The sequence below is a fragment of the Marinomonas rhodophyticola genome, assembly GCF_026113935.1.
Classification (GTDB): domain Bacteria; phylum Pseudomonadota; class Gammaproteobacteria; order Pseudomonadales; family Marinomonadaceae; genus Marinomonas; species Marinomonas rhodophyticola.
In genome coordinates this window covers 230,437-288,107 of sequence record NZ_JAPEUL010000011.1, presented here as the reverse complement: position 1 = coordinate 288,107, position 57,671 = coordinate 230,437, and the positions used below count along the sequence as shown (strand labels likewise).

The 57,671-nt window shown below is 43.8% G+C and carries 55 protein-coding genes, 1 other RNA gene and 4 pseudogenes (2 of these 60 only partly in view); 20 read left to right on the top strand and 40 right to left on the bottom strand.

Going from position 1 to position 57,671, the window contains the following annotated elements:
• From ONZ52_RS21005 to prfB, 8 genes are all read right to left on the bottom strand, one after another.
• On the bottom strand, positions 1-148 hold the 5' portion of the coding sequence (locus ONZ52_RS21005) for a DUF7282 domain-containing protein (protein ID WP_265220597.1). It extends 278 nt beyond the left edge of the window; 148 of the gene's 426 nt are visible here — the first part of the coding sequence; the start codon lies at positions 146-148; the stop codon falls past the left edge of the window.
• A gap of 186 nt (positions 149-334) precedes the next feature.
• Entirely contained in the window at positions 335-1,099 is a 765-nt protein-coding gene (locus ONZ52_RS21000; RefSeq protein ID WP_265220596.1) for an anti-sigma factor, read from the bottom strand.
• The gene (locus ONZ52_RS20995; protein WP_265220595.1) at positions 1,096-1,665 is read right to left on the bottom strand and encodes a sigma-70 family RNA polymerase sigma factor; all 570 of its coding nucleotides are present in this window, start codon (positions 1,663-1,665) and stop codon (positions 1,096-1,098) included. Before ONZ52_RS20995 ends, ONZ52_RS21000 begins: the two co-directional genes overlap by 4 nt.
• A gap of 106 nt (positions 1,666-1,771) precedes the next feature.
• Entirely contained in the window at positions 1,772-2,851 is a 1,080-nt protein-coding gene (locus ONZ52_RS20990; protein ID WP_265220594.1) for a DKNYY domain-containing protein, read from the bottom strand.
• A 111-nt stretch (positions 2,852-2,962) separates the two neighbouring features.
• Positions 2,963-4,744 (bottom strand): SLC13 family permease, encoded by a 1,782-nt coding sequence (locus ONZ52_RS20985; RefSeq protein ID WP_265220593.1) that lies wholly within the window; start codon positions 4,742-4,744, stop codon positions 2,963-2,965.
• Positions 4,745-4,949: 205 nt separating this feature from the next.
• Positions 4,950-6,008 carry a histidinol-phosphate transaminase gene (gene hisC, locus ONZ52_RS20980; protein WP_265220592.1) on the bottom strand — a complete coding sequence of 353 codons (1,059 nt, stop codon included), beginning with the start codon at positions 6,006-6,008 and terminating at the stop codon, positions 4,950-4,952.
• Between the two features lie 110 nt (positions 6,009-6,118).
• The gene (gene lysS / locus ONZ52_RS20975) at positions 6,119-7,621 is read right to left on the bottom strand and encodes a lysine--tRNA ligase (RefSeq protein ID WP_265220591.1); all 1,503 of its coding nucleotides are present in this window, start codon (positions 7,619-7,621) and stop codon (positions 6,119-6,121) included.
• Positions 7,622-7,676: 55 nt separating this feature from the next.
• A protein-coding gene (gene prfB, locus ONZ52_RS20970) for a peptide chain release factor 2 (protein WP_265220590.1) occupies positions 7,677-8,772 on the bottom strand; the annotation gives its coding sequence in 2 pieces (ribosomal slippage) (positions 7,677-8,699 and positions 8,701-8,772; 1,095 coding nt in all).
• Positions 8,773-8,916: 144 nt separating this feature from the next.
• On the opposite strand from prfB, the gene ONZ52_RS20965 reads away from it, so the two are divergent.
• From ONZ52_RS20965 to ONZ52_RS20955, 3 genes are all read left to right on the top strand, one after another.
• Positions 8,917-9,216: a cell division protein ZapA gene (locus ONZ52_RS20965; protein WP_111607919.1), complete on the top strand. Its 300-nt coding sequence runs from the start codon at positions 8,917-8,919 to the stop codon at positions 9,214-9,216.
• A 129-nt stretch (positions 9,217-9,345) separates the two neighbouring features.
• Positions 9,346-9,522: non-coding RNA, 6S RNA (gene ssrS, locus ONZ52_RS20960), on the top strand.
• A gap of 4 nt (positions 9,523-9,526) precedes the next feature.
• Positions 9,527-10,111 carry a 5-formyltetrahydrofolate cyclo-ligase gene (locus tag ONZ52_RS20955; RefSeq protein ID WP_265220589.1) on the top strand — a complete coding sequence of 195 codons (585 nt, stop codon included), beginning with the start codon at positions 9,527-9,529 and terminating at the stop codon, positions 10,109-10,111.
• Between the two features lie 84 nt (positions 10,112-10,195).
• Here ONZ52_RS20955 and traF (ONZ52_RS20950) read toward each other — a convergent pair whose 3' ends face one another.
• The 11 genes from traF (ONZ52_RS20950) to ONZ52_RS20900 form a co-directional block, all read right to left on the bottom strand.
• Entirely contained in the window at positions 10,196-11,608 is a 1,413-nt protein-coding gene (gene traF, locus ONZ52_RS20950; protein WP_265220588.1) for a conjugal transfer protein TraF, read from the bottom strand.
• Between the two features lie 116 nt (positions 11,609-11,724).
• Positions 11,725-12,756, bottom strand: coding sequence for a conjugal transfer protein TraF (gene traF, locus ONZ52_RS20945; RefSeq protein ID WP_265220587.1), 1,032 nt, complete (start codon positions 12,754-12,756; stop codon positions 11,725-11,727).
• Positions 12,722-13,006, bottom strand: coding sequence for a conjugal transfer protein TraF (gene traF / locus ONZ52_RS20940; RefSeq protein WP_265220586.1), 285 nt, complete (start codon positions 13,004-13,006; stop codon positions 12,722-12,724). The genes traF (ONZ52_RS20945) and traF (ONZ52_RS20940) overlap by 35 nt, the downstream gene beginning before the upstream one ends.
• 305 nt (positions 13,007-13,311) lie before the next feature.
• Complete coding sequence (gene kdsB / locus ONZ52_RS20935) at positions 13,312-14,106, bottom strand: 3-deoxy-manno-octulosonate cytidylyltransferase (protein WP_265220585.1); 795 nt, start codon at positions 14,104-14,106, stop codon at positions 13,312-13,314.
• Entirely contained in the window at positions 14,106-14,354 is a 249-nt protein-coding gene (locus ONZ52_RS20930) for a hypothetical protein (RefSeq protein WP_265220584.1), read from the bottom strand. Before ONZ52_RS20930 ends, kdsB begins: the two co-directional genes overlap by 1 nt.
• 31 nt (positions 14,355-14,385) lie before the next feature.
• Positions 14,386-14,688: a hypothetical protein gene (locus ONZ52_RS20925; protein WP_265220583.1), complete on the bottom strand. Its 303-nt coding sequence runs from the start codon at positions 14,686-14,688 to the stop codon at positions 14,386-14,388.
• A 3-nt stretch (positions 14,689-14,691) separates the two neighbouring features.
• On the bottom strand, positions 14,692-15,558 hold the full coding sequence (kdsA, locus tag ONZ52_RS20920; RefSeq protein ID WP_265220582.1) for a 3-deoxy-8-phosphooctulonate synthase: 867 nt from the start codon (positions 15,556-15,558) through the stop codon (positions 14,692-14,694).
• A gap of 118 nt (positions 15,559-15,676) precedes the next feature.
• Positions 15,677-16,651 carry a KpsF/GutQ family sugar-phosphate isomerase gene (locus ONZ52_RS20915; RefSeq protein ID WP_265220581.1) on the bottom strand — a complete coding sequence of 325 codons (975 nt, stop codon included), beginning with the start codon at positions 16,649-16,651 and terminating at the stop codon, positions 15,677-15,679.
• Positions 16,652-16,769: 118 nt separating this feature from the next.
• On the bottom strand, positions 16,770-17,747 hold the full coding sequence (gene znuA / locus ONZ52_RS20910) for a zinc ABC transporter substrate-binding protein ZnuA (RefSeq protein ID WP_265220580.1): 978 nt from the start codon (positions 17,745-17,747) through the stop codon (positions 16,770-16,772).
• Positions 17,748-17,851: 104 nt separating this feature from the next.
• Entirely contained in the window at positions 17,852-18,676 is an 825-nt protein-coding gene (locus tag ONZ52_RS20905; protein WP_265220579.1) for a succinylglutamate desuccinylase, read from the bottom strand.
• Positions 18,663-18,869 carry a hypothetical protein gene (locus tag ONZ52_RS20900; RefSeq protein WP_265220578.1) on the bottom strand — a complete coding sequence of 69 codons (207 nt, stop codon included), beginning with the start codon at positions 18,867-18,869 and terminating at the stop codon, positions 18,663-18,665. Before ONZ52_RS20900 ends, ONZ52_RS20905 begins: the two co-directional genes overlap by 14 nt.
• Before the next feature lie 243 nt (positions 18,870-19,112).
• On the opposite strand from ONZ52_RS20900, the gene ONZ52_RS20895 reads away from it, so the two are divergent.
• The 3 genes from ONZ52_RS20895 (at position 19,113) to hemE (ending at position 21,671) form a co-directional block, all read left to right on the top strand.
• The gene (locus ONZ52_RS20895) at positions 19,113-19,649 is read left to right on the top strand and encodes an NUDIX hydrolase (protein WP_265220577.1); all 537 of its coding nucleotides are present in this window, start codon (positions 19,113-19,115) and stop codon (positions 19,647-19,649) included.
• Positions 19,606-20,415: a DUF2927 domain-containing protein gene (locus ONZ52_RS20890; protein ID WP_265220576.1), complete on the top strand. Its 810-nt coding sequence runs from the start codon at positions 19,606-19,608 to the stop codon at positions 20,413-20,415. The genes ONZ52_RS20895 and ONZ52_RS20890 overlap by 44 nt, the downstream gene beginning before the upstream one ends.
• Before the next feature lie 161 nt (positions 20,416-20,576).
• Entirely contained in the window at positions 20,577-21,671 is a 1,095-nt protein-coding gene (hemE, locus tag ONZ52_RS20885) for a uroporphyrinogen decarboxylase (protein WP_265220745.1), read from the top strand.
• A gap of 56 nt (positions 21,672-21,727) precedes the next feature.
• Here hemE and ONZ52_RS20880 read toward each other — a convergent pair whose 3' ends face one another.
• Positions 21,728-22,096 (bottom strand): hypothetical protein, encoded by a 369-nt coding sequence (locus tag ONZ52_RS20880; protein WP_265220575.1) that lies wholly within the window; start codon positions 22,094-22,096, stop codon positions 21,728-21,730.
• Between the two features lie 137 nt (positions 22,097-22,233).
• On the opposite strand from ONZ52_RS20880, the gene ONZ52_RS20875 reads away from it, so the two are divergent.
• The gene (locus ONZ52_RS20875; protein ID WP_111607907.1) at positions 22,234-22,572 is read left to right on the top strand and encodes a P-II family nitrogen regulator; all 339 of its coding nucleotides are present in this window, start codon (positions 22,234-22,236) and stop codon (positions 22,570-22,572) included.
• 91 nt (positions 22,573-22,663) lie between these two features.
• Here the strand turns inward: ONZ52_RS20875 and ONZ52_RS20870 are convergent, their stop codons facing one another.
• The 6 genes from ONZ52_RS20870 to ONZ52_RS20845 all read right to left on the bottom strand — a co-directional run bounded on the left by ONZ52_RS20870 (position 22,664) and on the right by ONZ52_RS20845 (position 26,992).
• A complete protein-coding gene (locus ONZ52_RS20870) occupies positions 22,664-23,374 on the bottom strand; it encodes an ABC transporter permease (RefSeq protein WP_265220574.1) in 711 nt (236 codons plus the stop codon).
• 3 nt (positions 23,375-23,377) lie between these two features.
• Positions 23,378-24,067 carry an ABC transporter permease gene (locus ONZ52_RS20865; RefSeq protein ID WP_265220573.1) on the bottom strand — a complete coding sequence of 230 codons (690 nt, stop codon included), beginning with the start codon at positions 24,065-24,067 and terminating at the stop codon, positions 23,378-23,380.
• Positions 24,068-24,216: 149 nt separating this feature from the next.
• Positions 24,217-24,873, bottom strand: a complete 657-nt coding sequence (locus tag ONZ52_RS20860) for a transporter substrate-binding domain-containing protein (protein ID WP_265220572.1) — start codon at positions 24,871-24,873, stop codon at positions 24,217-24,219.
• The gene (locus ONZ52_RS20855; protein ID WP_265220571.1) at positions 24,854-24,976 is read right to left on the bottom strand and encodes a hypothetical protein; all 123 of its coding nucleotides are present in this window, start codon (positions 24,974-24,976) and stop codon (positions 24,854-24,856) included. The genes ONZ52_RS20860 and ONZ52_RS20855 overlap by 20 nt, the downstream gene beginning before the upstream one ends.
• A gap of 77 nt (positions 24,977-25,053) precedes the next feature.
• Complete coding sequence (locus tag ONZ52_RS20850) at positions 25,054-25,821, bottom strand: ABC transporter ATP-binding protein (protein WP_265220569.1); 768 nt, start codon at positions 25,819-25,821, stop codon at positions 25,054-25,056.
• A gap of 139 nt (positions 25,822-25,960) precedes the next feature.
• The gene (locus tag ONZ52_RS20845; protein ID WP_265220744.1) at positions 25,961-26,992 is read right to left on the bottom strand and encodes a GlxA family transcriptional regulator; all 1,032 of its coding nucleotides are present in this window, start codon (positions 26,990-26,992) and stop codon (positions 25,961-25,963) included.
• Between the two features lie 294 nt (positions 26,993-27,286).
• Between ONZ52_RS20845 and ONZ52_RS20840 the strand changes: the two genes are divergently transcribed.
• Together ONZ52_RS20840 and ONZ52_RS20835 are read left to right on the top strand one after the other, a co-directional pair.
• Positions 27,287-32,104, top strand: a complete 4,818-nt coding sequence (locus ONZ52_RS20840; RefSeq protein ID WP_265220568.1) for an NAD-glutamate dehydrogenase — start codon at positions 27,287-27,289, stop codon at positions 32,102-32,104.
• A 55-nt stretch (positions 32,105-32,159) separates the two neighbouring features.
• Positions 32,160-33,395, top strand: coding sequence for an aspartate aminotransferase family protein (locus ONZ52_RS20835; RefSeq protein ID WP_265220567.1), 1,236 nt, complete (start codon positions 32,160-32,162; stop codon positions 33,393-33,395).
• A gap of 55 nt (positions 33,396-33,450) precedes the next feature.
• On the opposite strand, the gene ONZ52_RS20830 is transcribed toward ONZ52_RS20835, so the two are convergent.
• Entirely contained in the window at positions 33,451-34,245 is a 795-nt protein-coding gene (locus ONZ52_RS20830) for a PhzF family phenazine biosynthesis protein (protein WP_418138627.1), read from the bottom strand.
• Between the two features lie 283 nt (positions 34,246-34,528).
• On the opposite strand from ONZ52_RS20830, the gene sbmA reads away from it, so the two are divergent.
• Positions 34,529-35,809 carry a peptide antibiotic transporter SbmA gene (gene sbmA, locus ONZ52_RS20825; protein WP_265220565.1) on the top strand — a complete coding sequence of 427 codons (1,281 nt, stop codon included), beginning with the start codon at positions 34,529-34,531 and terminating at the stop codon, positions 35,807-35,809.
• Between the two features lie 103 nt (positions 35,810-35,912).
• On the opposite strand, the gene ONZ52_RS20820 is transcribed toward sbmA, so the two are convergent.
• The 4 genes from ONZ52_RS20820 to ONZ52_RS20805 all read right to left on the bottom strand — a co-directional run bounded on the left by ONZ52_RS20820 (position 35,913) and on the right by ONZ52_RS20805 (position 40,148).
• Positions 35,913-36,122, bottom strand: a complete 210-nt coding sequence (locus ONZ52_RS20820; RefSeq protein ID WP_265220564.1) for a hypothetical protein — start codon at positions 36,120-36,122, stop codon at positions 35,913-35,915.
• Between the two features lie 95 nt (positions 36,123-36,217).
• Positions 36,218-36,616, bottom strand: coding sequence for a [protein-PII] uridylyltransferase family protein (locus ONZ52_RS20815; protein WP_265220563.1), 399 nt, complete (start codon positions 36,614-36,616; stop codon positions 36,218-36,220).
• Positions 36,617-36,657: 41 nt separating this feature from the next.
• Positions 36,658-39,150 carry a bifunctional [glutamate--ammonia ligase]-adenylyl-L-tyrosine phosphorylase/[glutamate--ammonia-ligase] adenylyltransferase gene (gene glnE / locus ONZ52_RS20810; protein ID WP_265220562.1) on the bottom strand — a complete coding sequence of 831 codons (2,493 nt, stop codon included), beginning with the start codon at positions 39,148-39,150 and terminating at the stop codon, positions 36,658-36,660.
• Positions 39,151-39,200: 50 nt separating this feature from the next.
• On the bottom strand, positions 39,201-40,148 hold the full coding sequence (locus ONZ52_RS20805; protein WP_265220561.1) for a CYTH domain-containing protein: 948 nt from the start codon (positions 40,146-40,148) through the stop codon (positions 39,201-39,203).
• Positions 40,149-40,278: 130 nt separating this feature from the next.
• Here ONZ52_RS20805 and argE point away from each other — a divergent pair, with 130 nt between their 5' ends.
• Together argE and argA are read left to right on the top strand one after the other, a co-directional pair.
• Positions 40,279-41,463: an acetylornithine deacetylase gene (argE, locus tag ONZ52_RS20800; protein ID WP_265220560.1), complete on the top strand. Its 1,185-nt coding sequence runs from the start codon at positions 40,279-40,281 to the stop codon at positions 41,461-41,463.
• Positions 41,444-42,767: pseudogene (gene argA, locus ONZ52_RS20795) on the top strand (amino-acid N-acetyltransferase). Before argE ends, argA begins: the two are co-directional and overlap by 20 nt.
• A gap of 60 nt (positions 42,768-42,827) precedes the next feature.
• On the opposite strand, the gene ONZ52_RS20790 reads toward argA, so the two are convergent.
• The 6 genes from ONZ52_RS20790 to rpoE all read right to left on the bottom strand — a co-directional run bounded on the left by ONZ52_RS20790 (position 42,828) and on the right by rpoE (position 47,551).
• Positions 42,828-43,253 carry a chemotaxis protein CheW gene (locus ONZ52_RS20790; protein WP_265220559.1) on the bottom strand — a complete coding sequence of 142 codons (426 nt, stop codon included), beginning with the start codon at positions 43,251-43,253 and terminating at the stop codon, positions 42,828-42,830.
• 153 nt (positions 43,254-43,406) lie between these two features.
• Positions 43,407-44,816: a DegQ family serine endoprotease gene (locus ONZ52_RS20785; protein ID WP_265220558.1), complete on the bottom strand. Its 1,410-nt coding sequence runs from the start codon at positions 44,814-44,816 to the stop codon at positions 43,407-43,409.
• 61 nt (positions 44,817-44,877) lie between these two features.
• Positions 44,878-45,345, bottom strand: a complete 468-nt coding sequence (locus ONZ52_RS20780) for a SoxR reducing system RseC family protein (protein WP_265220557.1) — start codon at positions 45,343-45,345, stop codon at positions 44,878-44,880.
• Complete coding sequence (locus ONZ52_RS20775; protein ID WP_265220556.1) at positions 45,342-46,310, bottom strand: MucB/RseB C-terminal domain-containing protein; 969 nt, start codon at positions 46,308-46,310, stop codon at positions 45,342-45,344. The genes ONZ52_RS20780 and ONZ52_RS20775 overlap by 4 nt, the downstream gene beginning before the upstream one ends.
• 3 nt (positions 46,311-46,313) lie before the next feature.
• Positions 46,314-46,934: a sigma-E factor negative regulatory protein gene (locus ONZ52_RS20770; protein ID WP_265220555.1), complete on the bottom strand. Its 621-nt coding sequence runs from the start codon at positions 46,932-46,934 to the stop codon at positions 46,314-46,316.
• A 2-nt stretch (positions 46,935-46,936) separates the two neighbouring features.
• Complete coding sequence (rpoE, locus tag ONZ52_RS20765) at positions 46,937-47,551, bottom strand: RNA polymerase sigma factor RpoE (RefSeq protein WP_428981194.1); 615 nt, start codon at positions 47,549-47,551, stop codon at positions 46,937-46,939.
• Positions 47,552-47,756: 205 nt separating this feature from the next.
• Here rpoE and nadB point away from each other — a divergent pair.
• Positions 47,757-49,350: pseudogene (nadB, locus tag ONZ52_RS20760) on the top strand (L-aspartate oxidase).
• On the opposite strand, the gene ONZ52_RS20755 reads toward nadB, so the two are convergent.
• Together ONZ52_RS20755 and ONZ52_RS20750 are read right to left on the bottom strand one after the other, a co-directional pair.
• Positions 49,347-49,754: a hypothetical protein gene (locus ONZ52_RS20755; RefSeq protein WP_265220553.1), complete on the bottom strand. Its 408-nt coding sequence runs from the start codon at positions 49,752-49,754 to the stop codon at positions 49,347-49,349. The pseudogene nadB and the gene ONZ52_RS20755 overlap by 4 nt on opposite strands.
• Positions 49,755-49,776: 22 nt before the next feature.
• Positions 49,777-50,052, bottom strand: a complete 276-nt coding sequence (locus tag ONZ52_RS20750; RefSeq protein ID WP_265220552.1) for an FAD assembly factor SdhE — start codon at positions 50,050-50,052, stop codon at positions 49,777-49,779.
• Between the two features lie 323 nt (positions 50,053-50,375).
• On the opposite strand from ONZ52_RS20750, the gene ONZ52_RS20745 reads away from it, so the two are divergent.
• The 7 genes and pseudogenes from ONZ52_RS20745 to ONZ52_RS20720 all read left to right on the top strand — a co-directional run bounded on the left by ONZ52_RS20745 (position 50,376) and on the right by ONZ52_RS20720 (position 57,098).
• A complete protein-coding gene (locus tag ONZ52_RS20745) occupies positions 50,376-51,695 on the top strand; it encodes an ABC transporter substrate-binding protein (RefSeq protein WP_265220551.1) in 1,320 nt (439 codons plus the stop codon).
• A 103-nt stretch (positions 51,696-51,798) separates the two neighbouring features.
• A pseudogene (locus ONZ52_RS20740) lies at positions 51,799-52,658 on the top strand (carbohydrate ABC transporter permease).
• Between the two features lie 10 nt (positions 52,659-52,668).
• Positions 52,669-53,498 (top strand): annotated as a pseudogene (locus ONZ52_RS20735) (carbohydrate ABC transporter permease).
• Between the two features lie 19 nt (positions 53,499-53,517).
• Complete coding sequence (locus tag ONZ52_RS20730; protein ID WP_428981193.1) at positions 53,518-54,378, top strand: ABC transporter ATP-binding protein; 861 nt, start codon at positions 53,518-53,520, stop codon at positions 54,376-54,378.
• A complete protein-coding gene (locus tag ONZ52_RS25500; protein ID WP_428981192.1) occupies positions 54,375-54,611 on the top strand; it encodes a TOBE domain-containing protein in 237 nt (78 codons plus the stop codon). Before ONZ52_RS20730 ends, ONZ52_RS25500 begins: the two co-directional genes overlap by 4 nt.
• Position 54,612: 1 nt before the next feature.
• Positions 54,613-56,043: a mannitol dehydrogenase family protein gene (locus ONZ52_RS20725; protein WP_265220549.1), complete on the top strand. Its 1,431-nt coding sequence runs from the start codon at positions 54,613-54,615 to the stop codon at positions 56,041-56,043.
• A gap of 158 nt (positions 56,044-56,201) precedes the next feature.
• Positions 56,202-57,098, top strand: coding sequence for a helix-turn-helix domain-containing protein (locus tag ONZ52_RS20720; protein ID WP_265220548.1), 897 nt, complete (start codon positions 56,202-56,204; stop codon positions 57,096-57,098).
• A gap of 59 nt (positions 57,099-57,157) precedes the next feature.
• Here the strand turns inward: ONZ52_RS20720 and ONZ52_RS20715 are convergent, their stop codons facing one another.
• Positions 57,158-57,671, bottom strand: partial view of an FGGY-family carbohydrate kinase gene (locus tag ONZ52_RS20715; RefSeq protein WP_265220547.1) — the final stretch only. Its footprint extends 533 nt past the window's final position; only the last 514 of its 1,047 coding nucleotides appear in the window; its start codon lies off the right edge, out of view; the stop codon is at positions 57,158-57,160.

The following is a 57,671-nucleotide window of genomic DNA, read 5'->3' as shown; positions in this document are numbered from 1 at the left end:
TAACCATATCAGCACTGACGGTTCCACCCGAAACATCTTGATCACTGCCTTTAACAGCAAGTTTACCGCTCATTCCACCCGCTAACGCAGCACCAGTCATTGTCAAAATACCTAAACCAAGTGCAATACGTGAAAATGTATTTTTCATAATAAACCTCTAAATTGTGTATTATTGAGTAGTATTTTCCTTTTACACTCATAGCTACGAGCACAATTAAAAAGGTTTCAGCAAATACATGTTTTTTTTAATTATTTTTCTAAAACCTCAAAATGAGGGTAAAAACATAAAAAAGCCAACCTGTTTAGATTGGCTTTGACGATCATGATGTCTAAATTATAAAGACGTAGGGTAGAGTCGACCATGAATAGCAGGACCAGTTGGCACACCGGTTGGAGAACCACCAGCGGGTTCCACACTGATACCAAACGTCGCATGACGAATCACCGCAGGGTCATAATTAATTTGCTTTTGAATTGGCGCAGAAACATCGGCTAATAAACCTAAAGATCGTGGCGCAGGGCCAATTTCATCCGCTTTAATCCACAACTGATACGTTTTGCCTGCTGCCTGCCCTTGCGCAGTAACGGGACGAACCGTCAGCTGACGAGTTTCAATATCTAAAGACATGATAAAAGCTGGCTGCTTATCATCGGCTTGAAATACGGCTACAAAAGGCGTATTGGTCTGAACATTTGTCGCTACTGGCGCTTTAACAACCATAAAGATCGCAAGGCAAGCGGCAATGGCGGACGCTCCCAGCGCCGTAAATTTCCAGCGTTTTAGTTTGGCACGCATCGCGTCCATTTCGACGACGATATTCGATGCCATAGAGCCAATAACGTTGTTGTCCTCTACCTTCTGATCAATCTTTCGATCAAGCTTGTGCAAAATGTCATCCAAGAGATCTTTTCTTGGTTCAGCCTCTTGAACGTATTCATTCAACCCTGCGAGACGAGATTGCCACTGTAAAATTGCTTGTTCAAGCATAGGCTCGTTCACACGCCGTGCTTCTACAATATCACGCTCGTCTTTATCCAAGGTGCCGAGTACGTATTCAGCCGCCAATGTGTGAATGGATGTTTCTTCGTGATTATTCATAAATTCATACAACCTTGCAGCTGCTTAATACTGCGATGAAGCCAAGTTTTAATCGTGCCTAGCGGCTGTTCGAAACGTTCTGCAAGCTCTTGGCGCGAAAATCCATCTAGGTAAGCCGCTTTAACCATCTCCGCACGGGGCGATTCAAGCCCATCCAAACACGCTTCTAGCTTTAATAAATCTTGGCTCTTTATAAAAAAGTCATCAGGCGCCATCGAGTCATCTGCAATTAAATCAAAATCCACATCGATCTCACTGTCTGGTAAGGTATTTTTTCGTACTTCATCAATAGTGCGGTTACGCGCAATGGTCACCATCCAAGTAATGGGTGACGCAAGACTCGCATCAAAGCTCGATGCTTTATCCCATATTTTAAGATAGACCTCTTGCAGCACGTCTTCAGATACTGACTGATTTTTCAAGATACGATAAACAACACCAAAAAGTTTCCGATGGGTAGCCTCATATAGCTCAGAGAAGGCAAGACGATCTTCTTGGCTGACTCTCTGCAGCAAATTTGCCAATGATTTTGCTGTGTGCTGTTCCGGTAATAAAGATTGATTCATAAGATTCGTATCAATTAAGCATTCTCTCGGTAATGTGTCCGCAGACACCACTGTTGATTATTCAGACACAGGCTATTGATACTGCGCGTTATTATGTTAACTCGACCTACTGCCCACTCACTTTCTCACCGCGTACATAATAACTATGAGTGTCTTTGGCATCATATTCATGACCTTCAACATAACCTAATATTTGGAAGCTACGCTGATCAGCATTTTCAAGAATCGATGCGCCCTCTTCTTCCTGAACATAGTAAATCGCGTTTTTATCCTTGTAATAATTCCAGCCCAATTCATCAAAAGACTCAGGGTCGGCGCCGCTTACGACAATAGGGCTCTCACCACCAAAATAATAAAGACGATCTTTGTCTCTCGCAAAGCCATAAATGGAAAACGCTTGAAAACTTTCAACATCAGCCTCTATACCAATAGGCTTACCCTCATAAAAAATCCGACTATTATCTTTTGCCAACATGTCGGTGAGTGGCACAAAAGAAGAAAAGTCCGCCAACTTGATTGGAACATTGTCATAATAAAGCGTGTATTTCTCGCCCGATTTTGAGTAAGTCCAATAGGAAAAACCCTCGAAATCACCAAAAGTTTGAGGATCCAAATCTGCCATGACTTCACCATTCTTTATCACTTGCGTGTCGTTTAGCCAATAAAACTCATAAGCAATGACCTTCCCAACTAGATTTTCACGATGGATGTCTGGCAGCGGTTGTCCACGAAAATACAGATACTGATTGTCCGCAGCGTATTGATCCACACTGTAATCGTTCTGATAATCATCACTCTTATACGCTTTAAAACTTTCAGCATCTGCGCCAATAATCGGATCAGCATTGTAATAAACCGTATTCCCAACAATACCATAGCCACTGTTAGGGATACCTTTTATGACGTTTGAAATCATCCCAGTATAACCAAAAAAAGACAGCACAAAAAAAACCACAACCGCACTGACCAGAGCAAGCGCAAAGCTATTAAGACCGAAGTATTTCCCCCCTAAAACCCCCAATAAAAGAAAAATCGTCACCGGATAAGACAAAAAAAAGAACGTAGTAAAAATCGTCCCTTTATCATCATCCGCACCGGGGGCAGCAAACATCATGGGAGACATCATTAGCACAACAGGCCAATATAAAAGTGCTAACGTCACAATGATGTTGATAACAATATTCATAGTATCCTTCCTAAAAATAGACATGCTGTCACTGCATATGAAGAGAGAGTATTTTTATATCAAAATCTACCCAAACAATCGAATAAAACCCTCTTTCCTTATCTCAAAACCTTATAGCGTTTTAACCAGAGGCCAACCTATGATGAGTACGGCTAAGGTAACCACACCAATAAATATATTCATCGGTATCCCTACTTTTAGAAAATCACTGAACCGATATCCACCAGGTCCATACACCATCAAATTAGTTTGGTAACCAAGTGGCGTAGCAAAACTCGCCGAAGCCGCCATCATAATCGCGAACACAAAAGGCTCATTATTTAGCCCTGCCTTCTCAGTCGCCTCCAACACAATAGGCAACATCAATACGGCTGCAGCATTATTGGTAATGGTCTCGGTCAACAAAGACACCACAACATACGTCAAAACTAACAGCAACCAAGGAGTACCACCACTCAGATGAATCATATTATGAGCAAGAAACGCCGCAACGCCCGTTTTTTGTAACGCCATCCCCAAAGCAAAAGAGGCAGCAATGGTAATAATCACAGTTAAATCCAAACTTTTTTCTGCCTGACTAATAGAACAGCAGCCTGTTATGACCATCAAACTGGCGCCTATTAGCGCCGCATTTAGCATACTAATCCAACCAAAACCTGCGGCGGCGACTACGCCAACCAGAATCACCCAAGACAACCAAGCTCGGTCGTGTCTTGGCGTTTCCGCATCCAAATCGTTGATCAGCAAAAAATCTTTGTTATAGCGTTGACGCGTAACAAATGCTGGTCTCGCTTCCAGTAAAAGCGTATCACCCGCTTCTAGATAAATATTCCCTAAGTTCCCCTTAACTCGCTCTCCATTTCGTGCCACCGCCAACACAACCGCACCATATCGGTCACGAAACTTAGCACTGCGAATATTTTTGCCCAATGCGGTACAATGGGGTGAAACAACCGCTTCCACCAAACAACGCTCAGCACGATCTTTATTCAGTGTGCTGACCTCTCCATTATCTGCAGAAGCAACAATGCCATGAATGCGTAATAAATCCGAAATCGCCTGGGTATCACCAGCAAACACCAAACGGTCCCCACCGTGCAACACCTCTTCAGAGGATACCGCTGTCACAATGGTATTGTGTCGCTCAATTTCGACTAAATAAACACGCTCTAAATTTCGTAGATTTGCGCTTTGAACTGTCTTTCCAACTAAGGTACCATTTGGGTCTACCGTCACTTCCAACGTAAACTCTCGCAGATTGCCAAACGCTTGTTTATCGCTACGATCAGGTAACCATTTAGGCAAAAACATCCAAATAAAGGCCATACCAGCCAACGCAACAGGGATACCAACAGCGGTAATAGAGAACAAAGAAAAGCCAGCGTTCCTGGTGAGCTCTTGGTACTGACCATTCACCACCAGGTTGGTACTGGTCCCGATGAGTGTCAAAGTGCCACCAAGAATCGCGGTATAACTTAAAGGAATCATCAGTTTAGAAGGAGGAATTTTTATTTTACGAGACCAAGCATGAATGGCTGGGATCATAGTCGCCACAACGGGAGTGTTGTTCAAAAAGCCACTCAACACAACAACCGGTGCAAAAATCCGACAAAGGGCAGAACGTACGGATTTAGGATGACCCAACGCCCTATTCACCATCAAGTCAACGCCACCAGAACCATGTATACCAGCGGCCACTACAAACATGGCCGCGACCGTAATCAATCCCGAATTGGAAAAGCCAGCCAAAGCCTCGTCACCTGACAAAATTCCCATCGCACTGAGAATCGTCATCACAGCCATCATTACAAAATGTGGTGCCATTCTTGTTAGCGTTAACAGACTCAATGCTACAACAGTCAATGCTAAGCAAAACCAACCCTGCCATTCCATTTAAAACGCCTTCTACGTCGAAAAAAAGAATTCTACCCACCATCAAAAATAACGTAAAAGAATATAAAAACCGCAAAATAGATCAATATGGAATATAGGTTTTTTTCCAAAGACAGTATTGCTCACGTAATATCCGAGTAACGCCTAAAAATAAAAGACGAGACATCCCCCTTTATAAAAGGGGAATGTTGTGGTGAGACAATTCTTACAAGGTTTTCAACGCTGCTGTTAACGCGCTCATTTCTTCGTCTGTGCCGATGGTGATGCGAAGATAATTGCCAATACGTGGTTTTTTACCAAAGTAACGAACCAGAATGCCTTGTTCTTTTAAGGCAAGGTAGATTTGCTCAGCGTCTTTGTCAGGATGAGTGGCAAAAATAAAATTAGTCGCAGAAGGAACAATGCTGAACCCAAGCGCTTCCAGTTCTTTAACAGACTGCTCACGAGTAGCGATGGTTTTATCGCAAATCTCTTTTAAATACATTTCATCTTGCACCGCTGCCGTAGCGCCAGCCAAAGCAATGCGATCAATTGGGTAGGAGTTGAAAGAGTTTTTCAAGCGTTCCAACCCTTCAATCAAATCTGGGTGCCCCAATGCGTAACCCACACGAATCCCGGCCAAGGCACGAGATTTAGACAAGGTTTGCACTACTAATAGATTCGGATATTGATTAATCAAAGACACCGCACTTTGCGCACCAAAGTCCACGTAGGCTTCGTCCACTAACACCACCACGTCAGGATTCGCTTTTAAGATTGTCTCAATATCAGACAAAGGCAAGGCTTTACCGGTTGGCGCGTTTGGATTGGTTACCACCACACCTGAGACATCTAGGTTTTCGTAATCTGTTGGTACGATATCAAAATGGTCATTCAGCGGAATCAGTTTTGGTTCGATGCTGTATAAGCCTGCGTACACTTTATAAAAACTGTAGGTAATATCAGCAAATGCCAAAGGCTTGCCACCAGCAAAGTAGCCCATAAAAGCCAAGGCTAAGACTTCGTCCGAACCGTTGCCAACAAACACTTGGTTCGCTTCTAACTGGTAACTTTTTGCCAGAGCGTTTTTTAGTGTCACACCATTGGGATCTGGATAAAGACGCAAACGCTCACTTACTTCCGCCGCCATTGCTTCTAAGGCTTTAGGCGATGGCGAATACGGGCTTTCATTGGTATTTAACTTAATATACTTTTTATCTTGCGGTTGTTCGCCTGGCACATAAGGGTCAAGAGAAGCGATTTTATCTGTCCAAAAACGACTCATGGGATGCTCCGTTGTACGTCATCAAAAATAGAGTATAAAAACAAAATAAGGCCTCAATTGAGGCCTTATAAATACATTAGGATTTTTGTCAGTGACTATCCGGCCTAGGATTAGTCCTGAGGGCGCATATGTGGGAACAATAATACGTCACGAATTGAAGGTGCATTGGTGAACAGCATCACCAAACGGTCGATACCAATACCTTCTCCCGCGGTAGGTGGTAAACCGTATTCTAGCGCATTGATATAGTCTGCATCATAATGCATGGCTTCATCATCGCCTGCGTCCTTTTCTGCAACCTGACGCATGAAACGCTCGGCTTGGTCTTCTGGATCATTAAGCTCCGAGAAACCGTTAGCGATTTCACGTCCACCGACAAAGAATTCAAAACGATCAGTGATAAAGTCATTATCGTCATTACGACGGGCAAGTGGGGACACTTCCGCTGGGTATTCCGTAATGAAAGTCGGTTGATCCAGTTTATGCTCGGCGGTTTCTTCGAAGATTTCTGTCCATAATTTACCAAGACCCCAAATCGGTTTTACGTCGATTTTTAGTTTCTTCGCCACAGCTGTCGCGCTTTCTAATGTTTCTAGGTCAGCCGCTGTCAATTCTGGATTGTAGTGCAAAATCGAATCTAACATGCTCATACGAACAAAGGGCGCACCAAAGTCGTATTCAGAGCCTTGGTAGGTCACTTTTGTTGTACCCAGTACTTTTTCTGCAACCGTGCGCAGCATGTCTTCCGTTAGATCCATTAGATCTTTGTAGTCTGCATACGCTTGGTAGAATTCGATCATGGTGAATTCTGGATTGTGACGAGTCGAGGTACCTTCGTTACGGAAGTTACGGTTAATCTCGAATACACGTTCAAAGCCACCCACAACCAAACGCTTCAAATAAAGTTCTGGCGCGATACGCAAGTACATACTCATGTCCATAGCATTATGATGCGTCACGAACGGGCGTGCTGAGGCACCACCTGGAATGGTTTGTAACATAGGCGTTTCCACTTCCATGAAACGACGATCTTCTAGGAAACGACGAATCGTAGAGATGATTTTTGAACGCATTTGAAACGTCTCGCGAGACTCTTCATTGACAATCAAATCAACATAACGCTGGCGGTAACGCATTTCCATATCCGCTAAACCATGATGCTTATCTGGCAGTGGACGTAGAGATTTGGTAAGCAATTGCGCTTCTTGCATATCAATGTACAAGTCACCTTTGCCAGATTTATGCACAGGGCCAGAGATACCAATGATATCGCCTAAATCCCATGTTTTTTGATCAGCCAATAGCTCTGGACTCAAGGCTTTACGATTGACGTAAGCTTGAATTTGGCCAGTCATGTCTTGTAGCAACATAAACGCACCACGGTTACGAATAATACGGCCCGCAATGCTGACTTTATGATCTTTTTCTTCTAGCTCGGCTTTTTCTAGTTCGCCAAATTCCGCTTGAAGGTCTGCAGCGTATGCGTTACGACGAAAGGTATTGGGAAACGCATTTCGTTCTGCACGAATAGCGGCCAATTTGCCACGACGCTCGGCTACTAGGCGATTGTCATCAGATTGCAGGGTGGATTCTGTGCTGTTTTCGTTAGCCATGGTTTGCTATTGCTCTTTATAAAATTCAAAAAGGTTTAAAAATACATTCTGCTCGTTACAGGCCTTGCTTCAAGCTTGCAACAATAAACTGGTCTAGATTGCCATCTAGTACCGCCCCCGTATTGGAGGTCTCCACACCCGTACGCAAATCCTTAATACGTGATGCGTCTAATACGTATGAACGAATCTGACTGCCCCAACCAATATCAGACTTACTGTCCTCTAAGGCTTGTGCTGCTTCATTGCGTTTCATCATTTCAAACTCGTACAATTTGGCACGAAGTTGTTTCATGGCAAAATCGCGGTTTGCATGTTGCGAACGCTGATTCTGACACTGTACGACGATCCCCGTCGGAACGTGAGTAATACGTACCGCAGAATCTGTCGTGTTTACGTGCTGACCACCCGCTCCAGATGAACGATAGGTATCAGTACGGATGTCCGCCGGATTGATCTCGATGTCTACGTTGTCGTCCACTTCAGGAGAAACAAACACAGACGCAAACGACGTATGGCGACGGTTACCAGAATCAAAAGGAGACTTACGAACCAAACGGTGCACGCCTGTTTCGGTTCGTAACCAGCCAAAAGCGTATTCCCCTTCAAAACGAATGGTCGCTGATTTTATTCCCGCCACATCACCAGCCGAGACTTCCATTAGCTCAACGTTAAAGCCTTTATCTTCGCCCCAACGTAAGTACATACGTAACAGGATGTTGGCCCAATCTTGAGCCTCAGTTCCACCGGATCCGGACTGAATATCCAAGAAGGCACTGTTCTCGTCCATTTCTTTCGAGAACATACGACGAAACTCCAACTTGGCTAGCAAAGCTTCCAGCTCTTCCAGTTCAAGTTGCACCGCTTCTACTGAATCTTCGTCGTTTTCTTCGACGGCAATTTCTAGCAGCTCTTTAGAGTCGTTTAAACCAGACTCCATACTGTCTAGGGTTTCAACAACGGCTTCGAGCGCAGCACGCTCTTTACCAAGTTTTTGTGCGTATTCTGGATCGTTCCAAATTGCAGAATCTTCCAGTTCACGGTTCACTTCCTCTAAGCGCTCTTTCTTTGACTCGTAGTCAAAGATACCCCCGAAGGGTTAAAGCACGTGCTGAAAGGTCTTTTATCTTAGAAACTATCGGGTTTATTTCCATATTGGCGTCAATTTGCTATAAACAGTGTGAATAAAGATGATTCGGAATTGTAACGAATTTACTCGCAGCATAAAATGCCATTCGCTACCCAATGATGGAAAAACAGACCATTTTTTGTGGGCCTTGCTATCAAATGGAGTCAATATGGATAAACCAACAGTCACTGTCGCCATACTGGGACAAAGTTATAAGATAAATTGCCCTAAAGGGCACGAACCGGATTTGAAAGAAGCCGCTGAATATTTAAACAATCAAATGCGTGAAATCAAAGCCAGCGGAAAAATTGTTGGCCTTGAAAAAATAGCCGTACTGGCTGCATTGAATATTACTCACGATATGCTTTCAAGTCGAAAATACGCCCGTTCTAACGAGCAACAGTTGCGAGAACTGACGTCGCAGCTTGATGCGGCATTAGCCCACGAAACAAAATTGGTTAATGAATAATCACCTGTGGTTTATTCCTTGACCTACTTTTTCGATTGCAAGCCTAGAACACGAATTTTCTTCATACAATACAGAAAACGAACCAGGCTATTGGGTGATTTCTCCTTTGAGTTACTCTATACTGAAGTTCGTTTCCTGGGTTGTTCGAAGCGGCTTAACGCCCTTGAGCCTATGAGTAATACCCGGAAAGAGCCTGCTGGTTTGGTGTGCATGTCCGTGCGTCGGAAAGCCTAAAGAGTCACAGTTCTTTCCACCTTGAACCACTGGGTTCAAGGCCAATAGCCGAAACGGCAACTTGGGAAACTCTTTTATGACCTCTCATCTCGATCCTAGACAAACCCTGCGTCGTCAATTACGCCAAACCAGAAGAAGCTTATCGGTTGATGAGCAACGTAACGCGGCACAAGCGTTGGTTATGCGCACAACCAAACATTTCTTAGACCAGCAAGCGCAATCCCCCAACAAGGTGGCCTTATATCTGTCCAATGATGGTGAAATTTCTCCGCATTTATTATGTGAATATTTTTGGCAGCAAGATATCGCCATTTATCTGCCTGTCATCCAAGACAAGCAATTAGTCTTTGCACGTTACGTTCCAGAAACAAAATGGCAAAGCAATGTTTACGGTATCCAAGAACCGACAACAACGGAACACATTGCAGGTGCTGATCTGGATATTGTGTTTTTACCCTTAGTGGGATTTGACTCCAACGGAGGCCGTCTAGGTATGGGCGGCGGTTTTTACGACAGAACCTTTGCCAACAAAAAAACCGATGAAAAACCGTTATTAATAGGTTTAGCGCATGACTGCCAAGAAGTAAAAAACCTCCCCGTTGAAGGTTGGGATGTGCCATTGCAAGCCATTATTACCCCGACACAGTTCATCAAGGTGTAGCATCGTATCTGATTGAAAAAGCTTTACTGTAAGCTCTTTCAATCGAAATTTTTCAGCTTAGTTATTTTGGTCCAACATAACAAGTTAATAGACAAAGCTATAACCAACGGACACATAAGCCCCACTATTACCATCATCGTTTTCAGGTGCATATGCAACATCAACATCTAAACGTCGATAAAACGTAAGGCCAGCCGTGTAATAATTTAACTCGCTACCAACCAAGTTTTTTCGATAACCAATACGCATACCCGGCAATATCCAGTTATCACTAAAATAAGACAAGGATACTGTCGCCCATTGATATTCATCACCTAACGGATCCGCTATGGCATTCACATCATAAGAGCCTGCAAGAGAGAAATGCTGGTCTTTACTTTTGATCGCAGCATCAACTGTCATTTGCGCTTCCATTTTATAGGTTTCGTTTAGCGAGAAAACACCTTTGCCGGCAAACCTTAGAGCGGCTTCACAACTCGTCTTATCGGCTCCGATTAATCCCGTACAGTCACTTACTAAACCTTTATAATCAAACTCAGGCTCATTGACGTTAGCTATCGACGCGCCAAGTTGAAAATTACGTGCCGCTAAAATAAGCCCCAAATCCAAAGAAACACCAGACGATACGGAGTCACGACTTAAGAAAAAGTCGCTGTAAGACACACTGGAATCTTCATCTTCCGTCAGAACAGTCAGCTTTTGATCTAAAGCAAGTCGGTGAAAATTCAGCCGCCCACCCACTATCAGAGCACTGGTTTCTGAACGAGACACCATTTCGCTGTAACCCACACTAAAATGATAATCAGACGCCCTCTTCATATACACAGAGGTATCAGACTCGACATCTGCGTCATCAACATTAACAGTATCAAGCTCAGAAGCACTGGTAACTGCTTCCAATTCGTCAACACCCGTAAGTGTTAAATTATCCGCCAAGACATCCGCTCGCCCAACTAACGAAGCACTCGCATCAAGCGTAAAAACTCCACGACGTCTGGTTTTATAAATAATAGGTAAAAAAGGTCCTTGCACAGTAGTCGAAAATTTTGCGTACGTAGTTTGGCTGATATCGGAAATCACTTTATCAGCCGAATCAAGGGAACTATTAATATCCGCTAACACTTCGTCAATTTTAGCCACCACAAAAGCATCCGGATCTGACGCCGATTGAGCCTCTGTTTTAATCGCCTCAACATCAATACTGGAGGTAAAATCTTCATCAAAGATGGCTTCAAGTTCATCCACCTTATCATTGATATCATTTACACCACCGCCCTCAATACCAATTGCTAATGGACCTAAAAAATTGACTCGAAACCCTTGTAGATTTGCCATCAAATAAGAAGAGGCAGGGTTCCCTGATGCAGTCGATAATGCATGGCGATTGCCATAATTTCCCAAGACTATACTAGAGCCTATGGGCTGATATACATTCATCGACGCCACAGAATAAGTACTGCATATACTTAGGCCAATAACTACAAAATACTTTTTCATGCTTTGCTCACAATAATCCATACCACACAGCCCTGCATGCGAAAACGCCTACCACTGAGATAAAAAAAGCCGAGGACATCTAAAGTCATCGGCTTTTCTTATGAAATCTTTACATTTTAGAAGGCAGTATCGTAGCCAATTGAGAAATAACCACCGCGTGGCAAATCATCACCGTCTTCGTCTTTCACCGTATCGAGTGCAACAGCAAGATCAATATTGAGACGTTTCAAGAATGTTAAGCCGAGAGAAGCGTAGCTAAGTTCGGTACCAACCATATTCTGACGGTAGCCCACACGAATACCAGGTAGGAAATGCGAATCACCGTAGTAAGACAAAGAAGCAGCCGCCCATTGGTATTCATCTCCTACGGCATCTTTTACTTCATTGGTATCGTAGGAAACACCCAAAGTCACTTGCTTGCCTTTAGTGGATACTGCGGCATCAATTGTGGTTTGCATTTCCATGACGTAATCTTCGCTGGCGGTTAATTTACCTTTATTAATTAAACGTCCAGCTGCAGCACAACTTTCCGTCGCACAGCTTTGGTTAATTGGCGCCCCATCAAATTCAGGCTCATTGATGTTAGCAACCGTCACGCCCACTTGGTAATAATTAGACACCCAAACAGCCCCCAAATCGAGACTTACCCCCGTACTACTAACGGCATCATCAGAAATGGCGTCGGAAATGGCATCGTCAGCGTTATCACTTTCATCGCTTAAAGACACAAGCGCACGACCCATAGAAATATCATGTAGGCTGGCTTTTGCGCCACCTATCAACATACCATGATCGTTTTGCCACATAGATTGACTGTAGCCTAGGCCAATTTGTAGATCTGTTGCAGTTTTGGCTTGGAAAGAAGTGTCCGTTACTAACTCATCCGAACCATTTACCGTAATATCGTCGGTAATCACATTAGCACGCGCCACACCAGAAAGACTGGCGTCTAGCATGAAAGCTCCATTGTTTTTAGTTTTATAAATCAATGGCATAAAAGGAACTTGCATGCTTGCAGAGACCTTTATGTAAGCCGTATCACCTATTTCATTTAGTATGCCATTTGCTTTGTTAAGGGCATTATTCGCTTCCGTCGCATTGGCATAGGTAGCATCAATTAGATCTTCGAGTCTCTTCTGCGCGATCATCCAAATCACTTACATCGCCCATCTCAACACCAATACTCAATGGGCCTAAAATACCAAATCGGAAACTATCATTATCATCTTGATTGACCATCAAAAAAGGCGCTGCGGGATTTCCAAGCGCAGTCGATAAAGCTCTAATATTCGGTGCACTGCTTAAAGTAAAACTAGAGCCTACAGGGTGGTTAACAGGCATCGCCGACATTACAGCGGTACTCAACAAACTCATAGAAACAATCGCCATTTTTTTCATTACGGAATCCTTCATAAAACAAGTATAAACAACGGTAAGATAGTCTATCTCAACAAAGATAATTGTAAGACTTTTTTTACACATTTCATACAATATTAAGACAATTTAATCGCCATTCCCGCAACAAAATAAAACAAAAAGATATAAATAACCCTTCAAAAAGCAGATTATTGAATAAAAAGCCACATATTGAACCTATTAGATATAAAAATAGACTGGAATTTGTACAAATTAAGAACAAAAAAAGTGGCAGATATGAATACATCTTGCCACTTTCTTGGGGGATACTTTTTCAAACTGTCGAACTAATTCACATCCAAAGACAACTGATAACGAAGCTTCTCCAGGTCTTCAGGTGTATCAACACCATGGGTCGGCAACCCATCCGCGAGCGCCACTTGCACCTTGATACCTTGATGCAAAAAACGTAGCTGCTCAAGCTTTTCCCAACGCTCTAATGGTGACATAGGCAGATCGGTGTATTTAGCCAGCAAACTAGCTCGATAAACGTACAAACCTATGTGGCGAAGAGCGGGGAAATCAACAGGCAAAAAGCCCGTTTTTTCAGTATTGCTAGCAAAACCATCCCTGTCCCAAGGCATGGGGGCACGACTGAAATACAGCGCACGCTGTTTCTCATCACAAACCACTTTCACCACATTAGGGTTAAAGAAATCTTCAACCTGATCAATCACACAAGCAACCGTCGCCATCTCGGCTTCTTTGTCTTGGTTTAGCGCAATCACACTGGAGTGAATCAAGTTAACAGGCAAAAAAGGCTCATCGCCTTGTACGTTGACGACGATCTCATCCCCTTTCCAGCCTTTTTTAGCCGCCACTTCAGCCAAACGTTCGGTACCATTTTCATGGTCATCACGGGTCATCACAACAGACGCCCCAAACGCTAATGCCGCTTGTTCGATAACCTCGTGATCTGTCGCCACAGTGACCGATTGTGCCCCCGCTTTTAGCGCCAGTTCATAAACCCATTGCAACACGGGTTTGCTACCTAAGTCTGCCATCAATTTTTGCGGAAAACGCTGAGAAGCGTAACGAGCAGGAATAACAATGTGAAAATCAGGTAAAGATTGCATGGTCATTATTTTTCAAACTCCGGTTTTTGCGCCAATTCATAAGCTTGCTCTAAAGGCATACGAGATGCCAACACCATGTCAGCCACTTCCCGTGCGACACCTTCGCCAGCGCTCTTATTCAGCACTAGGTGACAATAACGCTGCACTAAAATATGTGCATCTGCTGGACATAAGGCCACACCAACATTTGGCATGACCTGAAGATCAATCACATCATCGCCCACGTAAGCGGCTTCCGCTGAGGTAATGCCCAACTGCGCTATCAACTCATTAAATGCGGCGGCTTTATTGTGACAACCAGGGTAAAAATGCGCGACCTTGAGGCTCTTTCATCCTTTGTCTCAATGGGGCGGAGTCTTTCGCGGTAATCACGGCTACCTGAACGCCCCACTGTGGCAATAGCTTCATCGCCACACCATCTTTGACATTGAAGCGCTTTAGGGTTTCCCCATGCTCGGTATATAACAGACGACCATCGGTTAAAACGCCATCCACATCAAACACAACCAACTTCAAAGCTTGTAATGTTGGCAGCAAAGTTAGATCGTTGTTCAATACTGGATAAGAAGTCAGAAAAGCCATATCCATTTATTAAGCACTCGTATCCAATTCTTCAAAGGTTTTCACCAACTCATCAAGCTGCTTCATTTGCTTTAGGAACGGCGCTAATTTGCCCAAAGGCAACGCACACGGCCCATCGCATTTTGCATTGTTTGGGTCTGGGTGTGTTTCTAGGAACAAACTCGATAAGCCAAGCGACATGCCTGCACGAGCCAATTCTGTCACTTGCGCACGGCGACCATCCGCTGAATCTTCACGACCGCCCGGACGCTGCAAAGAGTGTGTCACGTCAAACATGACAGGGAAACCAAACTTTTTCATTTCGCCAAAACCCAGCATGTCGACGACTAGGTTGTTATACCCCATCATGGTGCCACGCTCACACAACATAAGTTGATCATTTCCAGCTTCTTGGCATTTTGTCAGGATATGCTTCATCTCATGAGGGGCTAAGAACTGGGCTTTTTTAATGTTAATAACCGCGCCCGTTTTCGCCATCGCAATAACTAAATCCGTTTGGCGCGATAAGAACGCCGGCAATTGAATCACGTCTGCCACTTCCGCCACAGGTGCACATTGGTAAGCCTCGTGTACATCGGTAATCACAGGCACACCAAATGTCTCTTTGATCTCTTGCAGAATTTTTAACCCCTCTTCCATACCTGGGCCACGGAAAGAGTTAATAGACGAGCGGTTCGCCTTATCAAAGGAGCCTTTAAACACATAAGGAATGCCCAGCGCTTCCGTCACTTTTACATGTTCTTCTGCAACGCGCATGGCCAAATCGCGAGATTCCAATACGTTAACGCCACTGAACAACACAAAAGGAAGATGGTTAGCCACTTCAATTTTGCTACCAATTTTAATGATTTTTGATGCCTGAGATAGCTGTGTCATGAGAACTCCATTATTAATCTAAGTTAACGCACACTTACGCTTCAGCGTGCGATATAAATAAGGTAGATACTGTATTTGATGCCGCAAGCACTATAATCTTGCAAAGGCACCTTATGGCTTATCGATCGTAAATCTCTAAAATTCCAGATAAGTTTTTCGCATCGTCCACGACCACGAGCAAGGTGATTTTATCGCGCAGCATTTGCTCTTCCGCTTGCACTATCATCACATTCTCATTGATGGTTTTAGGATTAGGCGTCATCAAGCTTGCCATGGTTTTGTGTATCATGCCCTCGCTTTCTTTTAACATAGCGCGACGCAAGTCACCATCGGTGAAGATTCCCAACAATTTCCCCTCATCCTGAATTAAAACGACGCCCATTCTACCGTGAGTCATGACGGAAATAGCGTCTTTTAAGGTGGTGTTTGGTGCGCAAATAGGAAGATTATCTTTGTGCATAAGATCTTTGACACGAGTCAGCAGCTTACGACCTAGGCTGCCACCAGGATGAAATCGAGCAAAGTCTTGTGGCTGAAAATTGCGGCACTCCATCAAAGCAACGGCCAATGCATCCCCCATGGCGGTTGTCATTGTGGTCGACGTAGTGGGGGCAAGATTGTTCGGGCAAGTTTCTTTATCGATAGAAAGGTCTAATACGCAATCACAGTGTTTCGCCAAAGTAGAGTCTATATTTCCGACCATGGCAATACTGGGATTACCGAAGCTTTTTAATGAAGGCAGCAAACGCATAAGCTCTTCTGTTTCACCTGAAAAACTGATCAATACTAAAACATCTTCAGGTTGAATCATCCCCAAATCCCCGTGGAAGGCTTCACCAGGATGAAGAAAGAAACTGGGTGTACCGGTCGAAGCGAGCGTGGCGGCGATTTTTTTACCAATCAATCCGGATTTGCCCATACCGCAAATAATCGTGCGGCCTTTACTGGTTAGAATCATTCGAACCGCTTTAGCAAACTCTTCGGTGACTTGATTCACCAAGTTAGCCAGAGCTTGTGCTTGGGTAGATAGAGTGCGTCGAGCACTCTCAATAAGCACATCGGAGTCAATACTCTTAATAGATGGGTCGCTCATACAGCCTCTCAACTCAGCGTAATAATCAGAAAGTGCCATTATTATACAGAGGAGAGAGCAAGTCGCCTATCAAAGAGCGGTTTTTCCTCTCTGACAAGCGACCCAAAAGCGGAGATCATTACCCTAAGCAGTTAAGAAATTGCCCACTCAAACTGTCTAAGAAAGAAAAATACGCGTTCGTACCCATTTTTATCTGACTACCTAGAGGATCAAGAGGAGCGGTTTTTACATTAGAACCTTCTAACAAGGTTTTGACAATAGCTGGGCTAAACTGCGGCTCGCTGAAAACACATTGAACCTTGTTTTCTTCAATTTCATGACGAATTTCCGCCACTTTTTTCGCCCCTGGTTTGCGCTCTGGACTGACGGTAATTTCACCGACATTTTGCAGCCCATAATGCTGTTCAAAATAGCTGTAGCCATCATGAAAGACGATATAAGGCACTTTATTCACTTTATTCAGTGCGTTACGAATTTCGGCGTCTTTCGCACCCAGGCCTTTTTCAAACGATACTAAGTTGCCTTTGTAATAGTCGGCATTGGCAGAATCCAAAGAAACCAAACGGGCCGTCACAGCTTTTGCCAGCACTAAAGCGTTATCTGGTGATAGCCAAACATGTGGATCAATACCAGAATGGTCATGCCCTTCATGCCCTTCATGCCCTTCGTGCTCATCATGGTGTTCGTGATCGTCATGCTTTTCATGATCATCATGCTTTTCATGATCATCATGCTTTTCATGATCGTCATGGTGCTCTTCCGCAAAGTTATGCAGCTTCATCCCTTCCAAGGCAAGCCATTCAATCGAAGAGGCTTCTTTGCCTGCATTCTCAAGCGGCTTTTCTAAAAACCGCTCTAGGGATTCCCCTACCCACACCACAGTATCGGCATCGGTGATCTTTTTCAGGTCTGAAGGGCGCATCGCAAAATCATGAGGCGAAGCAGTACTCGATACAATTTGTTGAATATCCGCTTTATCACCCGCAATCGCAGCAACAACCATAGAAACAGGCTTAATACTGGTAGCAATGACAGGTTTGGCTAAAGCCAAAGGCGATAAAACAGAAACACCTAGCGCAAGAAATACTTTATTCATTTTCAACACCATATAAACGTTATAACGTAACAATACGACATAAAAAAAGAGATTCAAGGGGTTACCTCAAATCTCTTTAGCGTCTAAGCGAAAATAACGACTGATTAGATTAACGACAACGCGTCTACCGATATCGCTCGCACAACCAACCCCGCTCTCTGACCAACCGGCAGATTGGTATTCGGAAATACAATGGCATCACCGGTTCGCTTTACCCGATACACGCTTTTTTTCGATTGCGCTAGAGGGTAACCCTCAGTAAATTGGGTAAAGTTTTTAGTATTCTGATCAATATTTAACTCGTAACTGTCATCGTCTTTAACAAGTGCGTCCAATACATTAAAAATACACAAAGAAGACAAGGATGACTCAGCCAAACAGCCTTTTTCCAACAGTTGGCGTAGATTTTTTTCCAATGCAGTAAAACACGACAAATCATTCTGCCCAAATGGATAGACCTTGCCTAACTCAACTGTAAAAGCATGCGCACCATGCACAGAATAACTGTAATAAGAAAACGTCGTTGTCGGTTGATGTGATAAAAGCACCGCTTCAATCTGACTGGCCGCAAAAAAAGCCAATTGCTGTTTACTATAATGCGCGTTCTCGACAAATGGATAAACTACAAACTTTTCATGCATCGAGCCACGAATAGCCGTGTGCAAGTCATAGTGCAGCCGAATATGTTCGCTGTCGGTCGATGATAAAGCATAAAAATCATTCACCGCCATCTCAAGCCGTTCGGCTCTTTGCACCTCAATCCCAGCATAATTCCGCCAAGCACCACTGAACAACCGGTTCAAATTAACGTCACAAAAGCGCGTCGCAGCATTCGCGGCAACCGGATGACCTATGATCACCAATAAACGCACGCCTAAGGTCAACTTACCGGCTAAAATATCCCTCACCAGCTGATTAATTAACTCCATTAGAACCCGTTTCGTTACCGTGAATACCAGCGGATAAAACTACACTGACGCGACTTTTTCGATTTGGTTCAAGTCGTAAAATCCCCGTCTCTTCCACAACGCCAGTACCACTGGAAAAAGTAAATTGAAAGGGTGCCATACCGTTGGGATTTGCCAATGTTAAGGCCAAAAAATCATGGTTTAAAATGGTCATTTTCCCTACCCAATTAAGTCGAAAATAAACATCATAATAGCGTTTTTTTAGCAATGGGAGGCTCATCTTTTAGAGGGTCGTGCGGAAAACAGAAAAATAGGTCGCTTTTAAGACAAATGACATAAGTAACCTGTTTGCTTTATGATCGACTACTCTTATTAATAACCAAGAAGTCTTTTCTTTCAGAGAAAATGCCGATACCCTTTCCCTTTCTATTCGTAGCACCATTAAATTGAGTATTTTATGCCCGAAAATGACGAAGTCATTATCCTAGTCGACCAAAACAACACCATTATTGGCGATGTACCACGACACCTAATGAACTTTGGCAGAGATTACCACCGTGTCACCTACATTTTAGTGTTCAATACGAAAGGTAATTTAATCGTTCAAAAACGTACAGACGACAAAGCCTTCTGTCCGGGTTATTACGGCATTACAACAGGCGGAGTGGTTGAAAAAAACGAGTCTTACATAGATTCTGCACACAGAGAACTGCAAGAAGAATTAGGTTTTGATGCCCCTCTCACAAGCCAAGGCGTCTTTTTCACAGAGGGGAAAGGTTTTAAAATTTGGGGCAAAATTTATACTTGTCACTATGATGAAGCCATCCATGGTGAACTTACCTTACAGCCCAAAGAAGTCGCTTCTGTACATGAAATGGCCATTGACGACATTCTACTTAACAGAAATAATCTTTCCTTTACACCTGACTCATTAGAAGCACTTCGCCATTATGCGCATAAGCTTACGCAACCTAAAGACAGCGACCCGCTATAGTATTGGCCTCTTCACTCTTTTTGTTGCCTCTTACTCTTTAGGGCAAGAGCGTTGGCAACAGGATGATTACATAGAAGCAAGCTTCATAAAAATTGCTTTAGAACGAGAATACAAAGAAACCAAACACCCTAAACTGATACGCTGGAATAAACCTATTAAGCTGTTTTTTGAAAGCGATCAGGGTGATGCCAGCTTGCAAAAAGAACTGCTCAGTGTCCACGCTCAGCACCTTGCCCACATAACAGGCCTGACTATTGATTTTACGACCTTGCCTGAACAAGCCAATATTTTTGTCATTTTTACGTCTTATGACAACATGGAAAACAAGGTGCGCCAGTACATAGGTGATCCAGAAACAATCCGTAAAGCACTCGACGAAGCGATCTGCCTAGGTAATTTTAGCCGTAATAGCAAATACGAAATAACCAAGGGCAGCATTATTATCCCTGTCGACTACGCCCGCAGAAAAGCGCGCTTTTTAGATTGTATCGTGGAAGAGATCACACAACTACTGGGACTTCCAAACGATTCTAATGACGTATTTCCTTCGGTTTTTAATGATGTCAGCATAGACACCTACATCAGTCCATTGGATTATTTACTGCTTAAAGCCCTCTATTCTCACCACCTAAAACCCGGTATGGACGTTAAACAAACCAAAGCGGCGTTTCCCAAAGTGTTAGCCGAGTTGCATGCCAATAAAGACATCGAAAATGCTGTACAACGGGTGCAAAAAAACAGTTTAAAAACTTATCTTGGTGATTAATGATTCGCCCCATATAGCCATCAACAAACCCTGCGATAGATCAATAATATTGGCCTTTTAGTCCACCTTCTCATAAATTGTGCTTATTCACTCTGCTTTTCCTACATAAGTTAGGTAAAATGCGTCAACTGAAAATTTACACTGGAGAGTACTAATGTTTCCTGAGGCTCAAAAATGATCGCTTTTTGCGCGCATTACTCAAACAACCTGTCGACACTACCCCTGTATGGATGATGAGACAGGCCGGACGTTACCTACCAGAGTATCGTGCTAGCCGCGCTACCGCAGGCGATTTTTTGAGTCTTTGTAAAAACGATGCATTTGCTTGTGAAGTCACGCTGCAACCACTTGAACGCTATAATCTAGATGCCGCCATTCTATTCTCGGACATATTAACCATTCCAGATGCAATGGGTTTAGGACTGTACTTTGAGACAGGCGAAGGCCCCAAATTTAGACACACCATTCGCGGCAAAGCCGATGTCGATGCCATCCCAGTTACTCAAGCAAACGACTTAGATTATGTGATGAAGGCGGTAACAACCATTCGCCACGCACTCAATGGGCATGTCCCCCTTATTGGCTTTTCTGGTAGCCCATGGACACTGGCAACCTATATGGTGGAAGGCGGTTCTAGCAAAGATTTTCGCCACATTAAAGCCATGATGTACCGTTCGCCTGACATCTTACACGCGCTATTAGATAAACTGGCAAAATCCGTTACAGCGTATTTAAACGGTCAAATATTGGCCGGCGCACAAGCCTTACAAATCTTTGATACTTGGGGAGGCGTATTAAGTGGCCCAATGTATCAACAATTTTCGTTACTCTACATGAAGCAGATTTTAGATGGCCTTATCCGTGTTCATGAAGGAAAACGAATCCCTGTCATCTTATTTACGAAAAACGGTGGTCAATGGTTGGAAAACATGGCTGCCACAGGTACCGACGCACTTGGTTTAGACTGGACGACCGATATCGCGGAAGCACGAGCGCGTGTGGGCCAGAGCGTGGCTTTACAAGGTAACATAGACCCTTGTGTTCTGTATGCAGGCAAAGATGTAATTGAGCGTGAAGTAGAAAACGTCTTATCAGGCTTCGGCACAGGTAGTGGACACGTATTTAATCTTGGTCATGGCATTCATCAATTCGTACACCCTGATCACCCTAAATATTTGATTGATGCGGTTCACAAACTTGGACGAAAATACCATGAACCTAAATACGATGACTTAGACGCATTAAACGGTCTTTAATCGGTAGATCCACGTATTAGCTCGGAGCCAATTACCACGTTTGGTGCCGAGCTACATCACGCTACCAACGACTCAAGACCTTGCAAACAGAGTAACTCGGCACTTTTCTTTTGTTTTTTCCAACCACCATCAGACGCTACCAACAAACGCTCGAACGACTCATTAAGGTAGCAACAAACATGATCTATCCCTCGACCATCAAGCCAAGACAACCGTGCTAAAACGTGGCCCGTTGACATAGGAATCAACACCAGCCTTAAAAGCAAACAACGTTTTACGCCACTTACCTGATAACAAGCCACATTTTGAGGCGTTGACACACTGGATAGGCGAATGCCCTCTCTTGTGGATAATACACTGGCAATATCCGCAAACAATGACGCAGCTTTGTCCATAAATTGCTCGCTCGATGTTATTTTTTTCATTTCAAGCCCTCCTACTCCGATAAAATCACACACAGACCACTATTAAATGTAGATCATAACCCTCTAGCCTGTGGCGACTTTTACAATAGAGTGGTATTTTTAGGTTAAATAATGCTTTATTCGTATGGAGAAGAAACATGAAATTGATTACGGCGATTGTTAAGCCTTTTAAACTGGATGAAGTGCGTGAAGCACTGTCTGAAATTGGGATTAACGGCATAACCGTCACGGAAGTGAAGGGATTTGGGCGCCAACGAGGTCACACTGAATTATATCGTGGTGCAGAATATGTGGTCGATTTTTTGCCGAAAGTAAAACTTGAGCTCGCGGTTGAAACAGACCAAGTAGAACGCGCTATTGAAGCGATTCAACACAGTGCTAATACTGGTAAAATTGGCGATGGTAAAATTTTCGTTACCGCCCTTGAACAAATCATTCGTATTCGTACTGGCGAAACAGGCGCGGATGCAATCTAGATCCATTGGTGCGTCTTGCAGCGCACACTTAAAGCACTAAACATAAAAAAGAGGCCTTGGCCTCTTTTTTATGTTTGCAACCTCGTTGACGCTAGCCTTTATCAGGAACTTTAATAGATAAAGTCCCTAAATAACGATTCTGACGTTGCTCTATTTGACGAAAAATGGCAATGATGACAATACTAATGACCAAATAAATGGCACCTGCCGCCAAGAATATTTCCATTGGCGTATAGGTTCTAGCAATAATAGTTCTCGCCATTCCCGTTAGATCCAAAATGGTAATAGTACTCGCCAATGCACTGCCCTTGAGCATCAGAATGATTTCATTACCATAAGCTGGTAATACGATACCAAATGCACGCGGCAATAGAACACGACGATACATTTGCGTTTTTGTCATACCGATCACCTTGCAAGCTTCCACTTCTCCTGGAGGGATGGCCTGAATCGCCCCACGAAAGATCTCCGCTGTATAAGCTGACGTATTCAGAGTAAAAGCGATGATTGCACACCAAAATGGCTCTTTCAGTATCGGCCAGAACACACTTTCTCGAACAACATCAAATTGTGAGGCACCGTAGTAGACCAAAAAGATCTGCACCAATAACGGCGTACCACGAAAGAAAAAAATGTAAGCAAAAGGGATTGCTCTTATCCAAGCCACAGGAGAGATCCGCGCTAAAGCGATAGGCAAAGCAAAAACACCACCAAGCACAATGGATATCATCACTAATTGAATACTGACCCAAGCCCCCTCAAGCAAACGAGGGAAGTATTCAACAACTACCGAAAAGTCCATACACTATCCTCTCGTTAAACCACGGCTTGCGCGTTTTTCCAAATAAGAAACGAATACCATAGAAATAATGGTCAACGCCAAGTACATAAAAGCGGCCACCAAATAAAACAAAAACGCTTCTTTGGTGCTACTCACAGCAATATTTGCCTTACGCATAATATCGTCTAGACCTACAACCGACACTAACGCCGTATCTTTTAACAGAACAAGAAACAAATTCCCAAGCCCAGGTAACGCAATTCGCCATACCTGCGGCAAAATAATTCGATAAAATTTTCGAATCGGCCCCATCCCTAAAGCAGTTGCCGCTTCATGCTGGCCTTTTGGTATAGATTGTAACGCGCCGCGAAACACTTCAGTTGCATAGGCACCAAAAGTCAAACCAAGCGCCGTGACACCCGCCGCGAATGCCCCTACCTCGATGTATTCGTCGTAGCCAAAAAGCCCAGCAACTGCCATCAAAACACTGGTTGCACCAAAGTAAATGATAAGTACGGTAAGGAGTTCGGGAATGCCACGAATAATGGTGGTATAGCCATGAGCAATCCACCTAAGAACTTTGAAAGAGGATAATTTAGCAGAAGCGCCTAATAATCCTAAAACTAAGCCAACAAACAGCGAACACATTGCCAGCTCCAAGGTCACAACAGCACCCTGTAGTAGCTGATCACCGAAGCCATGAAGATCAATCATAGTTTTTTCTCAGACTAAGCTTAACATCAGCCTATCGACATAAAATATCGATAGGCTGCAAGAAATATCAACTCTATAACTAGACCGAAAAATCCACACATGACTTAACGGGTAAATCATGCGCTAGACTATTCGAGCCTCCAGTCAACTTAGTAGATAGAGAACGGGAAGTACTTAGCGTTAATCTTCTGATAAGTGCCATCCGCTAAGATCTGATCCAACGCTTTGTTCAGTTTTTCTTTTAACTTGTCATCCCCTTTACGAACCGCGATACCAATGTTATCCGTCTTCATGAAGGCATCACCTTTAAATTCAAACTTAGCACCACTCTCGGATGTTTTTAACCAGTTATATGTCGGTAGCTCATCAGATAAAACGATGTCTAAACGACCCGCCACTAAATCCAAATAGACGTTATCTTGGTTATCGTAAAATTTAAGATCCGCTTTACCTGTGAAATTGTCTTCTAGGTATTGTGCACCAAGGGTTGCGCGCTGCGCACCAATAGTCTTACCAGAAAGATTATTCAAATCAAAATTGTCTCCTACACGCCCCATGAAACGCAGACCGCCAGAATAGTATTTATTTGTAAAATCAACGACTTTTAGACGATCTTCGGTAATTGACATAGACGCAATAATGGCGTCGAATTTGCGTACTTTCAGGCCAGGGATCAAACCATCCCAATCTTGGGTAAGAATCTCACAATCTGCTGCCATTTTTGCGCACAATGCACGGGCAATATCAACGTCAAAACCCTGTGGTTTTCCCGCTTCATCAATAAAGTTAAATGGAGTCCCAAGCACCTTCTGTTACAAAACGCACTTTGTCAGCCGCCTGTACAGACACCGTTGACAACGCCGCTGTTAGCAACAACGCTGAGCCTAACACTACTTTTTTCAATTTCATTATAATCCCCTTGGAATATTTGTTTATTTGATCATTTTTGCTTTTTATAATGTCTTACTTAAGTAATTAAGCATGGCCTAAAACACACTAGATAAAAACGCCTTACAACGCTCCGATTTTGGTGCACTAAAAACCTGACTTGGTGTACCTTTTTCCTCTACGACGCCTTGATGAAGGAATACGACATCACTGGATACTTCACGAGCAAAATTCATTTCGTGAGTCACAATCAGCATAGTACGCCCTTCTTCCGCTAAATTGCGCATAACGCCCAATACTTCACCCACTAGCTCAGGATCCAAAGCAGAAGTAGGTTCATCAAACAGAATAACTTGAGGGTCCATGGCCAATGTTCTAGCGATAGCAACACGTTGCTGCTGGCCACCAGATAGCTGATTGGGATACATGTTCTTTTTCTCAGCAATGCCGACTTTTCGCAATAAATGCTCAGCGTACTCAGCCACTTCGTGTTTCGGACGCTTTAGAACATGCAATGGCCCTTCCATGACATTTTGTAAAATCGTCATATGAGGCCACAAATTAAAACTTTGAAACACAAATCCTATCTGCTGACGCATCTGAGTGAGTTGTTTCATGTTATTTGCGACCAAATCGGATTCGCCTTGAACCAGATCGAGCTTATTGCCATTGAAGACAATCTCACCCCGTGTTGGATTTTCAAGCATGTTAATGCAACGCAAGAAGGTACTTTTACCTGAACCACTGGATCCAAGAATGGAAATGACATCACCGTCATAGGCTTTTAGGGAAATGCCCTTTAACACCTCAATATCGCCAAACGTTTTGTGAATATCAATGAGCTCTAACGCCAGGACTTTCGACATGTTTTCTACCTTTTTCATTTTATAAATTTATTATTTTTGACGTAAAATAGCACAACACTGGACTAATAAAAGCAAACAGCTTGCGCAATTAAGTAGAATACAAGAATCACGCCAAAAACAATTTACCCCATATTTTAAGTTACTTTTTCCATAACTGCCTCTTTTTCTTGTCCATTTGGACAGGCGCTGGGCTTTTATTGTGCATTGTTTTATAAATTGTATTGCGTTCTTCCCTAGGTGTAATGCCAAAAAAACCCTTATAGGTGGTACTAAAATGGGGCGCAGAACCAAACCCACACGCTACTCCCACCTCAGTGATACTCTTGTCCGTCTGAGTAATCAGCTGTTTGGCATGCTGTAAACGTAATTCTAAATAATAACGCGAAGGCACTATGTCTAAATTACTTTTAAAAAGGCGCTCTAAGTGTCGTCTAGATACACCAACATGATAGGCAATATCATCCGAAGACAAAGGCTCTTGAATGTTGGCTTCCATTAGCTGCACAGCCTCAACCAATTTTGGCTGTCCAGTACCAATTCTAGCCTGCAATGGAATTCTTTGAGGATCTTCATGAGTGCGAATACGCTCACAAACAAACTGTTCAGAAATACTACTCGCTAAGGACATACCATGCTGCTTACCAATCAAAAACAGCATCATATCCATAGCCGCTGTGCCACCACTGCAAGTATAACGATCTCTATCAACTTCAAACAGGTGGTTGGACACAATCGTTTGTAGAAATTCGTCACGCAGATTCGCCAAACTTCGCCAATGAATCGTTGCGCGGTAACCATCTAGCAGGCCGGCTTTTGCTAATAAGTAACTTCCCGTGCATACTCCGCCCAGAGAAATCTTTCTTTTAGCTTGTTTTTTTATCCAATTTTCTAAAGTCTCACTTTCGTTTTTTATCACTGGCGACGCACCACACACAAAAATCGCATCCAAATCACTCGGCGCGTCACTTGTCAGGTAGTCAGATACGGTTGTAACCCCCGTATTTGAAGGGATTTGTTTTTCTTCATGACTGATCGTGCAAAAAGAATATAGCTCTTTTCCTGTCACCCAGTTCGCCATATGCAGTGTTTCAATGGCGGAAGAAAAACCCAGCATAGAATAATGCGGTAAGAGCAAAAAACCGTATTTTAATGGCTTCTTGCTCGCCTGCATGATTTCTCTTGATGCGAATTCGGTCTTGTACAAAATATTATCCTGCGAACTATAGACAAAAAAGGAGTTTATTTCGTTTAAAATGGATAACAAAGGTTTTTTTCGTCTTGAGCAAGACTTTTTTAGCCCAATTAACCAGACATCACAACAATATGTCGCAATTAGATAAGTTACTAACTATCAAAGGAGTGAATTTTTCATAATAATCTTATCAAGAGTCCAAACCTTGTACTTTCATAACATTGCACTACCTACTAGTTTTATTAAGAACACCACAACGAGGGATGAGTTCTAATGACTGATCATAAAAAAAGCGAATTAATCGAACGCGTCGAAGTAGAAATAAACGAACACTTCAATGCGACCGAAGCCAATAACCTGATTCAACTTGCCCACCTCTACTTTCAGGACTCTTTAACGGAAGATTTGGTCAATGAATCCATTGAGAACCTGTACGGCACCATCGTCTGCTTATGGGATTTCTTACAACAACGTCCAGTTAATCAACCAAAAGTTCGTGTTTACAATCCAAACTACGAAGAACACAGCTGGCAATCTACACACACGGTTATCGAAATTCTAACCGATGACATGCCTTTCCTTGTGTCATCTTTCAATATGGCACTCGTTCGTCTTGGCCACACCATTCATATGACATCTCATCCTGTGGTGCCAGTTGAACGTAATAAGAAAGGCGAATTGCAAGGTATTAACCTTGAATCTAAAACACATGAAGCCCTAATGCGATTTGAGATCGACCGTTTGTCTGATATCAACTTGCTGGATAAGATTAAAGAAGAACTGCTTAGCAGTTTAGTCGATGTGAAAAAAACCGTAGCTGATTGGCCTACGATGAAAGCGCGATTAAACGAAATCATCAAAGAATCTGAACAATTAGCCCATTTAAAAGGCAATGAAGAACACCAAGAAATCCTTGATTTCTTACGTTGGGTAGAAAACGACCACTTCACCTTTATTGGCTTTCGCGCTTATGACCTCGCCGTTGAAGACAATGAAACCCATCTAAAATTGGTTGAAGGTTCTGGCTTAGGCACGTTCCGCGACATCAACGATAAAAAAGTGAAACGCGACATTGTATTAGAAAATAACTTGGCCAAACTCGCTGTTGACAGTAACAACATCCTAATTTTGACCAAGTCGACAGCGGTATCAACGGTTCATCGTCCTGTTCACCTTGATTACCTTGGCATCAAACGCTTCGATAAGAAAGGCAACGTGATTGGAGAATGGCGCTTCTTTGGCTTATATTCTTCTGCGGCTTACATTGCTCGCTTACAAGACATTCCATTACTGCGCAAAAAACTCAACGTCATTGTTGAAAAGGCCAATGTGGATCCAAACAGCCACAAGGGCAAAAATCTAAAACACATTCTAAATAGCTACCCTCGTGATGAGATGCTGCAAGCGCCAGTGGATGAACTTTTCGTCACGATTGAAAGCATTCTTGCGATTCAAGAGCGTCGCCAATTGCGTGTATTCCTGCGCAAAGACATTTATGGCCGCTTCTTGAATGCACTCGTCTATGTGCCAAGAGATCGTTACAACACAGAATTGCGCATAAAAATGCAAGACATTCTGATGAATGCGTGCAACGGTACCAGCTCAGAATTTAACGTGCAGTTTTCTCAGCTAGTCTTGGCGCGAGTCAACTTTACGATTCAGATTGCCGATCCTAGTCAAAGCCCAACCATCGACGTAGAAGACATTCAACGTAAGATGCAAGATGCGATGAGTTCATGGGAAGACAAATTACTCAATGCCTTACATAAGAGCCATGGCGAAGAAAACGGCAACCGCCTTTTCAACAATTATGTCGCCTACTTACCTGCAGCCTACCGTGAAGACTTTTCTCCAAATGCCGCGGTACTAGACATTGAGCGTTTAAGCCAATTAGCGGGCGAAGGAGATACATCGACACACATTTATCGTCAAGTTGGTCAAGCAAAAAACAATTACTTCTTTAAAGTATATGGCGCTGGCACCACGCTGGTCTTGTCAGACGTATTACCGATATTGGAATACATGGGACTACGAGTTCTAGAAGCTCGCCCATATGAACTGGACCAAAATGGTGATGGCACAACTAATACATGGGTAGTTGAATTTGCCATCAGTGTTGACGCTGATGTGAATTTAGAGAAAAACACTCAACGCGAAGCCTTCCAAGACGCCTTCAATCAAATCTTCCGTCGTCGTGTTGAAAACGACCGCTTTAACGCCCTCGTTCTAAGCGCGTCATTAACATGGCGCCAAGTGACTATGCTGCGCGCGTTGACGAAATACTTGATGCAGTTACAAGTACCTTTCTCGTTGCAGTACATGCAACAAACCTTAGAGAAAAATGCCAGTATTGCTCGTCTGTTGGTACAATTGTTTGAACAACGCTTTGATCCAAGCCAAGAAGCCAAACGTGACGAAAAAGTACAAAAGCTACTGGAAAAAATCGATCTAGAGTTGGATCAAGTGGCCAACTTGGATGAAGACCGCATTCTGAAGCACTACCTTTCTGTGATTCAAGCCATGTTGCGTACTAACTTCTATCAAGCTGGTGCGGAAGGTGAAATCAAAGACTATGTGTCTTTCAAATTGGACCCTTCATTAATTCCAGCGGTTCCTTTACCGCGTCCGAAATTCGAAATTTTCGTGTATGCGCCTTGGGTCGAAGGTATCCACATGCGCGGTGGTAAAGTGGCCCGTGGTGGTCTGCGCTGGTCTGATCGTATGGAAGACTTCCGTACCGAGGTACTTGGCCTCGTCAAGGCGCAAATGGTGAAAAACGCGGTTATCGTACCTTCTGGTGCCAAAGGTGGCTTCGTTGCCAAGCAATTGAAAAAGAACGCGTCTCGTGAAGAAGTTCAGGCAGAAGTTATCCACTGCTACACTACGTTCATTAGCGGCTTATTAGACATTACCGATAACCTAATCAAAAACGAAGTGGTGCCACCATTGTCTGTGCTTCGTTACGACGAAGACGACCCATATTTGGTGGTTGCAGCCGATAAAGGTACAGCCACTTTCTCTGACTTAGCGAACAGTATTTCGGCGAAATATAACTTCTGGCTAGGTGACGCCTTTGCTTCTGGCGGTTCAAATGGGTATGACCATAAGAAAATGGGCATTACAGCACGTGGTGCTTGGGAATCCGTTAAACGCCAGTTCAAAGAAATTGGCGTCAATTGCCAAACCACAGACTTCACGGCGGTTGGTATTGGTGACATGGCGGGCGACGTATTTGGCAACGGCATGTTGTTGTCGAAACATATTCAGTTGGTTGCGGCGTTTAACCACATGCATATTTTCATCGACCCAACGCCTGATGCCGCCTCTTCTTTTGTGGAACGTGAACGCATGTTCAAGTTGCCTCGTTCTTCTTGGGAAGACTACAACAAGGAACTTATTTCAAAAGGTGGCGGTGTCTTCAACCGTTCCGCCAAATCCATTCCTATTAATGCCGATATTCGCAAGGCGTTAGGTATTGAAGGCAATGTCAAATCCATGGCACCAACGGAGCTGATCAACGCTATCCTAAAAGCCCCTGTAGACCTGCTTTGGAATGGCGGTATCGGCACGTATGTAAAATCCGAAACAGAGTCCCATGCGGATGCGGGAGACAGTGCAAATAATAGTCTACGTGTTAATGGTAAAGAGTTGCGCTGCAAAATCGTTGGTGAAGGCGGTAACCTAGGGTTAACACAACTTGGCCGTATTGAGTTTGCTCAGAAAGGCGGCTTAATCAGTACCGATGCCATTGATAACTCGGCGGGTGTGGACAGCTCGGATCATGAAGTCAACATCAAGATCCTACTTAACCGCGTGGTGGAAAACGGCGACTTAACCGAGAAGCAACGCAACAGCTTGTTAGCAGAAATGACCGATGAAGTCGGTAACTTAGTGCTACGCCATAACCGTGGTCAAAGTCATCTATTGTCTTTAGCCAATGCGCAGGCGCCAGAACGCTTGGCCGATCACTGGCGTTTGATTCAATCCTTGGTACGTGAAGGTCGCTTAAACCGCGAGATTGAATATTTACCGAGTGATGCACAGATCAAAAAACGCCTAAATAAAGGACAAGGTTTAACGCGTCCGGAAATTTCAGTGTTATTGGCCTATTCGAAAATCAAACTGTCTGAACAGTTGGTAGAAGATGGCATTGGCGAAGATGTCGATTTGACAACACAAATCAACGAATACTTCCCAACCCAATTGACCAAGCATTTTGGCGGTCAAATGGCGTCACACCCATTGATTCAAGAAATCATTGCTGGACATGTAACCAACAATCTTGGCAATCGTATGGGACCCACCTTTAGCACTTATATGCAAGAGGAAACCAGTGCCTCGTCTTTAAATGTTGTTCGAGCTTATATGGCCGCAGAAGACATTTTTGGCATTCCAGCACTTTGGGACGCTGTCAACAGTTTGGACTTCACCGTTGAAAACACCGTTTTAAACGGCTTACTGATTCGGATTCAAGGACTATTAGAACGGGCGACACTTTGGCTATTACGCAATACGCGTGAAAGCCTATCTATTCAGCGCCTAAAAGACGCTTACAAGCCTGGCGTTGAAGTCATTAGAGCCAATATGCAGGCAATTTTGACAGAATCCAGTCAAGCTCACTTGGCTGATATTACGACTCGTCTCGTCGAGCACAATATCCCAGTTGAAATAGCCGAGAGATTATCGTCTCTTCACTATCTCTTCTACGGATTAGACATTATTCGTGTCGCCGCCAATACAGAAACCGAAGTGTTGGATGTTGCTCAAACTTACTTTGCCCTTGAAATGGACCTAGAGCTGCATTGGTTGCGTCATAAGGTCAGCGAACTATCCGCTGACGATGTATGGCAACGACGTGCAAAAGGTGGGCTTGGCGACGAAATCGATAACAGCCTACGCACTCTCACCCAAGAGGTCATACAATCCAGCGCCGATATCAAGAAGCTGGAACAACGTCTGACTCATTGGCGCGAATCAAACAGTGATAGTATCAAGCATTACCGTGCTACTTTCAGTGAAATTAAAACTGAAAGTGAATTCACGCTTGCAATGATAACTGTCGCTATTCGTGAGTTGAGAAATCTGATATAAACCAAAAGGTGGCCGTCATTGCGGCCACCTATTTTTTAAGAGGCCTTTTTGTAAGATGGATAAAAAAGTGACACAACAAGTAACGAGAGCAACTTTTGACGAAGTAATGGTTCCCAACTATGCACCTTCTGCGATTATTCCAGTGCGTGGTGAGGTTTCTCGCGTATGGGACAAAGAAGGCAAAGAATACGTCGATTTTGCAGGCGGCATTGCCGTGACTGCATTGGGTCACTCCCATCCAACGCTGGTCAACGTCATGCGTGAGCAAGCTGGGCAAATTTGGCATTTATCCAATGTCATGACCAATGAGCCAGCACTGCGACTAGCGAAAAAATTGACTGAAAAAACCTTTGCTGACCGAGTTTTCTTTGCGAACAGTGGCGCTGAAGCCAACGAAGCTGCGTTTAAATTGGCTCGACGTTATGCGTTTGATCATTTTGGTCCAGAAAAACATGAAATTATTGCTTTTTATAAATCCTTCCATGGCCGTACCTTGTTTACCGTTTCTGTCGGTGGTCAAGCCAAGTACAAAGAAGGGTTTGAGCCAACACCTGGTGGTATTAAGCACTGCGATTACAACAATATCGAGCAACTGAAAGCCATTATTAGCGACAAAACCTGTGCGGTTGTAATGGAGCCAATTCAAGGCGAAGGCGGCATTATTCCTGCTGATATTGAATTTGCGAAACAAGTTCGCGAGTTGTGTGATCAGTACAATGCACTGTTGGTCTACGATGAAGTGCAATCCGGTGTGGGTCGTACAGGTACTCTGTATGCCTACGAGCAACTCGGTGTAACACCTGACGTGCTGACCACAGCGAAAGCACTTGGCAACGGTTTCCCTGTTGGCGCCATGCTAGCCACTGAAAAAGCCGCCAAGAGCCTAGCATTTGGCACACACGGCAGTACTTATGGTGGCAACCCAATGGCTTGCGCCATTGCTGAAGCCGTCATTGATATTATTGATACACCAGAAGTTTTAGGTGGTGTAGCAAAACGCCATGACCAATTTTTTGACGGTCTAAAAGCCATCAACGAAAAGTATCACGTTTTTAAAGACATTCGTGGTATGGGTCTTTTAATGGGGGCAGAAGTCATTGACAGCCTTGCTGGAAAAGCCGGTGAGATTGTGAAAGCGGCTGCTGAAGAAGGCTTGTTTGTGCTTGTTGCTGGTCCTAACGTATTACGTTTAGCTCCGTCTTTAATCATTACTGAACAAGACATTGCCGATGGCCTTGCTCGTCTTGATAAAGCCATTGCCACTGTTATTGCGAATAATCAAACGGCATAACGCGACTTGCACTAGATGAAAACCTTAAAAATCGGACTTCGGTCCGATTTTTTATTTAATCTACATTGATAGAAATCTGCTTATTAAATACCCCTTCCCCGCCAACTTTCACCTGCTTTAATACGCCATCCTCTAAGCTGAGCTGCGTCAATAAACAGGATGGCATGCTCATCGCTCGCCCTTGCTCAAACACGGCTTGCTGATAACCAAAGTGTCGGTTCAAATAACAAGCTAATGCGCCACTTGAGCTGCCTGTGGCCGATTCCTCAGGAATCCCCACCGCGGGGGCAAAATTGCGACAACTGGCGGTATAGAATGATTCTGGCGAGTTCAATTCAAAGACATGAAATCCGACACAATGCTGTTGCTGACAAAAGTGCGACATCGACTCCATATCCACAACAAGAGAATCCAAAAAACCAAACGGTATAGGAACGATGATATCCACTAATCCCGTTGAAACCGCCTGAATAGGCAAACCAGCTTGAGCAATCAACGCGGGCTGAACTCCTAGCATAGGGGCTATTTCTTCTGCGCTAAATTCAGCCAACCACATGGGCAAACTCTGATTCATCAAAACATCACCATTTGGGGTGATCTCGACGGCTAATATACCGGCTTTGGTTTCCTGCTTATAATGCCCAGCAGGAATGTGCTGTAAATGACGCAATAACCAAAAGGCACTTAGGGTCGCGTGACCACAAAAATCCACTTCCACTGTTGGCGTAAAAAATGACAACTGAAAATCTGCACTATCGCTTTGACTCACAAAAGCGGTTTCTGATACACCCACTTGCTTCGCGATAGATTGCTTCTGAACATCCGTTAGCATATCGGCCTGCAAGACCACACCCGCTAAATTCCCCCCTGCCCTGATATCGAAAATGCTTGAATCAGATACACATCAACTCGCGTCATAAAACCTTCCTATTGCCATGATTCGATAGCGTAACAAACTATTTCGCAAAAAATGCCTTCACCATGGCCGATTATCGTCTTTTTTACTGATTCCTGATGAGCCGCTTGATTGTGATTATCACTTGACTGGTTTAAGCTCCGGTAGGGAGTCATTAAACAACTTTGCGTAAATCAATGGCTTATGAACTATTCAACTGATATAGAGAAACGACAACGTGTTTCATTCTTTCTTTCCTAAACCCAAACTCTTCTTTCTTAGCTTTGCTCTGTGGGCACTTGTCTGTGTCATTGGCTGGTATGCTATTGTGCAGGACTTAGGACACATTTTAAGTCTAGGTTCTCTGTTTGGTGTCCACTTTCCTGATGCTTTAGCGGAAGGCGCTGACGCCGCTGCCCAAAGCGCTTTTCAGAGTGCACAAAGTACCGCATTAGATGCTTGGCTATACCAATACATGGTCGTATGTTATGGACTATTTATTGGTGGATGGATGCTCTATGGCGGTCAAAAATGGGGAAAATGGTCTGTCATTGGTTCGGGGGTAATCGTTTTTATTACTTGGTTCCAAGTCCAAGTAAGCGTAATGTTAAATGAGTGGTATGGCAGTTTTTATGATCTTATTCAAAAAGCATTAGCCGAACCAAATAGCATTCTACTATCTGATTACTATGCGGAACTTTCCACTGTTGCGGTAATCATCATGGTCGCTATTACAGTATCCGTATTGAGTAATTTTTTTGTTAGTCATTATGTGTTTCGCTGGCGCACGGCAATGACCAGCTACTACACTTCAAAATGGGATAAAGTACGTCATATAGAGGGTGCTTCACAGCGTATTCAAGAAGACACCATGCGTTTCGCCTCGATTGTAGAAGGACTGGGAGTCAGCCTATTACGCTCAGTTATGACACTCATCGCATTTTTGCCAATTTTATGGGGACTTTCCGGATACGTTAAAACATTACCTCTGATTGGCGAAGTTCCTCAAGCTCTAGTATTTACCGCGATCGTATGGTCCATTTTCGGCACCTTACTGTTGGCTTTAGCGGGGATAAAACTTCCAGGATTGGAATTTAAAAATCAGCGAGTTGAAGCCGCCTATCGAAAAGAATTGGTATATGGTGAAGATTACCATGACCGAGCAACCCCAATGAGCCTCAATGAGTTATTTGAAAATGTGCGTAAGAATTACTTCCGCCTTTATGCAAACTACTTATATTTCAACGTTGTACGTTATGGCTATTTAAACGTAGGTCAATTTGTACCATTGATTGTTCTAGCGCCATCTATTATTGCTGGTGCTTTTACGCTAGGTATCATGCAGAGAGTATTAAACGCTTTTAACCAAGTTGAGAACTCTTTTCAATACTTAATTAATTCATGGACAACCATCGTTGAACTGCTGTCAATTTACAAACGCCTTAAAGCGTTTGAGGCCGCTATCGATAACCAACCGTTACCAGCCGAAGACCAGAATTTTATCGAAACACAACCGTAATTTAATGGCCTGAGTCCGTTTAAACAAAAAGCCCGCTAGATGCACTAGCGGGCTTTTTGTTATTTCGTACAATGCTTTTCAAATAAACGCTTTTTACATCGCATCAAACGTTCACGTTAATATTCTGGCCTAAGTTGTCTGTTGTAGTGTGCGAACCACTACTGGCGGCAGGGGTGACGTTTTTTGTCGCTTCCGCCAATAGCGCCAAATCCTGTTCCGCTTTTTGCTGTTGAGCCGCTTTGGCTAGGTTTGCGCTATAGACTTCGCTGGCATAATCCATCGCAGGACTACTCACACCATTAATACTTGGCATTTTTCCTCCTATCAATTTTTAAACTAATCAATGAATTGTAGCGGTAAACTGGTTAATTTACGAACATCTTTTTGTAAAAAAGGTCAAAGCAATAATTAGATGGCGTCATCATGGATAAAGTTTTCCCAGTACTGACTCACTAGGTTTTGGTTATCCACTAGGGTATCTTTTTGCACGACTCGACCTTGTTGCTGCAGGCTTAGCCGATGCGTTAGAGATCGATAAAGTGTATAGGTATCGGTCATTTTTTCAGCCTGTTCGGCCCCAATCAAACCAACCAAAGCAGCGGCTTCTAATTGACGCACATTATCAGAGAAGCGCATCAACTCTGGGTATTTACACGACCAAGCCAACACCAAATACTGCACCATAAACTCAATGTCTATAATGCCGCCCGCGCCTTGCTTGAGGTCAAAACCTTTTTCTTTGCCGCCTGTATCAAGATGCGCACGCATTTTTTCACGCATTTTAATCACTTCCGCTTTGAGTCTCACTACGCTCTCGAATCGATGCGATAATGTCTTTACGGCAATCTTCAAATTTCGCCAATAAATTGGGGCTCTCCCGCTAATCCACGAGAGCGGGTCAGCGCTTGGTGCTCCCACACCCAAGCTTCTTTTTGCTGATAATCTTTGAAGGCTTCTAAACTCGAAACCAATAGACCAGAATTACCAGAAGGACGCAAACGCATGTCTACTTCATACAGGCGCCCAGCCGCGGTAAAGCTGGTTATCATGTGAATAAGACGCTGACCAAGCCGAGTATAAAAAGTCAGATTATCAATACTCCGCTCACCGTTTGTCTGCCCCGTTGCTTGCGCATCATGAATAAACACCAGATCAAGATCGGAATCGTAGCCAAGCTCCCAGCCCCCTGATTTACCATAACCAATAATCGCCAATTGCGGTGTGAAAGCGACTTCGCCTTGGCTGACGGGGAAACCATGCTTCTTAGTCAAATATTGCCAAGACTGTTGCAATACTTGATCTAAAAGCACTTCTGCCAACCAAGTTAAGTGATCACTCACTTTCATCACAGGCAATATTTCTGTGATATCGCAAGCCGCAATACGCAGAATAATAGAACGCCTAAAGCGTCGCATAGCGTCCATTTGAGCTTCTTCATCCTCTTCAGGCAAACGTAATAATATTTGCTGAAGTTCTTCCGCCAGCATGGCTTTATCAGGCGGTGAAAATAATGTGTTGGCGTCCAGAAGTTCGTCCAACAATGCGGGGGTTGTCGAGATGGCATCGGTAAACCACACACTTTCTCGACACAAACGAATAAGGTGTGTCAGTGCGGTTTGGTTTTCACACAATAACACCAAATACGCCGTACGGCGTAGTACGGCTTCTAAGATAGGAAAAACCCGCTCTAGAACCAGATCAGGATTCACTTCGTCTGTTAATTTAGACATCAAGGCGGCTAAAAATACCGCAAGGCGTTCTTGCCCAATTGGTTGCATAAACACGACTGTACGTGAGCTAAGCAATTGAGAAATTCGTGTGATACTGGCTTCTTGATCTTGCCAAGCGATCAACCCAATTGCATCTTCTATGGCTTCTCTATCCTCTGGGTGTTTAATGAGTAAGCGCCACGTTTCCTGATGCTTTACCTCCTCACTCGTTTCATGACCATCGTCGATTAACGCTACAAAAGAGCGATGCACATTTTTGCGCACTTCCCACAAGCGCTTATCCAACGCGTCCCACGATGAGAACCCCACCATTAAGGCAATGCGTGTACGCGCACTATCCTCTTCTGGCAACAGTTGCGTTTGCTCATCGTTGACCGCTTGCAATGCATGTTCTGTTCGACGAAGAAGCAAATAAGCTTCACGTAATTGGTCCATTTCCTCGACGGGCAGATAATCATGCTTAGCAAGATAGGGCAAGACTTTCAATAAGGCTGGCGTTTGCAAACCTTGGTCTCGTCCACCGTGCAATATTTGTAAAGCTTGAGCGATAAACTCAACCTCCCGAATACCACCCTCCCCCAGTTTGATGTTGTGCTCAATACCTTTACGGCGCACTTCTTTAGCGATCATTTGCTTAAGATCACGCAACGCACCAATTGCACCAAAATCTAAATATTTACGATAGACAAAGGGCCGACGTAACGCTTCAAATTCACGTATATCTAAGGCGTTTCCAGACATGACACGAGCTTTAATCATCGCGTAACGTTCCCAATCTCGCCCTTGATCTTGGTAATAGTTTTCCAGTGAGTCCATGTTTAACACCAAAGCACCAGATTGACCAAAGGGGCGCAAACGCATATCCACCCGAAAAACAAAACCATCTGCGGTCACTTGATCCAAATGCTGAATCAGTTTTTGTCCCAACTTAGTAAAATATTCTTGGTGAGACAGACTTTTTTTACCACCTTGGGTGTCACCATGCTCACGAAAGGCAAAAATCAAATCAATGTCGGAAGATAGGTTTAACTCGTTTCCCCCCAATTTCCCCATACCAATAACAATCATCGACTGAGGCTGGCTGTTGCTGTCCAACGCCTTACCGTACAAGGCTAGATAATGCTGCTCAGTCCATTGTAAGCTGGCGTTCACGCAGGCATCGGCCAATCCACTCAAACGCGCCGTAAGCTCGGTTAAGGAGAGACGTTGCTGAATGTCTAAGGCAATCAGCCGCACCATCCACCACTGACGGTACAGACGCAAACGCTTAATAAAGCTAGCCTCATCTAACGGGTCTTGAGGAACGTGAAGACAAGCATTGGCCTCATGAGCGAAATAGGCCTCACCCGCCATTAGAGCCTCTTTAGAAGGTCGCTCTGGTAATGTCTCTAGCACCAACAAATCATCTAACCACCGAGGAAACCGCGTGCATTGCTTGTGTAAGTAATCACTTAACACCCACAATGGCTCTAACATCGTAATTTGTTCAGAACTCAACAGATCAAGACCATGCCGTTGTCTTGACTCTTGGACCTGTTCCAATAACAAGAAACGAGAAGCAGATTGTTCGCAAAAAAGCGTATAATTGGGATTCAAATTTGGAGGGGTCAAAAGGGTTTCCTTACTTTTTTATTTTTTACGTCATCACGACAAACGTTAGGTTAAGCGGTTTGTTGATTTAGCCATTGGCCAATCTTAAGCATCGCTATACCAATTTGCTTTATACTGGCCAATTTTGTCAACATCATCGTCTCTTCAACCATAAGACATGACTCTAATTGACGATCAAGATCGTTTACTACCTCGACCAAGTCATTAGGTAAATACGTCTTTAATTGCGATATGGAATGACGAAAAGGTTGCATCAGCGCCTCGTCCTCCATGAAGTGCATCGCTTCCCAATAAACTAACCACACTTCATACCAATACGCTGCTAAAACAATTGTATTGGCGGTCTGCAGAGGTTTATCAGGAAACTCTATTTGCCCATATTTTAAACGCACCCCTCGCTGGGCCTTCGAGACAATACTCACCTGCACAGGGACACGTTCTGCCAATTGCAAAGCAAACTGATACAAACCCGCTTCATTGCCTTCTTTAAGCTCCAACTCCAACTCACAGATCGCATCTTTACCGTAAGGCGAGATGACCAGGCCATGATCACACACGACTTCCATTGTGGTTGCTTGAAATCTAACGTTCCAAACTTGTCTCTCAAAATCGGTACGATAAACTTCTATCAGCTCCCTACTCCAAGACATATCTTGCAATACATCAGGTAATGGAACCTCTGCTAAAAGGGATAAATCCAAATTATCATTCGGTATAAACCATTCCCATTCGCCACGCGCATGCATACCAATACGATCACTGCCACGGGTTTTGACTGTTTGAATAAACGTATTGTTCACCGCTCGAATGCGCAAAGCCATACCACCTTGCATTAAATCAGCATTTTCTGTATCAAAATAGGCGTTCATCAAAGCCAAAGTAGGCTGACGAGATTGATCATCCGTGTCTGACAATGCGCAAATTTCATCAAGAAAATCACTGGCGGACTTGAGATAGTCAGAGTGAAGCATTAACTTTAGCTCTAGCTCGGTAGCCATAATATACAAACCTCTAAAACCTTTGCTGTTGAACAAACGACAAAGAAAAATAATGTGCGAGCAAGTGTACCAGATGCCTAGCTTACAGTAGTAATATTCGACAATAACTTGGATTCAAGGAATACCCTTTATGCCCGCACTTCCATCGCTCATTAGTATGATGTCACAACTTGTTGCATCACCTTCTATCAGTTGTAGTCAAGCTCACTGGGATCAGTCAAATAAAGGTGTTATTCAATTACTCGAAAGCTGGCTAAGCTCTCAAGGCTTTCAATGTGAGGTGATGCCACTACCAGATCAACCGAACAAGTTCAACCTCATAGCCACGTTAGGCACTGGCGATGGCGGTTTGGTTCTGGCTGGGCATACTGATACTGTCCCTTACGATAAGGGTCGTTGGAAATCCGATCCTTTCAAGCTCGAAGAAAGAGACCAAAAACTCTACGGTCTTGGGAGCTGTGATATGAAAGGTTTTTTCGCCATCGTGCTTGACACCGTTCGTCAAATGCAGCTCTCTGATGTAAAACAGCCACTTATCATTTTGGCGACTGCTGACGAAGAAAGCTCTATGTCTGGCGCTCGAGCGTTGGTTGATCAGAATAAAATTAAAGCCAGATACGCTTTGATTGGTGAGCCGACGTCATTAACCCCCATTTATGCCCATAAAGGCATCATGATGGAGCGTATTCAAGTCACTGGCCAAGCAGGACATTCCTCTAACCCATCTTTAGGAAATAATGCTCTAGATGCCATGCATGCCGTGATGTCCGAGTTGATGATATTTCGCCAGAAACTGAAAGCTAACTATCGTGATGCGAGTTTTGTCATCGACTATCCAACCATGAACTTTGGCTGTATCCACGGCGGTGATAACCCCAATCGAATATGTGGTCGCTGTGAGCTTGAGTTTGATTTACGAGCACTGCCGGGCATGAGCAACCAAGCATTAATGGCGGAAATTGCTCAAATATTGCCACGTATAGAAGAAAAAACTGGCACAATAATACAGTTGAGTAGTTTATTTGCTGATGTGCCGTCTTTTTATACGCCTATTGAATCGGATATCATAAAAGCCTGTGAGGCTTTAACGAATCGTCAAGCAAGTACAGTCGCTTTCGCGACGGAAGGCTCTTTCCTGAACCAGCTTGGAATGGAAACCTTGATACTCGGCCCAGGCTCTATTGATCAGGCGCATCAACCAAACGAATTCATGGCCCTAGATCAGATACAACCTATGCAAGAGGTAATTCGCGGTCTAATTGAGCGATTTTGCCTTCAAACAAACGAGCAGAAAAATGAGGAACAGCGTGCCTGAAGATCTCAAATATGTGGACTGGTTCCGCCATTCATCCCCTTATATCAATGCACACAGAGGGAAAACCTTTGTCATCCTAATTCCTGGGGAAGCCGTCGAATGTACACATTTCTCAAGTATTATTCACGACCTTGCGTTGTTAGACTCTCTAGGCATTCGCTTAGTCTTGGTGCAAGGTGCACGTCCACAAATCAGCAGAACGCTAGAAAATAAGCGTATTATTAGCCGAGTTGAAGACAACTATCGCATTACACCACAAGACCAATTGCTGGATGTCATCCAAGCATCGGCGGCGGTACGAGTACAACTTGAGGCGCAACTTTCTATGGGCCTTTCCAATACCCCAATGGATGGTGCACGCTTAAAAGTGTGTAGCGGCAACTACGTTATTGCCCGTCCTTTAGGCGTGGTTGATGGCATAGACTATGGACATTCTGGTGAAGTTCGTCGAATCGATACAGAGGCGATCTTTCGTCTGCTTGAAGACGATAACATGGTGCTTTTACCACATCTCGGTTTTTCGCCCACTGGCGAAGTTTTTAATTTAAAAAGCGAAGATGTTGCCATTCAGGCCGCCGTTCAACTTAAAGCCGATAAACTGGTTATCTTTTCGGAAGAAGAAGGGATTTTTAAAGAAGATGGCGAACTTTATTCAGAACTATTGACCAAGGATGCTGAAGCCATTCTTAAAGCTCAATCACTGTCCAACATGACACATGCCGCATTAGATGCTTGCGTACAAGCGGTTCGTCAAGGCGTCCCTAGAGCACATTTAATATCTTACAACGAAAATGGCGGCCTGCTAAGAGAGCATCTTCACTCGTGAGGACTCTGGCACCATGATAGACGAAGACAGCTATGAGCAATTACGCCCAGCTAACATTGATGATGTGGGCGGCATGATGGCCCTTCTATCGCCGTTAGAAGAAAAAGGCATCTTAGTGAGACGTTCAAGAGAATTATTAGAGAACGAAATAGATAGGTTTATTGTTATCGAACGCGATGGTGCAATCGTCGCCTGCGCAGCACTCTATCCGTTTGAACAAGAATATGCTGGAGAATTAGCCTGCCTTGCTGTATCACCGGACTATCGTGGTTCAAACCGCGGTGAGCGGCTACTAAAAGGTATAGAACAAGCAGCCAAGCAACAAAATCTTTCGACACTTTTTTTGCTAACCACTCGAACCGCTCACTGGTTTATTGAACGTGGCTTTAGTGAAACAACATTGGCCAGCCTGCCCACGCAAAAGCAGGCACTTTATAACTACCAAAGAAACTCTAAAATATTTTCTAAACCACTTTAAGACATTAGGTAAACAAGAACGGGCTAATGGTAAAAATTGCCATGGCCCGTGAGCAAACATCTAATCTAATGTAGAACAATACAGATCGAACTCGACTAAAATATACAATTCATTCGCATGCTGAAGTGTACCTTTTATGCAGCTATGCTCTCTGTATTCAAGCCCTTGGATATCATTTTTTTCTGGTAAATCCATGACCCGCTCAACACTTTCAACTCGGATGCCAAAGTAACCCGAAGGCAAATCCAGTACAATAATATGCCCTTCTTTTTCACATTCCGCAGGGTCTATGTTCAGTAAATACGTGCCGTATAATACAGTCACCATATGACCACGAACATCTATCATGCCTTCAACTCCTTCACTAGCACCAGGCACTGGAGCTGGAGATTGATAGCTAAGTACTTCTTTCACACTCGACAAAGGATGAACGTAACGCTCCGCCCCTAGTCGAAAGCAGATACCTTTTTCTGTGGTTTGCTCCACGAATGAACCTCCAACGTTATGCATTACCCGATAAAAATTTTCTAAGAAGCCTTTAATGAGCAAAAATACTTACATGTCTAATCTTTTTATTCAAGTTTTAGGTAAAAAAAAGCGACTAAAGAGTCGCTTTTTAAAGATGAGTGCTTTCACATATCAGTCCGTTATTTTAAACGGAATAAACATTGGATAGCCTTGTCGGATAACACGCATTGGCACAGAACGACCACTTGGAATATCCTTGGCAATCTCACCAAACTCTGCGACGTTACCAATACGCTTACCATTCAACATGGTAATTACGTCACCAGGTTGCAGACCATTACGAGCGGCTGTACCACCGAGCACTTGCTCAATCACAACGCCACCATCGATATCAAAGTTTTTGGCCATATCTGCAGGGACTTCCCCTACAATCATACCAAGACGATTCTGGTCTTGTTGAGACTGGGCCACCGTTTTTGGATCATTTGGACGAGCCTCTAACATGACAGAAATAGTCTGTTCTTTACCATCACGATAGACTTTCGCATTCACCTTCTCGCCCGCTTTCATCTGTCCAACAATGTAGGGTAGTTCTCCTGAATGGGCGATGCTTTTACCATTAAACTCAAGAATAATATCCCCAGACTTTAAGCCAGCTTTTTCCGCAGGTGAGTCAGGTAAAACGCGACTAATAAGAGCACCATTTGACCGGTCCAAACCAAATGATTCTGCCAACTCATTGTTCACATCCTGAATCAGCACACCTAGCCAAGCGCGTGATACCTTGCCATCACTCTTCAATTGATCTACAACCGACATGGCTACTTTAGACGGTATCGCAAAGGATACGCCCATAAAACCACCAGAACGGGTATAGATTTGTGAGTTGATACCAACTACTTCACCATCCAAGTTAAACAGAGGACCACCCGAGTTACCTGGGTTAATCGCCACATCCGTTTGAATAAATGGGACATAATTATCAGAAGGCAAATTGCGCCCTGTTGCACTCACAATACCGGCAGTCACTGTGTAATCAAAGCCAAACGGTGAGCCTATCGCCAATACCCACTGCCCAGGTTTTAGCTTGTCTGAATCGCCCATTTTAACAATGGGCAGATCATCCGCTTCTATTTTGAGCAGTGCTAAATCGGTTCTCGGATCAGTACCCACTAATTTGGCCACGTATTCACGTCTGTCGTTAAGGCGCACATGAATTACATCCGCACCATCAATAACGTGATTATTGGTCAAGACATAACCATCATGGGACACAATAAAACCAGATCCCAATGAACTACGCTGTCCCTGCTGTGGTGGTGCTTGTTGACCAAAAGGCTGCTGCCCAAAAAAGTGTTTGAAGAACTCATTAAGTTCTTCACTGTTAGGTCCTAATTGCTGACCTCCTTCATTGGCCGTTCGCGTGGTAACAGTTTGTTCCGTACTGATATTCACTACAGCGGGTGAGGCTTCTTCCACTAACTCGGTAAAGTCAGGCAAAGAAGCCGCATGAGAAAGCATTGAAGCCATCATAAAACTACTAACGACAATCATGCTAACGTGTTTAAGCAATCTGTTCATTGATTGGTCTCCTTAAGACGTACCAAATTCATTACAGTGCCAGGTGAAGACTTTTAGACGCTTACGATGTCACGACCAAAGGGATATGACCATCGTGTAACGACTCAATTCTCAAAATTTTGGGATAATAATCAAGGTTGTTCACTTCTTGTTTTGACTTATTCCTTGCCAAGAGCAAACCACCAGCAAAACCAACAATTGCAAACACCACGGCTATCTCTGACTGCCCACCCCACAAAGAGGGAATAACAGCACCACAGACCAACCCCAACAGTGGTATTAAATACATCCAAACAGAGGCTTGCAATAATGTATCTTCTGGAATGCCGACGACCACACTTTGACCAACCTTGACGGTTAAAGGATCAATCGCCTTCATACGCATACGGTTTGACGAAGATACTTGGGCAATGGCATGATGACCGCAGCCATGACGAGCACGACAAGAAGTACAGCTACTGGTGCGAACTGTTTCCACCTCTGCGAAACCTTCTTCTATCGATAGTACTCTTCCCGTTTCTTCAATCATTGCTCTTGCCTTGGCATAAACACAGTCATCAACTTCTCAATGGTAAGTTCTGGTACCTCTCCTACCATGGTTAACAAATACAACTGATCTTTTACCTTAATACTACGTTCGCCCGCGATTGTCGCCCCCATACTTAAAATGGACATATCTTTGACTTTCATCGTCGGCTCAACAAAAATCGAAATCGTTGCCATTCCATCAGATAGAAGCAACATACTTGTGCCATGATTTAACGATCTAGCTTCCGGCCAAACGAGAGAGAATCCATCAGGCAACCAATCAAATTGCCATAGATTTTTTACTCGTCTTGGTTGACTTTCAACAAGCGGTTCAGCGTAACTTCCTTCTTTTGGGGCAAAGTCTTTATCTTTCAAGTCTGGCGCAAAATTAACAGAAGTGAATTGAATTCTTTCCAAAAGCTCACCGTCTGTTTTCATCATGTCATGCTTTAAAAGAAAATGATTTTCTTCGTCTAGCCAAAATTGATGTCCATAACGATATGGATCTTTTGGTACCAACTTAATCGTCACCACTTTACGGCCTGCAATACGACTTGTGTGATCACCCACTATCATGTCATAGCCCTTAATAAGCCGATCACTTTCAACGTCTTTAAAGCGCTTAAAAGGCGGTATCATCGGGGCACGCATGTTCGCAACCAGAGCATTGGGATAAACGGAAATGATTTTGTCATCAATACGCAAAACTTCAATCTTATCGCCGTCTAAATCCACCAAACTTTCATATTCTACGCCCCCCATTAAATCATGACGAACACGCATACTATTCATATTGTTGGCTTCAGAATGCACAAATACCCCGTCGTAACTCAGCGCTGAAAAGGATTGCGACATACTTCTCAGCAAATGCAACGCATCTGGCGTTGTGCTGCTCGCCATACTCACACTGGAAATAGTAAGGCACATCAGTGTGAAAAAAATATGTAAGAACGAAAATAATCTCATAAATTACTCTTTTACGGGATAACTGACGACTCTAGCCATTGGTATCATTCCTTGACCGACTGTCATTGCGGCTTGCTCTGCATGCTGTCGAAGATAATGCTGCAACCTGATATTGTCTGCCTGCAAGGTATCTTTATCTAACTGTGCTAGCGGCGTCACTATCATGTTCGGGGACGGCGTTCGAACCTCTGCAACAACATTAGTGTGTGCCGTATCTGATGTTAATAATCCATTCCCGCCTAAAACCACCACAAAACTCACACTGGCCGCAACGGCAACCCCAGACAACATAACGCGCCAGTTAAATCGAGATGAACTCACCTTTTCAGGTAACACAAAAGGCAGCACCTTTTTCTCTAAAGAAATATTGGGCTGTTTAGCTTGTAAATCGTCTTTATCAATCTCTTCTCGAACTCGCAATAACAGATTGTCTGCCAGTCCCAGTGTTACGGCCGACTCGTTATGAAGTGTTTGCTGTATCAAATGGAAGCTTTCTAACTGACGACTTAATTCCGCGCTGTCCGCTTGCAATAAACGCTCAATATCATGTTCTGATGCTTCACCATCAAACATAGCGGACAAACTGGTAAGCATTTCCGAGGCGTTTTCATTTAATGCTGCCATGTCTATTCTCCTGTATCCATTAACGGATGTATGTGTTTTTCTACCGCCTCTCGAGCACGAAAAATACGTGACCGAACGGTCCCAACAGGGCACTCCATTATCAACGAAATATCTTCATAGCTCAGACCATCAAATTCGCGCAATGTTAGCGCACTACGTAGCTCTTCCGGCAACTGCTGAATGGCATAATGAATCTCCTTTTCAAGGCGGTCTCTGTTCAATTTTGCTTCTGGTGTATCAATATCCGCTAAGGATTCATACACACTAAATACTTCCTCATTATCCAGTTCAACATCAGATTCTGGAGGGCGACGAGAGCGACTCACCAAATAATTTTTTGCAGTATTCACAGCAATACGATATAGCCAAGTGTAAAAAGCACTCTCGCCTCGAAAACTATCTATTGCACGATAGGCTTTAATAAAACTCTCTTGAGCAACATCAAGCGCTTCGCTTCTATCTTGTACATAACGCCCAATCAAACCAATGACTTTATATTGATATTTGATAACGAGCAGATCAAAGGCCCGCTTGTCACCCTGTTGTACTTTTTCAACTAACGCCTGATCAGAAGACGTTTCGTGCGGCATAGGCACCTCATATAAAACCTTATTCATCTGCGCCCTTGCATATTACAAGAGAAGACAACAACCCACTGAGCGAGTTCCCATGTGATATTATCAAATTGCTTATTTAAATAGATAACAATACACCTTAAGTGACAAAGCATGGTGAATATTCAAAATGTGACCTTAGAAAGTATTCACTATTTACTGACAACAATAGTAACATTAATTTTTCAGTCATAATTAGATCAATAACATGAGCCGACACTATAAACACGACATAGTCATCATTGGTGCAGGAGCTGCAGGACTGACTCTTGCGCTTGAGCTTGCAGACCAACATCGCGTGGCCGTTTTAACCAAAGCAGATATACGCGAAGGATCTACTTTATATGCTCAAGGCGGTGTCGCTGCAGTATTGTCAGATAAAGACACAATTGACTCTCACATCAACGATACCATTGACGCTGGCGTGGATCTTGGTGATCTTGATGCAATACGCTTTACCGTCGAACACTCTAAAGAAAGTATCGACTGGCTCATCGCACAAGGTGTGCCGTTCACTCGTTATGGTGAAAGTGAAGAGTATCACTTAACGCAAGAAGGCGGTCACAGCCATAGACGCATTATTCATAGCGCCGATGCAACGGGATTAGCCATCTCTAAGACCTTGATAAAAAACGCCACGAATCATCCAAACATTGATTTTTTCCCTGACCGTGTTGCCATTGATATCGTTACCACAAAAAAATTGGGGCTTTCAGGGCCAAATCGCGCGGTTGGCGTTTATGCTCTTAACCTAGACGATGACGTTGTGGAAGTATTTCATGGGCGCTTTATTTCGCTCGCTTGTGGTGGCAGTAGTAAAGTGTATCTGTACACAAGTAACCCTGATACAGCTTCTGGAGATGGTATCGCTATGGCTTGGCGAGCGGGTTGTCGAGTCGCCAATATGGAATTCAATCAATTTCATCCTACCTGCCTTTACGATGCCAAAGCCAAAACCTTTTTGATCTCTGAGGCCGTTCGCGGTGAAGGCGGCAAGCTCTTATTACCTGATGGCACTCGCTTCATGCCTAAATTTGATAAACGCGAAGAGTTAGCGCCCCGCGATATAGTGGCCAGAGCCATTGATCATGAAATGAAACGGCTTGGTATTCATCATGTTTTGCTGGATATATCCCACAAAGACCCTGACTTTATTAAAGAACACTTTCCGACCATTTATAAACGCTGCCTAGAGTTCGGTCATGATATGACAACAGGGCCTATCCCCGTTGTTCCCGCTGCACACTACACCTGTGGTGGTGTGGTGGTAAACAAGCACAGTGCAACCGACATAGATAATTTGTATGCGATTGGAGAAACCGCTTACACAGGCTTACATGGTGCCAATCGTCTGGCGAGCAACTCATTATTAGAATGTATTGTTTTTGCCCGCTCGGCAGCCAACCATATATCCTCACAGATTGCTTTAACGGTCGAAATAACCATCCCAGATTGGGATGAAAGCAAAGTAACAAACTCAGATGAAGATGTGGTCATTACCCACAACTGGCAAGAGTTAAGACGTTTTATGTGGGATTATGTTGGCATAGTGCGCACGGACAAACGCTTGTTAAGGGCTAAACATCGTGTCGACTTATTGCTGTCAGAGATACAAGAGTTTTATGCGAACTATAAGGTCTCGAACGATCTATTAGAGTTGCGAAATTTAGCCGTAGTCGCTGATTTAATTATACGTTCAGCTATGTCTCGAAAAGAAAGCCGAGGTTTACACTTCACGCTAGATTACCCAAATAAATTAGCGACGAGCCTCACCCACGATCCTTACGCCTCATAAAAATTAACCCTTTGGTTGAAAACCATTTTTATACATTTCACTGCGGTGCAACAAAATCTGTTGTGCCGCATATGAACGCAATAGGCGATACACCTCCTCCGTCACACTATCACGATATATCACTCGGTATTTGGGCCAAACCCGCCTCAAAAAGGCCTGCCCTTGGTCCACTTTCGCGATCAATTGAACGCTATTTGCACGGATAAAGAGCAACCTTTCATAGCGCTCTTGATTCAATAGAAATGCCCCCTGTTCATCGATGCCTATCTGCGGCGAAGATTGACAAAATCTGCGAACGAGTAACACCACTCCACCCAAGCCAATTCCCAGATAAAGCAATGCCCGCCAGAAGGCAGGCATCCAATAAGTCTGCAACAAAGCAGCATACGCTACGGCTATAAACAGCCACAACCCTATGCTGATCAAGGAGCATTTAAGCTCGGTAGTTTTCAGGCTGAACACGAGACAAAATAATATTAACAATACGAGCATGATCCGGATCTTCCGCCACGGAACTCTGCATAAACCATGGGAAAAGATCTTGATCTTCACAGGCAAGAAGATTAACAAAGCGCTGTTTATCCTCCTCTTCTAACGTCAAATATACATCCGCTAAAAAAGGCTCAAGCAGAACATCCAGCTCCAGCATGCCACGACGACACTGCATTTTAAGGCGTTTAAAACTAATAGAATCTGTGGTTTCACTCATGATATTACCCTTGAAATAGAATGCCGCCATTATAGCCATTTATACAAAAAAAACGGAAACGACTAACGATCATAACATGACATTTGTCATACAAAACCTTATTAGACAAAGGCATAGCCACGATCTGACAATCCAAAAAGAATATTATATTGACTTAATTTTTTTCAATAAGTGAAAAATGAAACAAAATAGTACATTTATTGGCGATTTATGTATTAACAGGTCAATTCTTACATAGCCTATATTATTGATCACTTGATAAACGATTATCAAGAATTAGGTACGACTATAAAAACAAAGACACTCCAAACTGGGGGAAACCTATGAAACACCTGACCAAGAATACCCTAACCTATGCGGTATCTATCGCAGCGGCTATGACAGCAGCTAGCGCCTTCTCAGCAACTCAGATCACTGTCGCCACAGTTAACAACGGTCACATGATCGAAATGCAAAAACTCACTCCTGAATTCGAAAAAGCAAACCCTGATATCAAAGTAAAATGGGTAACACTAGAAGAAGGTGTATTACGTCAAAACGTCACTCAAGACATTGCTAACAAGAGCGGTCTCTATGACGTGATGACAATCGGCATGTACGAGGCTCCTATCTGGGGCGAGCGCGGCTGGTTACAAGCTGTTGATACGAGTGGAAGTTATGATGAAAAAGACATTCTTCCGTCTATCCGTGATGGCCTATCCTATAAAGGCACCATGTATGCAGCCCCTTTCTATGGCGAAAGCTCTATGGTTATGTACCGCAAAGACCTAGTAAAAGCCGCAGGGATGGAAATCAATGACAGAGACAGTTGGGAACACATTCGTGATGTTGCTGCTGCCGTCAATAATCCAGAAAAAGGCATCTACGGGATTTGCTTACGTGGTAAAGCTGGCTGGGGTGATAACATGGCGTTCATGACAGCCATGGCAAACTCTTTTGGTGCTCGCTGGTTTGATGAAAGCTGGAAGCCTCAACTGGAAACAGCCGAATGGAAAAATGCGGTTAACTTCTATGTCGATCTTTTGACCAAGTATGGTCCTCCAGGCGCCAGCAGCAATAGCTTCAACGAGAACCTCGCCTTATTTAACGAAGGCAAGTGCGGCATGTGGATTGACGCCACTATCGCAGCATCTTTTGTTACTGATCCTAAGCAAAGTAAAGTGGCTGACCAAGTAGGCTTTGCTCAATCCCCTTACTCGGTAACAGAGAAGGGCGCAAACTGGCTTTGGGCATGGGCACTTGGCATACCAGTAGCAACGAAAAACGCAGAAGCAGCGCAAAAATTCGTTCGTTGGGCTACCTCTAAGGAATACATCCAATTGGTTGGTAAAAATAATGGCTGGGCAGCGGTACCAACAGGAACGCGAAACAGTACTTATGCCAATCCTAAATTCCAAGAAGCAGCTGTCTTTGCTGATGCGGAGTTAAAAGCGATCAATTCTGCAAATCCAAACGACAGCACATTGAAACCATCTCCTTATGTTGGTGTTCAATTCGCTGCTATTCCTGAGTTCCAAGCGATTGGTACGACAACGGGACAAATGATCTCAGGTGCTTTATCTGGTTCTATGACCGTCGATCAAGCATTGAAATCCGCAAATATCTCAGCGGATCGTCAAATGCGTCAAGCCGGTTATTACTAACCATTCAGCTTGATAAAGAAATAGGGCTTAAAAGCCCTATTTCTTACTGTTGATTCGCTCTAAAAAGAGCAAACACCCTGCTTATAATAAGAGAAACACAATCATGAAGCGCTCAATCACTCGCTTATTAATGGCGCCATCCGTCATCATGCTATTGGTTTGGATGATTATCCCCTTATCCATGACCATTTATTTTTCCACCATACGGTACAATTTATTGTACCCTGGCCAAAATAACTTTGTCGGTTGGATGAATTTTGAGTTTTTCATCACCGATCCTGGCTTTATTCCTGCCGTTTCAAATACGTTGATACTGCTACTGTCCGTGTTGATCATCACGGTTGTATTGGGCGTGATGCTATCTGCCTTGATTGACAAACCTTTTTTTGGTCAAGGTATTGTCCGTGTATTGCTCATTTCACCTTTTTTTATCATGCCAACGGTCAATGCCCTTATTTGGAAAAACATGATGATGAATCCTGTGTATGGCATTTTTGCATGGATTTCTGAATCACTGGGTTTTGAACCTATCGATTGGCTCTCTAGCTATCCTTTGGCGTCCATTATCATGATGGTCAGTTGGCAATGGCTGCCTTTTGCCATACTGGTGTTTGTTACCGCCCTACAGTCGCAAGATACTGAACAAAAAGAAGCCGCTCAAATGGATGGAGCAACAGGTTGGCATATCTTCCGCTACCTCACCATTCCTCATCTTGCACGCCCTATTGCCGTGGTCGTGATGATAGAAACCATTTTCTTATTGGCCGTTTTTGCTGAAATCTTCGTTTCTACTGGTGGTGGCCAGGTTATGACAGTACCAACTTAGCCTATCTGATTTATAACCAAGCGCTTCTTCAATATGACGTTGGCGTCGCCTCAGCGGGTGGTTTGTTTGCCGTAATACTTGCCAATATCGTGGCCTTTTTCCTAATTCGTGCCGTCGGCAAAAACCTAACGGTGTGAGGTAAAAACAATGACTCTTAATCAACAACGCAAACTCAAAACCATTCTGACTGGCTTATTCGCATGGACGGTCGCTTTGGTTCTATTTTTCCCGATTTTTTGGATGTTTATCACGTCATTTAAAACGGAATTACAGGCTATTTCAGTACCGCCCTCACTATTTTTTGAACCCACGCTGGAAAACTTCAGAATCGTTCAAGAGCGCAGTGACTACATTCACCACGCTTGGAACTCGGTCGTTACTTCCTTTGGTTCCACTATTATTGCGCTGATCATTGCCATTCCTGCGGCCTACTCAATGGCGTTTTTCCAGGAAAACGTACGAAAGACATTCTGCTTTGGATGCTCTCTACAAAAATGCTACCAGCGGTTGGCGTACTCGTTCCGATTTATATCCTGTGCAGAGACTATGGATTATTGGATTCTAAAACGGCTCTAGTGGTCATTTTCACTCTGATGAATTTGCCTATTATCGTGTGGATGTTGTTTTCCTACTTCAAAGATTTACCAAAAGAAATCCTCGAAGCCGCGCGAATGGACGGTGCCACGCCTTGGGATGAAGTGGTCAAAGTGGTACTGCCGCTTTCTGTTGGTGCCATTTCGTCGACTGCTCTTTTATCTATCGTACTGTGTTGGAACGAGGCTTTTTGGTCTCTCAACTTGACTGCATCTGATGCCGCACCATTGACCGCGATGATCGCCTCTTACTCAAGCCCTGAAGGTCTGTTTTGGGCGAAGTTATCAGCCGCATCCACTCTAGCTTGCGCGCCAATCGTTATATTCGGTTGGTTCTGTCAAAAACAATTGGTCCAAGGCTTAACGTTCGGCGCCGTAAAATAATTATTAGGAAGTCTTTTTTATGTCTTACTTAACCATCACTGATCTGCAAAAACACTATGACAGCTACCACGCATTGCGTGGCATCAACCTCACTATTACGGAGGGGGAATTCGTCGTCTTCGTTGGCCCATCAGGCTGCGGCAAGTCAACCTTGCTACGAACCATTGCCGGTCTTGAATCCAGCACGGGCGGCAACATTGAACTAGACGGCAGAGACATTACCGAGGTGGCATCATCTAAACGTGACCTTGCTATGGTGTTTCAATCCTACGCGCTTTATCCACACATGACGGTGGCAGACAACCTTTCCTTTGCGCTTCGACTCGCCAAAGTATCTGACGCTGAAATCAAAGAAAAAGTACGTTCAGTGTCGGCTTCATTGCAACTTGATGCCTTATTAGAACGCAAGCCAAAAGAACTATCCGGTGGACAGCGTCAACGGGTAGCGATTGGTCGCGCTATTGTGCGCCAACCAAAAGTCTTCTTATTTGATGAGCCGCTGTCCAACCTCGACGCTGCTCTTCGCGTACAAATGCGCTTGGAGTTAGCTCGTCTGCATAAGAAGCTTGGCACCACCATGATTTATGTCACCCACGACCAGGTTGAAGCCATGACATTGGCAGATCGAGTGGTTATTTTGAATGCAGGCCAAATAGAGCAAGTCGGTACGCCGCTTGAACTTTACCGCCAGCCAAACAGCCGCTTTGTGGCTGAGTTTATTGGCACGCCTAAAATGAACCTGATCCCAGCAAATAAAATAGTCCGTCACGAAGACAACCTAGCGATTGACTTGCTTGGCCAGCAGATTATTTTCCCAGTGAATCGTCTAAAGGGCCGCTGCCTAAAAGTGCCATCGTCGGCATTCGCCCTGAACATATGACACTGGTCCAAGAAGGTGGTGACTTATCCGGTCGCATTGAATTGGTTGAACATCTCGGTTCTGAAGCTTACGCACACCTACAGTTGTCTAGTGATCAAACCATTATCATCAAAGCACCCGCTCGTACTGCGCTGAAGGATGGCCAAGTCGTCAACATCAAAATTGATATGTCAGAAGTCATTTTGTTTAACGAAAACGATCGTGTGATTTCTGTCATTCCGGAGGAAGTATAATATGAGTAATTTCTTGCAGGCTTCATCCAACATGGAGCAGCTTTCTGTTCAGAATTATGCGAAAGACGCTATTCAAGCAGGTATCGTACATTTAGGTGTAGGCGCGTTCCATCGTGCTCACCAAGCCGTCTACATTGATCGATTATTGGCGCATGACGCACAGCAAAAATGGGGCATAATTGGGGTTAATATTCGCCCACAAGACAGCCAAGCCTTTGCTCGTTTTATTGAGCAAAAAGGGGAATATGTTTTAAAAACCATGGCCGCCGATGGCGAAACAAATTACGAGCATATTCGCTCAATTGTCGAGCAGATTGATGGCGCAAGTGCGCCTGAAAAAGTCGATGCAGCAATTGCCGATGCGAACATCCAGCTCGTCACGTCAACAGTGACAGAAGGTGGCTATTACCTTGATGAAAAACGTCGCTTGATGCTTGAACATCCAGCGATTAAGGCCGACGTTGAGGGTGCTCGCAATACGCTTTATGCTTTTTTGTATGCGGGACTAAAACGGCGTAGCGAAACATCCAACGCCAAAATCACTTTATTGTGCTGCGACAACCTTCGCCATAATGGTGAATTGCTAAAAACGGGTCTCATGCAATTTTTGGCAGCCAAAGAAGACACTAAACTCGCTCATTGGGTTGAGGAAAACGTATCTTTCCCATGTTCTATGGTGGATCGAATCACGCCAAAGCCAAGTCAACAACATGTCGATGATGTTCGTGCCCGCTTTGGTGTCGATGACCAGATGACGGTGATGGGTGAAGATTTTATTCAATGGGTGGTAGAAGATAATTTTGCTGGTACAAAACCGGCCCTTGATCTGGTTGGCGTACAATTTGTAAAAGACGTTGTGCCCTTTGAAGAAGCGAAGATTCGCATTCTGAACGCTGGCCATACTTGTGTGACTTATCAAGCGGCGTTAAAAGGTCTCACCTATTTTGATGAGGCCATGCGTGATCCTGAGTTAAATCAGTATTTTAGCGACTTCATTTTGCAGGATTCCATTCCGGCGATTGGGGATTCTGTGGTGAATCTAGAAGCTTACTTTGACATTATTGCCAGACGTTTTAGCAATGCCAATATTGGTGATACTGTTGAACGTATCTGCACGGATGGCTATGCTAAATTCCCGATTTTTGTCTTTCCAACATTAGAAGGAATCTATCGCAAAGGCGGTACACCCAACAAAACACTTGAAGGCATTGCCAGCTGGTTCACCTTCATACACCTTTCCAATCAAGGTAAAGTCAGTACGCCTTACCATGAACCAAACAAAGCCTCTCTTGCGGCTTTTAGCCATGATGCTGCGGGTATACACGCTTTTACAACGGACCGTTATTTATGGGGCAATCTGCCAACAGAATTCCCTGATTTTGTTGCACAGCTCGCCAACGCCATTCAAACAAGTATGGCAAAGTATGTCTAAATCGTTGTAATCTCATTCAGGCACATAAGGGGCGACATTTTGTTCTATCCCTTGTTTGCCTGAACCATTGTTGTGAAAAATAAGAATATAGAGCATAGCGTAGACAAGAGAAAGATCGTCCTATATCTGTCCCATAGCGCTGCTCAAGCGAGAAGATTATGCCGAACACCGCCAAACGCATTACCCCTGAATACGAGATTGTCGAAGACAACGAAACGATTCGATATTTGGAACATGGTTACCCAAGTGACCTTATTCGCTGGCACGCCCATGACGACTACGAATTACATTTTATTGTCGCCACCTCGGGCAAAGTATTTGTGGGAGACTACATTGGCAATTACTCTCCGGGCCAACTCATCTTAACTGGCCCTCGACTTCCCCATAATTGGCTTTGTCAAAATGATCAAGAAGCCATTCAATTAAGAGATATGGTGATTCGTTTTGATCATGAATCTTTTTCTAATGGCATGAAAATCATACCAGAACTTGCTGAAATTCTGCCGATGCTAGCAAGAGCCAAATCGGGTATCGAATTTTTTGATTTAGACCCTGAATATCTCAAAGATGTTTTCCAAAAAGTTCGCGACTCCAGTGGGTTATCACGACTTATTCTTTCGCTTCCTCTACTGCAAAAGCTAGCCCAAAGCCGAAATTATCGCTTACTATCAACGGTACAAATTGATTTAAAATCGAGCGAATTGCTACAACGAAAAATCAATACCGTGGTGGATTATGTATCACAAAATTACAGTCAAGATATCACACTGTCCAGTGTCGCGAGTTTAATTGGTATGTCTGATAGCCATTTTTCACGTTTTTTCAAAAAGGCCACTGGCAATCGTTTTATTGAATTTGTCAATCGTGTGCGAGTCAGTCGTGCGTGCAGCTTGCTTACCGAAACGGATCAGCAAATTGCGACAATTTGCTTCCAAGTGGGCTTTAACAATGTCGCCAACTTTAATCGCCGGTTTCATGAGTTAAAAGGCGTCACCCCCCGAGATTTCCGTACCCAAAGCAACATTCATATTGACGGTATCTTGCCGTTATCCTAATGACCTCAATGAATCAATGTGCCGCTAAAAACCATAATGGTAGCGGCACATTCTTTTGACTAAATAGACAAGGTTGCCAGCCTCTCGTTTAAGCCCTTAGTTGCATGATAGAGAGATTGGTACAAGGCGTATTTATCACCATAATACGACCTCAAACTTGCGTCGGGTTCGTGTACTTCTAATACCTCTGGCATTGTGCAATATTGCGAGATCAAAGACTCTATATTCAGCCCTAGGCTTTGCTGCTCTCCTAAAAGAGCCAAGCGCGCCGCCCCCAAACCGGGTCCAACATCACCACCGTCCCGATAAATAAGACGTTTATTTAATACACTGGCAATAATTTGGCGCCACATGGCAGAGCGCGCACCGCCACCGATTAATGAAAGTTCATCAACCATACTTCCTGCGCTGCTCAAGGCATTTTGACAATCTAAAAGAGAAAACGCGACGCCTTCCAATATGGCTAACGTCATGTCTTCCACACGAGTCGTATTGCTCAAACCAATAAACTGACCATTCGCCTGTGGGTCATTGTGAGGGGTACGCTCACCACTAAGGTAAGGTAAAAACAAC

Excerpts from the sequence above, each read along its gene's own strand:
- ONZ52_RS20905 (WP_265220579.1), bottom strand. The coding sequence starts at position 18,676 with ATGGAGTTAATTAATCAGCTGGTGAGGGATATTTTAGCCGGTAAGTTG.
- ONZ52_RS20955 (WP_265220589.1), top strand. The coding sequence starts at position 9,527 with ATGACCTCTCATCTCGATCCTAGACAAACCCTGCGTCGTCAATTACGC.
- ONZ52_RS20770 (WP_265220555.1), bottom strand. The coding sequence starts at position 46,934 with ATGGCAGCATTAAATGAAAACGCCTCGGAAATGCTTACCAGTTTGTCC.
- ONZ52_RS20865 (WP_265220573.1), bottom strand. The coding sequence starts at position 24,067 with ATGATTGATCTTCATGGCTTCGGTGATCAGCTACTACAGGGTGCTGTT.
- ONZ52_RS20985 (WP_265220593.1), bottom strand. The coding sequence starts at position 4,744 with ATGGAATGGCAGGGTTGGTTTTGCTTAGCATTGACTGTTGTAGCATTG.
- ONZ52_RS20775 (WP_265220556.1), bottom strand. The coding sequence starts at position 46,310 with ATGAGATTATTTTCGTTCTTACATATTTTTTTCACACTGATGTGCCTT.
- ONZ52_RS25500 (WP_428981192.1), top strand. The coding sequence starts at position 54,375 with ATGACACTGGTCCAAGAAGGTGGTGACTTATCCGGTCGCATTGAATTG.
- ONZ52_RS21000 (WP_265220596.1), bottom strand. The coding sequence starts at position 1,099 with ATGAATAATCACGAAGAAACATCCATTCACACATTGGCGGCTGAATAC.
- ONZ52_RS20915 (WP_265220581.1), bottom strand. The coding sequence starts at position 16,651 with ATGAGCGACCCATCTATTAAGAGTATTGACTCCGATGTGCTTATTGAG.
- traF (WP_265220588.1), bottom strand. The coding sequence starts at position 11,608 with ATGAAAAAGTATTTTGTAGTTATTGGCCTAAGTATATGCAGTACTTAT.
- ONZ52_RS20895 (WP_265220577.1), top strand. The coding sequence starts at position 19,113 with ATGCCCGAAAATGACGAAGTCATTATCCTAGTCGACCAAAACAACACC.
- znuA (WP_265220580.1), bottom strand. The coding sequence starts at position 17,747 with ATGAATAAAGTATTTCTTGCGCTAGGTGTTTCTGTTTTATCGCCTTTG.
- ONZ52_RS20780 (WP_265220557.1), bottom strand. The coding sequence starts at position 45,345 with ATGATTGAAGAAACGGGAAGAGTACTATCGATAGAAGAAGGTTTCGCA.
- ONZ52_RS20900 (WP_265220578.1), bottom strand. The coding sequence starts at position 18,869 with ATGACCATTTTAAACCATGATTTTTTGGCCTTAACATTGGCAAATCCC.
- ONZ52_RS20750 (WP_265220552.1), bottom strand. The coding sequence starts at position 50,052 with ATGAGTGAAACCACAGATTCTATTAGTTTTAAACGCCTTAAAATGCAG.
- ONZ52_RS20725 (WP_265220549.1), top strand. The coding sequence starts at position 54,613 with ATGAGTAATTTCTTGCAGGCTTCATCCAACATGGAGCAGCTTTCTGTT.
- ONZ52_RS20925 (WP_265220583.1), bottom strand. The coding sequence starts at position 14,688 with ATGGATATGGCTTTTCTGACTTCTTATCCAGTATTGAACAACGATCTA.
- ONZ52_RS20835 (WP_265220567.1), top strand. The coding sequence starts at position 32,160 with ATGGATAAAAAAGTGACACAACAAGTAACGAGAGCAACTTTTGACGAA.
- ONZ52_RS20805 (WP_265220561.1), bottom strand. The coding sequence starts at position 40,148 with ATGGCTACCGAGCTAGAGCTAAAGTTAATGCTTCACTCTGACTATCTC.
- lysS (WP_265220591.1), bottom strand. The coding sequence starts at position 7,621 with ATGGCTAACGAAAACAGCACAGAATCCACCCTGCAATCTGATGACAAT.
- argE (WP_265220560.1), top strand. The coding sequence starts at position 40,279 with ATGCCCGCACTTCCATCGCTCATTAGTATGATGTCACAACTTGTTGCA.
- ONZ52_RS20840 (WP_265220568.1), top strand. The coding sequence starts at position 27,287 with ATGACTGATCATAAAAAAAGCGAATTAATCGAACGCGTCGAAGTAGAA.
- ONZ52_RS20850 (WP_265220569.1), bottom strand. The coding sequence starts at position 25,821 with ATGTCGAAAGTCCTGGCGTTAGAGCTCATTGATATTCACAAAACGTTT.
- ONZ52_RS20875 (WP_111607907.1), top strand. The coding sequence starts at position 22,234 with ATGAAATTGATTACGGCGATTGTTAAGCCTTTTAAACTGGATGAAGTG.
- ONZ52_RS20730 (WP_428981193.1), top strand. The coding sequence starts at position 53,518 with ATGTCTTACTTAACCATCACTGATCTGCAAAAACACTATGACAGCTAC.
- ONZ52_RS20845 (WP_265220744.1), bottom strand. The coding sequence starts at position 26,992 with ATGCAGGCGAGCAAGAAGCCATTAAAATACGGTTTTTTGCTCTTACCG.
- ONZ52_RS20965 (WP_111607919.1), top strand. The coding sequence starts at position 8,917 with ATGGATAAACCAACAGTCACTGTCGCCATACTGGGACAAAGTTATAAG.
- ONZ52_RS20880 (WP_265220575.1), bottom strand. The coding sequence starts at position 22,096 with ATGAAAAAAATAACATCGAGCGAGCAATTTATGGACAAAGCTGCGTCA.
- kdsA (WP_265220582.1), bottom strand. The coding sequence starts at position 15,558 with ATGACACAGCTATCTCAGGCATCAAAAATCATTAAAATTGGTAGCAAA.
- ONZ52_RS20990 (WP_265220594.1), bottom strand. The coding sequence starts at position 2,851 with ATGAATATTGTTATCAACATCATTGTGACGTTAGCACTTTTATATTGG.
- traF (WP_265220587.1), bottom strand. The coding sequence starts at position 12,756 with ATGATCGCGCAGAAGAGACTCGAAGATCTAATTGATGCTACCTATGCC.
- ONZ52_RS20995 (WP_265220595.1), bottom strand. The coding sequence starts at position 1,665 with ATGAATCAATCTTTATTACCGGAACAGCACACAGCAAAATCATTGGCA.
- ONZ52_RS20745 (WP_265220551.1), top strand. The coding sequence starts at position 50,376 with ATGAAACACCTGACCAAGAATACCCTAACCTATGCGGTATCTATCGCA.
- ONZ52_RS20785 (WP_265220558.1), bottom strand. The coding sequence starts at position 44,816 with ATGAACAGATTGCTTAAACACGTTAGCATGATTGTCGTTAGTAGTTTT.
- ONZ52_RS20870 (WP_265220574.1), bottom strand. The coding sequence starts at position 23,374 with ATGGACTTTTCGGTAGTTGTTGAATACTTCCCTCGTTTGCTTGAGGGG.
- hisC (WP_265220592.1), bottom strand. The coding sequence starts at position 6,008 with ATGAGTCGTTTTTGGACAGATAAAATCGCTTCTCTTGACCCTTATGTG.
- kdsB (WP_265220585.1), bottom strand. The coding sequence starts at position 14,106 with ATGACCATGCAATCTTTACCTGATTTTCACATTGTTATTCCTGCTCGT.
- rpoE (WP_428981194.1), bottom strand. The coding sequence starts at position 47,551 with ATGAATAAGGTTTTATATGAGGTGCCTATGCCGCACGAAACGTCTTCT.
- ONZ52_RS20720 (WP_265220548.1), top strand. The coding sequence starts at position 56,202 with ATGCCGAACACCGCCAAACGCATTACCCCTGAATACGAGATTGTCGAA.
- ONZ52_RS20820 (WP_265220564.1), bottom strand. The coding sequence starts at position 36,122 with ATGCCAAGTATTAATGGTGTGAGTAGTCCTGCGATGGATTATGCCAGC.
- ONZ52_RS20890 (WP_265220576.1), top strand. The coding sequence starts at position 19,606 with ATGCGCATAAGCTTACGCAACCTAAAGACAGCGACCCGCTATAGTATT.
- traF (WP_265220586.1), bottom strand. The coding sequence starts at position 13,006 with ATGAAAAAAATGGCGATTGTTTCTATGAGTTTGTTGAGTACCGCTGTA.
- ONZ52_RS20855 (WP_265220571.1), bottom strand. The coding sequence starts at position 24,976 with ATGAAATTGAAAAAAGTAGTGTTAGGCTCAGCGTTGTTGCTAACAGCG.